Source organism: Pseudomonas jinjuensis, assembly GCF_900103845.1.
Taxonomy (GTDB): Bacteria; Pseudomonadota; Gammaproteobacteria; order Pseudomonadales; family Pseudomonadaceae; genus Pseudomonas; species Pseudomonas jinjuensis.
In genome coordinates this window covers 224,571-281,735 of record NZ_FNIJ01000004.1, presented here as the reverse complement: position 1 = coordinate 281,735, position 57,165 = coordinate 224,571, and the positions used below count along the sequence as shown (strand labels likewise).

General features: G+C 67.1%; 50 protein-coding genes and 1 pseudogene (1 of these 51 cut by a window edge). 28 read left to right on the top strand and 23 right to left on the bottom strand.

Annotated elements, in window-relative coordinates; translation table 11 throughout:
- The first annotated feature begins 109 nt into the window (after window positions 1-109).
- Window positions 110-2,215, top strand: a complete 2,106-nt coding sequence (fusA, locus tag BLR75_RS07630) for an elongation factor G (protein WP_084311793.1) — start codon at window positions 110-112, stop codon at window positions 2,213-2,215.
- Window positions 2,216-2,263: 48 nt separating this feature from the next.
- Here fusA and pbpG read toward each other — a convergent pair whose 3' ends face one another.
- Window positions 2,264-3,196: a D-alanyl-D-alanine endopeptidase gene (gene pbpG, locus BLR75_RS07625; RefSeq protein ID WP_084311794.1), complete on the bottom strand. Its 933-nt coding sequence runs from the start codon at window positions 3,194-3,196 to the stop codon at window positions 2,264-2,266.
- Between the two features lie 495 nt (window positions 3,197-3,691).
- Between pbpG and BLR75_RS07620 the strand changes: the two genes are divergently transcribed.
- The 6 genes from BLR75_RS07620 to BLR75_RS07595 all read left to right on the top strand — a co-directional run bounded on the left by BLR75_RS07620 (window position 3,692) and on the right by BLR75_RS07595 (window position 11,504).
- Window positions 3,692-5,377, top strand: a complete 1,686-nt coding sequence (locus BLR75_RS07620; protein ID WP_084311795.1) for an AMP-binding protein — start codon at window positions 3,692-3,694, stop codon at window positions 5,375-5,377.
- Window positions 5,378-5,442: 65 nt separating this feature from the next.
- Complete coding sequence (locus tag BLR75_RS07615; RefSeq protein ID WP_084311796.1) at window positions 5,443-6,462, top strand: AraC family transcriptional regulator; 1,020 nt, start codon at window positions 5,443-5,445, stop codon at window positions 6,460-6,462.
- A 246-nt stretch (window positions 6,463-6,708) separates the two neighbouring features.
- Complete coding sequence (locus BLR75_RS07610) at window positions 6,709-8,361, top strand: acyl-CoA synthetase (RefSeq protein ID WP_084311797.1); 1,653 nt, start codon at window positions 6,709-6,711, stop codon at window positions 8,359-8,361.
- Between the two features lie 35 nt (window positions 8,362-8,396).
- Window positions 8,397-9,167 carry a 3-hydroxyacyl-CoA dehydrogenase gene (locus BLR75_RS07605; RefSeq protein ID WP_084311798.1) on the top strand — a complete coding sequence of 257 codons (771 nt, stop codon included), beginning with the start codon at window positions 8,397-8,399 and terminating at the stop codon, window positions 9,165-9,167.
- A gap of 8 nt (window positions 9,168-9,175) precedes the next feature.
- A complete protein-coding gene (locus BLR75_RS07600; RefSeq protein WP_090416024.1) occupies window positions 9,176-10,366 on the top strand; it encodes an acetyl-CoA C-acyltransferase in 1,191 nt (396 codons plus the stop codon).
- A 10-nt stretch (window positions 10,367-10,376) separates the two neighbouring features.
- On the top strand, window positions 10,377-11,504 hold the full coding sequence (locus BLR75_RS07595; RefSeq protein ID WP_084311800.1) for an acyl-CoA dehydrogenase family protein: 1,128 nt from the start codon (window positions 10,377-10,379) through the stop codon (window positions 11,502-11,504).
- A gap of 212 nt (window positions 11,505-11,716) precedes the next feature.
- Here BLR75_RS07595 and BLR75_RS07590 read toward each other — a convergent pair whose 3' ends face one another.
- A complete protein-coding gene (locus BLR75_RS07590) occupies window positions 11,717-14,077 on the bottom strand; it encodes a DNA polymerase II (RefSeq protein WP_084311801.1) in 2,361 nt (786 codons plus the stop codon).
- A 119-nt stretch (window positions 14,078-14,196) separates the two neighbouring features.
- On the opposite strand from BLR75_RS07590, the gene mltA reads away from it, so the two are divergent.
- Window positions 14,197-15,348 (top strand): murein transglycosylase A, encoded by a 1,152-nt coding sequence (mltA, locus tag BLR75_RS07585; RefSeq protein ID WP_090416023.1) that lies wholly within the window; start codon window positions 14,197-14,199, stop codon window positions 15,346-15,348.
- A 126-nt stretch (window positions 15,349-15,474) separates the two neighbouring features.
- Here mltA and katG read toward each other — a convergent pair whose 3' ends face one another.
- Window positions 15,475-17,676: a catalase/peroxidase HPI gene (katG, locus tag BLR75_RS07580; RefSeq protein WP_084311802.1), complete on the bottom strand. Its 2,202-nt coding sequence runs from the start codon at window positions 17,674-17,676 to the stop codon at window positions 15,475-15,477.
- 251 nt (window positions 17,677-17,927) lie between these two features.
- Between katG and BLR75_RS07575 the strand changes: the two genes are divergently transcribed.
- On the top strand, window positions 17,928-18,272 hold the full coding sequence (locus BLR75_RS07575; protein ID WP_084311803.1) for a cupin domain-containing protein: 345 nt from the start codon (window positions 17,928-17,930) through the stop codon (window positions 18,270-18,272).
- A 27-nt stretch (window positions 18,273-18,299) separates the two neighbouring features.
- Here BLR75_RS07575 and BLR75_RS07570 read toward each other — a convergent pair.
- Window positions 18,300-18,914 (bottom strand): annotated as a pseudogene (locus BLR75_RS07570) (cell wall hydrolase).
- 314 nt (window positions 18,915-19,228) lie between these two features.
- Here BLR75_RS07570 and tpx point away from each other — a divergent pair.
- On the top strand, window positions 19,229-19,729 hold the full coding sequence (gene tpx, locus BLR75_RS07565; protein WP_084311804.1) for a thiol peroxidase: 501 nt from the start codon (window positions 19,229-19,231) through the stop codon (window positions 19,727-19,729).
- A 353-nt stretch (window positions 19,730-20,082) separates the two neighbouring features.
- On the opposite strand, the gene BLR75_RS07560 is transcribed toward tpx, so the two are convergent.
- The 5 genes from BLR75_RS07560 to puuE form a co-directional block, all read right to left on the bottom strand.
- Window positions 20,083-21,411 (bottom strand): urate hydroxylase PuuD, encoded by a 1,329-nt coding sequence (locus BLR75_RS07560; RefSeq protein WP_084311805.1) that lies wholly within the window; start codon window positions 21,409-21,411, stop codon window positions 20,083-20,085.
- Between the two features lie 57 nt (window positions 21,412-21,468).
- The gene (locus BLR75_RS07555; protein ID WP_084311806.1) at window positions 21,469-21,972 is read right to left on the bottom strand and encodes an ureidoglycolate lyase; all 504 of its coding nucleotides are present in this window, start codon (window positions 21,970-21,972) and stop codon (window positions 21,469-21,471) included.
- Window positions 21,973-22,029: 57 nt separating this feature from the next.
- Complete coding sequence (alc, locus tag BLR75_RS07550; protein WP_084311807.1) at window positions 22,030-23,025, bottom strand: allantoicase; 996 nt, start codon at window positions 23,023-23,025, stop codon at window positions 22,030-22,032.
- A gap of 105 nt (window positions 23,026-23,130) precedes the next feature.
- Window positions 23,131-23,646: a 2-oxo-4-hydroxy-4-carboxy-5-ureidoimidazoline decarboxylase gene (gene uraD / locus BLR75_RS07545; protein ID WP_084311808.1), complete on the bottom strand. Its 516-nt coding sequence runs from the start codon at window positions 23,644-23,646 to the stop codon at window positions 23,131-23,133.
- Window positions 23,643-24,578 (bottom strand): allantoinase PuuE, encoded by a 936-nt coding sequence (puuE, locus tag BLR75_RS07540; protein WP_084311809.1) that lies wholly within the window; start codon window positions 24,576-24,578, stop codon window positions 23,643-23,645. Before puuE ends, uraD begins: the two co-directional genes overlap by 4 nt.
- 378 nt (window positions 24,579-24,956) lie before the next feature.
- On the opposite strand from puuE, the gene uraH reads away from it, so the two are divergent.
- The 15 genes from uraH (at window position 24,957) to BLR75_RS07465 (ending at window position 38,799) form a co-directional block, all read left to right on the top strand.
- Window positions 24,957-25,310 (top strand): hydroxyisourate hydrolase, encoded by a 354-nt coding sequence (gene uraH / locus BLR75_RS07535; RefSeq protein WP_084311810.1) that lies wholly within the window; start codon window positions 24,957-24,959, stop codon window positions 25,308-25,310.
- A gap of 301 nt (window positions 25,311-25,611) precedes the next feature.
- Window positions 25,612-26,961: an outer membrane beta-barrel protein gene (locus tag BLR75_RS07530; protein WP_084311811.1), complete on the top strand. Its 1,350-nt coding sequence runs from the start codon at window positions 25,612-25,614 to the stop codon at window positions 26,959-26,961.
- A gap of 22 nt (window positions 26,962-26,983) precedes the next feature.
- Window positions 26,984-28,288 (top strand): ABC transporter substrate-binding protein, encoded by a 1,305-nt coding sequence (locus BLR75_RS07525; RefSeq protein WP_084311812.1) that lies wholly within the window; start codon window positions 26,984-26,986, stop codon window positions 28,286-28,288.
- A gap of 3 nt (window positions 28,289-28,291) precedes the next feature.
- The gene (locus BLR75_RS07520) at window positions 28,292-29,023 is read left to right on the top strand and encodes an ABC transporter ATP-binding protein (RefSeq protein WP_084311813.1); all 732 of its coding nucleotides are present in this window, start codon (window positions 28,292-28,294) and stop codon (window positions 29,021-29,023) included.
- On the top strand, window positions 29,017-29,709 hold the full coding sequence (locus BLR75_RS07515; RefSeq protein WP_084311814.1) for an ABC transporter ATP-binding protein: 693 nt from the start codon (window positions 29,017-29,019) through the stop codon (window positions 29,707-29,709). Before BLR75_RS07520 ends, BLR75_RS07515 begins: the two co-directional genes overlap by 7 nt.
- A 2-nt stretch (window positions 29,710-29,711) precedes the next feature.
- Entirely contained in the window at window positions 29,712-30,575 is an 864-nt protein-coding gene (locus tag BLR75_RS07510; protein ID WP_084311815.1) for a branched-chain amino acid ABC transporter permease, read from the top strand.
- Complete coding sequence (locus BLR75_RS07505; RefSeq protein WP_084311816.1) at window positions 30,575-31,594, top strand: branched-chain amino acid ABC transporter permease; 1,020 nt, start codon at window positions 30,575-30,577, stop codon at window positions 31,592-31,594. Before BLR75_RS07510 ends, BLR75_RS07505 begins: the two co-directional genes overlap by 1 nt.
- Window positions 31,595-31,891: 297 nt before the next feature.
- Window positions 31,892-32,821, top strand: coding sequence for a LysR family transcriptional regulator (locus BLR75_RS07500; RefSeq protein ID WP_084311817.1), 930 nt, complete (start codon window positions 31,892-31,894; stop codon window positions 32,819-32,821).
- A 117-nt stretch (window positions 32,822-32,938) separates the two neighbouring features.
- Window positions 32,939-33,430, top strand: coding sequence for a cupin domain-containing protein (locus tag BLR75_RS07495; protein ID WP_084311818.1), 492 nt, complete (start codon window positions 32,939-32,941; stop codon window positions 33,428-33,430).
- Window positions 33,431-33,459: 29 nt separating this feature from the next.
- The gene (locus tag BLR75_RS07490) at window positions 33,460-34,479 is read left to right on the top strand and encodes a hydroxyquinol 1,2-dioxygenase (RefSeq protein ID WP_084311819.1); all 1,020 of its coding nucleotides are present in this window, start codon (window positions 33,460-33,462) and stop codon (window positions 34,477-34,479) included.
- 204 nt (window positions 34,480-34,683) lie between these two features.
- A complete protein-coding gene (locus BLR75_RS07485; protein WP_084311820.1) occupies window positions 34,684-36,147 on the top strand; it encodes an aldehyde dehydrogenase family protein in 1,464 nt (487 codons plus the stop codon).
- A 9-nt stretch (window positions 36,148-36,156) separates the two neighbouring features.
- Window positions 36,157-37,224, top strand: coding sequence for a maleylacetate reductase (locus BLR75_RS07480; protein ID WP_084311821.1), 1,068 nt, complete (start codon window positions 36,157-36,159; stop codon window positions 37,222-37,224).
- Between the two features lie 70 nt (window positions 37,225-37,294).
- Complete coding sequence (locus BLR75_RS07475) at window positions 37,295-38,155, top strand: intradiol ring-cleavage dioxygenase (RefSeq protein WP_084311822.1); 861 nt, start codon at window positions 37,295-37,297, stop codon at window positions 38,153-38,155.
- Window positions 38,152-38,463 (top strand): YciI family protein, encoded by a 312-nt coding sequence (locus tag BLR75_RS07470; protein ID WP_084311823.1) that lies wholly within the window; start codon window positions 38,152-38,154, stop codon window positions 38,461-38,463. Before BLR75_RS07475 ends, BLR75_RS07470 begins: the two co-directional genes overlap by 4 nt.
- A gap of 3 nt (window positions 38,464-38,466) precedes the next feature.
- Window positions 38,467-38,799 (top strand): Rieske (2Fe-2S) protein, encoded by a 333-nt coding sequence (locus tag BLR75_RS07465; RefSeq protein ID WP_084311824.1) that lies wholly within the window; start codon window positions 38,467-38,469, stop codon window positions 38,797-38,799.
- Window positions 38,800-38,985: 186 nt separating this feature from the next.
- On the opposite strand, the gene BLR75_RS07460 is transcribed toward BLR75_RS07465, so the two are convergent.
- The 3 genes from BLR75_RS07460 to BLR75_RS07450 are packed head-to-tail and all read right to left on the bottom strand — an operon-like array spanning window position 38,986 to window position 42,129.
- Entirely contained in the window at window positions 38,986-40,098 is a 1,113-nt protein-coding gene (locus BLR75_RS07460; protein WP_084311825.1) for an acetoin dehydrogenase dihydrolipoyllysine-residue acetyltransferase subunit, read from the bottom strand.
- Entirely contained in the window at window positions 40,095-41,114 is a 1,020-nt protein-coding gene (locus tag BLR75_RS07455; protein ID WP_084311826.1) for an alpha-ketoacid dehydrogenase subunit beta, read from the bottom strand. Before BLR75_RS07455 ends, BLR75_RS07460 begins: the two co-directional genes overlap by 4 nt.
- Before the next feature lie 37 nt (window positions 41,115-41,151).
- Entirely contained in the window at window positions 41,152-42,129 is a 978-nt protein-coding gene (locus tag BLR75_RS07450; protein WP_084311935.1) for a thiamine pyrophosphate-dependent dehydrogenase E1 component subunit alpha, read from the bottom strand.
- A gap of 306 nt (window positions 42,130-42,435) precedes the next feature.
- On the opposite strand from BLR75_RS07450, the gene BLR75_RS07445 reads away from it, so the two are divergent.
- On the top strand, window positions 42,436-44,304 hold the full coding sequence (locus BLR75_RS07445; RefSeq protein ID WP_090416022.1) for a sigma-54-dependent Fis family transcriptional regulator: 1,869 nt from the start codon (window positions 42,436-42,438) through the stop codon (window positions 44,302-44,304).
- A gap of 360 nt (window positions 44,305-44,664) precedes the next feature.
- Here the strand turns inward: BLR75_RS07445 and BLR75_RS07440 are convergent, their stop codons facing one another.
- Window positions 44,665-45,588, bottom strand: coding sequence for a LysR family transcriptional regulator (locus BLR75_RS07440; protein ID WP_084311827.1), 924 nt, complete (start codon window positions 45,586-45,588; stop codon window positions 44,665-44,667).
- Window positions 45,589-45,706: 118 nt separating this feature from the next.
- Between BLR75_RS07440 and BLR75_RS07435 the strand changes: the two genes are divergently transcribed.
- Window positions 45,707-46,459, top strand: a complete 753-nt coding sequence (locus BLR75_RS07435) for a 3-oxoacyl-ACP reductase family protein (protein ID WP_084311828.1) — start codon at window positions 45,707-45,709, stop codon at window positions 46,457-46,459.
- 21 nt (window positions 46,460-46,480) lie between these two features.
- On the opposite strand, the gene BLR75_RS07430 is transcribed toward BLR75_RS07435, so the two are convergent.
- The 5 genes from BLR75_RS07430 to BLR75_RS07410 form a co-directional block, all read right to left on the bottom strand.
- A complete protein-coding gene (locus BLR75_RS07430; protein WP_084311829.1) occupies window positions 46,481-47,572 on the bottom strand; it encodes an FUSC family protein in 1,092 nt (363 codons plus the stop codon).
- A gap of 96 nt (window positions 47,573-47,668) precedes the next feature.
- On the bottom strand, window positions 47,669-47,839 hold the full coding sequence (locus BLR75_RS26685; RefSeq protein ID WP_090416021.1) for a hypothetical protein: 171 nt from the start codon (window positions 47,837-47,839) through the stop codon (window positions 47,669-47,671).
- 78 nt (window positions 47,840-47,917) lie between these two features.
- Entirely contained in the window at window positions 47,918-48,280 is a 363-nt protein-coding gene (locus BLR75_RS07420; RefSeq protein WP_084311830.1) for a YajD family HNH nuclease, read from the bottom strand.
- A gap of 356 nt (window positions 48,281-48,636) precedes the next feature.
- Window positions 48,637-50,025, bottom strand: coding sequence for an FAD-dependent oxidoreductase (locus tag BLR75_RS07415; protein ID WP_084311831.1), 1,389 nt, complete (start codon window positions 50,023-50,025; stop codon window positions 48,637-48,639).
- 65 nt (window positions 50,026-50,090) lie between these two features.
- Window positions 50,091-51,440: an MFS transporter gene (locus BLR75_RS07410; protein WP_084311832.1), complete on the bottom strand. Its 1,350-nt coding sequence runs from the start codon at window positions 51,438-51,440 to the stop codon at window positions 50,091-50,093.
- Window positions 51,441-51,793: 353 nt separating this feature from the next.
- Here BLR75_RS07410 and BLR75_RS07405 point away from each other — a divergent pair, with 353 nt between their 5' ends.
- A complete protein-coding gene (locus BLR75_RS07405) occupies window positions 51,794-52,666 on the top strand; it encodes a LysR substrate-binding domain-containing protein (protein WP_084311833.1) in 873 nt (290 codons plus the stop codon).
- Window positions 52,667-52,811: 145 nt separating this feature from the next.
- On the opposite strand, the gene pncA is transcribed toward BLR75_RS07405, so the two are convergent.
- From pncA to BLR75_RS07380, 5 genes are all read right to left on the bottom strand, one after another.
- On the bottom strand, window positions 52,812-53,432 hold the full coding sequence (gene pncA / locus BLR75_RS07400) for a bifunctional nicotinamidase/pyrazinamidase (protein WP_084311834.1): 621 nt from the start codon (window positions 53,430-53,432) through the stop codon (window positions 52,812-52,814).
- Window positions 53,433-53,639: 207 nt separating this feature from the next.
- On the bottom strand, window positions 53,640-54,185 hold the full coding sequence (locus BLR75_RS07395; protein WP_084311835.1) for an Hsp20/alpha crystallin family protein: 546 nt from the start codon (window positions 54,183-54,185) through the stop codon (window positions 53,640-53,642).
- Between the two features lie 80 nt (window positions 54,186-54,265).
- On the bottom strand, window positions 54,266-54,868 hold the full coding sequence (locus BLR75_RS07390; RefSeq protein ID WP_084311836.1) for a GNAT family N-acetyltransferase: 603 nt from the start codon (window positions 54,866-54,868) through the stop codon (window positions 54,266-54,268).
- Window positions 54,869-54,970: 102 nt separating this feature from the next.
- Window positions 54,971-56,797: an ATP-dependent zinc metalloprotease FtsH gene (gene ftsH, locus BLR75_RS07385; protein WP_084311837.1), complete on the bottom strand. Its 1,827-nt coding sequence runs from the start codon at window positions 56,795-56,797 to the stop codon at window positions 54,971-54,973.
- 227 nt (window positions 56,798-57,024) lie between these two features.
- Window positions 57,025-57,165, bottom strand: the 3' end of a protein-coding gene (locus BLR75_RS07380) for a sigma-54 interaction domain-containing protein (RefSeq protein WP_084311838.1). It continues 963 nt past the right edge of the window; the window shows 141 of its 1,104 coding nt (coding positions 964-1,104); its start codon lies off the right edge, out of view; its stop codon occupies window positions 57,025-57,027.

The window sequence follows — 57,165 nt, the reverse complement described above, 5'->3', positions numbered from 1 at the left end:
GCTCCGGGTACTGGAATTGCCATGAGGACGCGCTACCTTGAGCCTGTCCCGGGCGGATTCGCAGAGCCCCGGGAGGTCCCGCAGTCACTCAGCAGAGACGGAGTAGATCATGGCCCGCACGACCCCCATCGAGCTCTATCGCAACATCGGAATCGTCGCGCACGTGGATGCAGGCAAGACCACCACCACCGAGCGCATCCTTTACTACACCGGGGTCAACCACAAGATGGGCGAGGTGCATGATGGCGCCGCAACCATGGACTGGATGGTCCAGGAGCAGGAGCGTGGCATCACCATCACCTCGGCGGCCACCACCGCCTTCTGGCTGGGCTCCAGCAAGCAGTACAAGAAGCACCGCCTGAACATCATCGACACCCCCGGCCACGTCGACTTCACCATCGAGGTGGAGCGCTCGCTGCGCGTGCTGGATGGCGCCGTGGTGGTGTTCAGCGGCGCCGACGGCGTCGAGCCGCAGTCCGAGACGGTCTGGCGCCAGGCCAACAAGTACGGCGTGCCGCGCCTGGCCTACGTGAACAAGATGGACCGCCAGGGCGCCGACTTCCTCCGCGTGGTGCGGCAGATCGAACAGCGCCTCGGCCACAACCCCGTGCCGATCCAGCTGCCGATCGGCGCCGAAGAGACCTTCCGCGGACAGATCGACCTGCTGCGGATGAAGGCCATCTACTGGAACGAGGAAGACCAGGGCACCAGCTTCCGCGAGGAGGAAATCCCCGCCGAGCTGCAGGCGCTGGCCGAGGAGTGGCGCGGGCGCATGGTGGAGGCGGCGGCCGAGGCCAACGACGAGCTGATGAACAAGTACCTCGAAGGCGGGGAACTGACCATCGAGGAAATCAAGGCCGGCCTGCGCCAGCGCACCCTGGCCAACGAGGTGGTGCCGGCGATGCTCGGCTCGTCGTTCAAGAACAAGGGCGTGCCGCTGGTGCTGGACGCGGTGGTCGACTACCTGCCGGCGCCCTCGGAAATCCCGGCGATCCGCGGTACCCACCCGGACGACGAGGAAGCCCACGACGAGCGCCACGCCGACGACGACGAACCGTTCTCCGCGCTGGCCTTCAAGATCGCCACCGACCCCTTCGTCGGCACCCTGACCTTCACCCGCGTGTATTCCGGCGTGCTGAGCTCCGGCGATGCCGTGCTCAACTCGGTGAAGGGCAAGAAGGAGCGGGTCGGCCGCATGGTGCAGATGCACGCCAACCAGCGCGTGGAGATCAAGGAGTGCCGCGCCGGTGACATCGCCGCGCTGATCGGCATGAAGGACGTCACCACCGGCGACACCCTGTGCGCCATCGACAAGCCGATCATCCTCGAACGCATGGACTTCCCCGACCCGGTGATCTCGGTGGCGGTGGAGCCGAAGACCAAGGCCGACCAGGAAAAGATGGGCATCGCCCTGAGCAAGCTGGCCCAGGAAGACCCGTCGTTCCGCGTCAAGACCGACGAGGAAACCGGCCAGACCATCATCTCCGGCATGGGCGAGCTGCACCTGGACATCATCGTCGACCGCATGAAGCGCGAATTCGGCGTCGAGGCCAACATCGGCAAGCCGCAGGTCGCCTATCGCGAGGCGATCCGCAACACCTGCGAGATCGAGGGCAGGTTCGTCCGCCAGTCCGGCGGGCGCGGACAGTACGGCCACTGCTGGATCCGCTTCGCGCCGGCCGATGCAGGCGTGGACGGCCTGCAGTTCGCCAACGAGGTGGTCGGCGGGGCGGTCCCGCGCGAGTACATCCCGGCCATCCAGAAGGGCATCGAGGAGCAGATGCACAGCGGCGTGCTCGCCGGCTATCCGCTGATCGGCCTGAAGGCGACGGTGTTCGACGGCTCCTACCACGACGTCGACTCCAGCGAGATGGCCTACAAGATCGCCGCGTCCATGGCCACCAAGCAGCTCTCGCAGAAGGGCGGAGCGGTGCTGCTGGAGCCGGTGATGAAGGTCGAGGTGGTGACTCCGGAAGAGTACATGGGCGACGTGATGGGCGACCTCAACCGCCGCCGCGGCCTGATCCAGGGCATGGAAGACACGCCGGCGGGCAAGGTGATCCGCGCCGAGGTGCCGCTGGGCGAGATGTTCGGCTATGCCACCGACGTGCGCTCGATGTCCCAGGGGCGCGCCAGCTACTCCATGGAGTTCACCCGCTACGCCGAGGCGCCGGCGAACATCTCCGAGGCGATCATCAGGAAACAGCAGGGCTGAGGGCAGGCGCCCCGGCGAAACGGCGCTCCGCGGGGAGCGCCGCGTGGGTCAGTCCGCCCTCTGGATGCTGGTGACCTGGCGCAGCTGGCTCTTCTGCAGCTTGTAGCGCAGCGCCTCGGCGGGCACCGGCGAAACCCTGCCGGTCTCCACCCAGGTGCGGATGCGGCTGGCGTCGCCGACGTGGGTGCGCTTGCCCAGCGCGTCGAGCAGGGCGAGGGCGACCGGCCGGCCGTTCATCACCGTGACCATCACCAGGCAGTGCCCGGCCTCGTCGGTGAAGCCGGTCTTGGTCAGGCGGATGTCCCACTTCGGATTGCGCGTCAGCGGGTTGGTGTTGAAGAAGCCCAGGGTGTAGTTCGGGTGGGTGAAGCGTGCGCTGCCGCTCGGCGTGGTGCTCAGCTCGCGGATCAGCGGGTACTGGTAGGCGGCCTTGACCAGGCGGATCAGGTCGCGGGCGGTGGAGCGGTTGTACTCGGAGAGGCCGGTGGGCTCCTTGAAGTGGGTGCGGGTCATGCCCAGCGCGCGGGCCTTGGCGTTCATCGCCTTGACGAAGGCCGGGGTGCCGCCCGGGTAGTGATGGGCGAGGCTGGCGGCGGCGCGGTTTTCCGAGGACATCAGCGCCAGGTGGAGCATTTCCTGGCGATCGATCCGGCTGTTCAGCCGGACCCGCGAGTACACGCCCTTCATCTCGGCGGTTTCGGAGATGTCGACATCCAGCATCTCGCTCATCGGCAGCCGGGCGTCGAGCACCACCATGGCGGCCATCAGCTTGGTCACCGAGGCGATCGGCACCACCACGTCCGGGTTGCTGGAATACACCACCCTGTCGCTCTGCAGGTCGACCACCAGGGCGCTGCCGGAGGCGAGCACCAGCGGCTTGGCGGCGGCGGGAAGTTTTTCGGCGGCGACAATGTTCGATGAGCAGACGACAGACGTGCAGGCAACCAACAGCAGACTCAGTATCGAACGACGAATAGTCATGAAAGCGCTTCGCAAGCAGGATTTAGTGGGAAGTTTCGTTTTTCTGTTAGGAGAATTCTGGCAATTCTAATCCATGCCCATGCACCCCGCACCGGCATTCCAGCGGGGTCTGGCGGATGTCGCGGGCGTCGTCTCAGTTTGAGAATGGACGAAACGACGGGCGAAAGCCCGCCTGGGGCGGGATCGGGCTCCGCAAGTGCAACCGGGTGTGTCTCGGGAGCATCGCGTGCGCGCTGGATTTTATTCTTAACCTTTTGAAATTGCTGGATTTATCAATCCTGGCACGAGTCGTGATTGAGGCTTTTCCGACGAGCGACCGAACAGAGCGGGCCTTCACCGGCACTTGCGTTTACCTTTACGTTAACGTAAACATGATCGAAATCTTCCGACCCGTCAGTCGGCGTTTCGGAAGCGCGACCGATCATCGGCACAGGGATGTCCCGACTGGATCGGCGGTTCAGCATCGCTCCCAGAACAAGCACAAAAGGGAAAGCCATGAACGACCTCAGCTATACCCGTGGCCGCCAGGACAAGCCCCTGCTGGCCATGACCATCGGCGCCGCCTTCGACGCCACCGTCGCCCGGTTCCCGCAACGCGAGGCGCTGGTGGTGCGCCACCAGAACCTGCGCTACAGCTGGGCGCAGCTCGCCGAAACGGTGGACGGCGTCGCCCGCGGGCTGCTCGCCCTCGGCCTGCGCACCGGCGAGCGCCTGGGCATCTGGGCGCCGAATTGCGCCGAGTGGTGCATCCTGCAGTTCGCCAGCGCCAAGATCGGCGCCGTGCTGGTCAACATCAACCCGGCCTACCGCCTCGGCGAGCTGGAATACGCGCTGAAGCAGTCCGGCTGCAGCTGGCTGGTCTGCGCCGACGCGTTCAAGACTTCCGACTACCACGCCATGCTCGACGAACTGCTGCCCGAACTGGGGCAGGGCCGTCCCGGCGAGCTGGCCAGCAAGACCCTGCCGGAGCTGCGCGGGGTGATCAGCCTGTGCGAGCAGCCGCCCGCCGGCTTCCTGCGCTGGAACCAGCTGGCGCCGCTGGGCGCCTCGGTCGCCCCGGCCGAATTGGCCGAGCGCCAGGCGCTGCTGCAGTTCGACGAGCCGATCAACATCCAGTACACCTCCGGCACCACCGGCTTCCCCAAGGGCGCCACGCTGAGCCACTACAACATCCTCAACAACGGCTACATGGTCGGCGAGAGCCTCGGCCTCAGCGAAGAGGACCGCATGGTCGTGCCGGTGCCGCTGTACCACTGCTTCGGCATGGTGATGGGCAACCTCGGCTGCATGACCCACGGCTCCACCATCATCTACCCGGCGCCGAGCTTCGAGCCGGAAGCCACCCTGCAGGCTGTGGCCGAGGAGCGCGCCACCGTACTCTACGGCGTGCCGACCATGTTCATCGCCGAACTGGACCACCCGCGGCGCAAGGAATTCGACCTGTCCAGCCTGCGCACCGGGATCATGGCCGGCGCCACCTGCCCGATCGAGGTGATGCGCCGGGTCATCGACGAGATGCACATGGCCGAGGTGCAGATCGCCTACGGCATGACCGAGACCAGCCCGGTCTCCCTGCAGACCGGCCCGGAGGACGACCTGGAGACCCGCGTCACCACCGTCGGCCACACCCAGCCGCACCTGGAGACGCGGATCATCGACGAGCACGGGCGCATCGTTCCGCGCGGCACCATCGGCGAGCTGTGCACCCGCGGCTACAGCGTGATGCTCGGCTACTGGAACAACCCGCAGGCCACCGGCGAGGCGATCAGCCCGGCGCGCTGGATGCTCACCGGCGACCTGGCGGTGATGGACGAGCGCGGCAACGTGCGCATCGTCGGCCGCAGCAAGGACATGATCATCCGCGGCGGCGAGAACATCTATCCGCGCGAGATCGAGGAATTCCTCTTCACCCACCCGGCGGTGGCCGACGTGCAGGTGATCGGCATTCCCGACGAGAAGTACGGCGAAGAGCTGGTCGCCTGGGTCAAGTTCCATCCCGATCACCAGGCCAGCGAGGACGACCTGCGCGCGTTCTGCAAGGCGCGCATCGCGCACTTCAAGGTGCCGCGCTACTTCCGTTTCGTCGACGAGTTCCCGATGACGGTGACCGGCAAGATCCAGAAGTTCCGCATGCGCGAGATCAGCATCGAGGAAATCCGCGCCGGCGCGGCGGCCAGGTAGGGCGGTTTGTCGCCTGACACCGCGCACGCTATCGTGCGCGGTCCCCACTTCCACCAGACAGCGACATGCCGGTAGAGAAAGGCACCATTTCCATCCGCCTGGTCCAGGAGGCGCTGGCCGCGCCGCGCCTGCTGGGCATAGACGAGCGCGCCATGCTGGAGGCCGCCGGCATTCCCGCCGAAACCCTCGGCAAGCCCTATGCACGGGTTTCCAGCCTGGCCTACGCGCGGCTCTGGCTGCGCCTGGCGCGGGAGCTGGACGACGAGTTCTTCGCCATGAACCCGCGGCGGATGAAGTCCGGCAGCTTCAACTTCATGGCCCGCGCGGCGATCCACGAGACCAGCCTGGAACCGGCGCTGGACACCGCGCTGCACTTCCTCGGACTGGTCTTCGACGGCCTGTCGCCACGCCTGACCCGCCAGGAAGGGCTCGCCGCGATCGTCCTCGACGAAGGCGACGGCCCGCCGCAACGGGCGTTCTCCTGCTTCACCCTGTGGCTGATGGTGCACGGCCTGGCCTGCTGGCTGGTCGGCCGGCGCATCCCGATCCTCGCCGTCGACCTGCGCTGCCCACAGCCGGAGTACATCGAGGACTACCGGGTGATGTTCAGCGACAACCTGCGCTTCGGCCGCCGGCAGACGCGCCTGCTGTTCAACGCCGAGGCCCTCGATTTGCCGGTGCGCCGCGACGAGCGCGAACTGCGCCGCTTCCTCGCCGGCGCCCCGGCGAACATCCTGGTGCGCTACCGCGACCCGCAGAGCCTGGCGGCGCGGATCAAGTCCTACCTGCGCAGCCTGAAGTTCGAACGCTGGCCGGACCTGGACGCGCTCGCCGTGCACTTCTACATGGCGCCTTCGACCCTGCGCCGCAAGCTGGCGGCGGAAGGGCAGTCCTACCAGGCGCTGAAGGACCAGCTGCGCCGCGACCTCGCCATCGCCCGCCTGGGCAGCGGCGACGCCAACTTCGCCGACCTCGCCAGCGAACTGGGCTTCGCCGACACCAGCGCCTTCTACAAGGCTTTCCGCAAGTGGACCGGCTCGACGCCGGGGCAGTACCGGGCGTTGATGCAGCAGGGTGCCGAGTAGCGCTGCGGCCCCGCACCCACCTTGTAGGAGCCAGCTTGCTGGCGATCCGGACTTGCCGACGACCACTGAGCTGCCGGTTGGCATGGACGATCGCCAGCAAGCTGGCTCCTACAGGTCCGGTGCAGCTCGTTGCGAAGGCTGTCCATTCCGCTCAGCCAATTTGAAACCTTTCGACATTGCCGCATCCGCTCTGCGGCGCGAACATCGGGGTCACTCCAGACAAGAACAAACCGCAGGAGTTACGCGATGCGCCAATACGTTTCCGCCGTGGCCGAGTTCGACTACCAGGCTGCCGCCGGTTCCACCCTCGCGGGCGACCTCACCGCCCTGAATGCCGCTGTCGAATGCTGTGACCGCCACGCCATCCCCGGACGCATCGCGCTGTTCTGGGAAGGCAAAAGTGGCGAGAGCGCCAGCTACACCTTCACCCAGCTGAAAGAACTCTCCGGCCGTTTCGCCAGCTTCCTGCACAGCCTCGGCGTGCGTCCCGGCGACCGGGTTTCCGGCCTGCTGCCGCGCACCCCGGAACTGCTGATCACCATCCTCGGCACCTGGCGCCTCGGCGCGGTGTACCAGCCGCTGTTCACCGCCTTCGGACCCAAGGCCATCGAGCACCGGGTGAAGACCGCCGGCAGCCGCGTGGTGGTCACCGACGGCGCCAACCGCGACAAGCTCGACGAGGTGGAGGACGCACCGCTGGCCGTCACCGTCGGCGGGCCGAAGGGGCAGGGCATCCGCCATGGCGACTACAGCTTCTGGGCCGAACTGGAACGCCATTCGCCGGACTTCGAGCCGGTCATGCGCAGCGGCGAAGATCCCTTCCTGCTGATGTTCACCTCCGGCACCACCGGCCTGGCCAAGCCGCTCGCCGTGCCGCTGAAGGCCATCGTCGCCTTCACCGGCTACCTGCGCGACGCGGTCGGCCTGCGCGAGGAGGATTCCTTCTGGAACCTCGCCGACCCGGGCTGGGCCTACGGCCTCTATTACGCGGTGACCGGCCCGCTGGCGCTCGGCCACCCGACCACCTTCTACGAAGGCGCCTTCACCGTCGAAAGCACCTGCCGGATCATCCGCAAGTACGGCATCACCAACCTGGCCGGCTCGCCCACCGCCTACCGCCTGCTGATCGCCTCCGGCGACGAGGTGAGCAAGGCGCTGAAGGGCCGCCTGCGCGCGGTCAGCAGCGCCGGCGAGCCGCTCAGCCCGGAGGTGATCCGCTGGTTCGCCGACGAGCTGAACGTGACCATCCACGACCACTACGGGCAGACCGAGCTGGGCATGGTGCTGGCCAACCACCACGACCTGGAGCATCCGGTGCACCTCGGCTCCGCCGGCTTCGCCATCCCCGGCCACCGCGTGGTGGTGCTGGACGAGCAGGGCAACGAACTGCCGGCCGGCCAGCCGGGCATCCTCGCCATGGACCGCAAGCGCTCGCCGCTGATGTGGTTCGGCGGCTACGAGGGCATGGAAACCAAGGCCTTCGTCGGCGACTACTATCTGAGCGGGGATACCGTGGAGCTGAACGAGGACGGCAGCATCAGCTTCGTCGGCCGCTCCGACGACCTGATCACCACTTCCGGCTACCGGGTCGGCCCGTTCGACGTGGAAAGCGCGCTGATCGAGCACGCCGCGGTGATGGAGACGGCAGTGATCGGCAAGCCCGATCCGGAGCGTACCGAGCTGGTCAAGGCATTCATCGTGCTCTGCCCGGGCTTCCGCGCCACGCCGGAACTGGCCGAGGAACTGCAGCAGTACGTGCGCAAGCGCCTGTCCGCGCACAGCTATCCGCGGGAGATCGAGTTCGTCGACGAGCTGCCGAAGACCCCCAGCGGCAAGATCCAGCGCTTCCTCCTGCGCAACCAGGAGATCGCCAGGCAACAGAAAGCCGCCGCGCACTGAGCGCGGCCCACAAGAACATTCGGGAGAGAGCAACAGTGCGTATCGACAACAAGGTATTCATCGTCACCGGCGGTGGTTCCGGCCTCGGCGCGGCCACCGCGAGAACCCTGGTGGAGGCGGGCGGCAAGGTGGTGATCGCCGACGTCAACAGCGAAGTCGGCGCGGCCCTGGCGGCCGAGCTGGGTGAGGCGAAGGCGCGTTTCGTGCGCACCGACGTGACCAGCGAAGCGGACGGCAACGAAGCCGTGAAGACCGCGCTGGACGCCTTCGGCGCGGTGAACGGACTGGTCAACTGCGCCGGCATCGGCACGGCGGAGAAGGTCCTCGGCCGCGAGAGCGTGCACCGCCTGGAAAGCTTCGCCCGCGTCATCAACGTCAACCTGATCGGCACCTTCAATATGCTGCGCCTGGCTGCCGAGGCCATGAGCCGCAACGAGCCGGACGAAGGCGGCGAGCGCGGCGTGATCGTCAACACCGCCTCGGTGGCGGCGTTCGACGGGCAGATCGGCCAGGCCGCCTACTCGGCGTCGAAGAACGGCGTGGTCGGCATGACCCTGCCGATCGCCCGCGAACTGGCGCGCCATGGCATCCGCGTCATGACCATCGCCCCCGGCATCTTCGAGACGCCGATGATGGCCGGCATGCCCCAGGAAGTCCGCGACTCGCTCGGCGCCGCCGTGCCGTTCCCGCCGCGCCTCGGCCGCCCGGACGAGTTCGCCGCGCTGGTCCGCCACATCGCCGAGAACAGCATGCTCAACGGCGAGGTGATCCGCCTCGACGGCGCCATCCGCATGGCTGCGAAGTAACAGGAGAAATTTCCATGACTGATCCCATCGTCATCGTCAGCGCCGCCCGCACCCCAATGGGCGGCTTCCTCGGCGACTTCAAGGACGTCAACGCCGCCACCCTGGGCGCCACGGCCGTTCGCGCCGCCGTCGAGCGCGCCCGCCTGCAGGCCAATGAAGTCGAGGATGCCGTCATCGGCTGCGTGCTCGGCGCAGGCCAGGGCCAGGCCCCGGCGCGCCAGGCTGTGATTGGCGCCGGCCTCGACAAAGGCACGCCGTGCAGCACCGTGAACAAGATGTGCGGCTCGGGCATGAAGGCCGTCATGCAGATCCATGACGCCCTGGTCGCCGACAGCATCAAGGTCGGCCTGGCCGGAGGCATGGAAAGCATGTCCAACGCGCCCTACCTGCTGGAGCGCGCCCGTGGCGGCTACCGCATGGGCCACGGACGGATCATGGACCACATGTTCCTCGACGGCCTGGAAGACGCCTACGACAAGGGCCGCCTGATGGGCACCTTCGCCGAGGATTGCGCCCAGGCCTACGGCTTCACCCGCGAGCAGCAGGACGAATTCGCCATCGCCTCGCTGAGCCGTGCGCAGAAGGCCATGGGCGAGGGCCGCTTCGCCGCGGAAGTCGTGTCGGTGCAGGCGAAGTCCGGCAAGGAAATCCGCGAGATCGGCGCGGACGAACAGCCGCCGAAAGCGCGCCTGGACAAGATTCCGACCCTGAGGCCGGCCTTCCGCGAAGGCGGCACCGTCACCGCGGCGAACTCCAGCTCCATCTCCGACGGCGCTGCCGCGCTGGTGCTGATGCGCCTGTCCGAGGCCGAGCGCCGTGGCCTGACGCCGCTGGCGGCGATCCGCGGACATGCGTCGTTTGCCGATGCGCCGAACCTGTTCCCCACCGCGCCGGTGGGCGCCATCCAGCGCCTGATGCAGCGCAACGGCTGGTCGCTGGGCGAGGTCGACCTGTTCGAGATCAACGAGGCCTTCGCCGTGGTCGCCATGGCGGCGATGCGCGAGCTGAAGCTGCCCCACGACAAGCTCAACGTGCACGGCGGCGCCTGCGCCCTCGGCCACCCGATCGGCGCGTCTGGCGCGCGGATCATCGTGACCCTGCTCAACGCCCTGCAGCAGTACGACCTGAAGCGCGGCGTAGCGGCGGTCTGCATCGGCGGCGGCGAAGCCACCGCGATCGCCGTCGAGCGCCTGAGCTGAGGACGAACACATGATCCCACGTGAAGAAGACATCCAGATCCGCGACGTTGCCCGCCAGTTCGCCCAGGAGCGGCTGAAGCCCTTCGCCGCCGACTGGGACCGCGAACACCGCTTCCCCGCCGACGCGCTGAAGGAAATGGCCGACCTCGGCTTCCTCGGCATGCTGGTGGCGGAGGAGTGGGGCGGCGCGCAGACCGGCCACCTGGCCTACGCCATGGCGCTGGAAGAGATCGCCGCCGGCGACGGCGCCTGCTCGACCATCATGAGCGTGCACAACTCGGTGGGCTGCATGCCCATCGCCAAGTTCGGCAGCGACGAACAGAAGGAACGCTTCCTCCGTCCGCTGGCCCGCGGCGAGCAGATCGGCGCCTTCGCCCTGACCGAACCCCAGGCCGGCTCCGACGCCAGCGACCTGCGTACCAAGGCGCGCCGCGACGGCGACCACTACGTGCTGAACGGCGCCAAGCAGTTCATCACCTCCGGCAGCCACGCCGGCGTGGTGATCGTCTTCGCCGTCACCGACCCGGCGGCGGGCAAGAAGGGCATCAGCGCCTTCATCGTGCCCACCGATACCCCCGGCTACAGCGTGGTGCGCGTCGAGGACAAGCTCGGCCAGCACGCCTCGGACACCTGCCAGATCCAGTTCGACGACCTGCGCCTCCCGGCCAGCTGCCGCCTGGGCGAGGAGGGCGAGGGCTACCGCATCGCCCTGTCCAACCTGGAAGGCGGCCGCATCGGCATCGCCTCGCAATCGGTGGGCATGGCCCGCGCCGCCTTCGAATGCGCCCGCGACTACGCCCACGAGCGCAAGACCTTCGGCAAGCCGATCATCGAGCACCAGGCCGTGGCCTTCCGCCTGGCCGACATGGCCACGCAAATCGCCGTCGCCCGGCAGATGGTCCACCACGCCGCCAGCCTGCGCGAAGCCGGCCTGCCGTGCCTGACCGAAGCCTCCATAGCCAAGCTGTTCGCCTCGGAGATGGCCGAGAAGGTCTGCTCCGCGGCGATCCAGACCCTGGGCGGCTACGGCTACCTCAACGACTTCCCGGTGGAACGCATCTACCGCGACGTGCGCGTGTGCCAGATCTACGAAGGCACCAGCGACGTGCAGCGGTTGGTGATTGCGCGGACCCTGTAACGGGTAGAAGTAGGGTGGATCAGCTCCATCGATCCACCATGGCCGCGCACGCGGCCCCGCAGTGGTGGATCACCCTGTAGGAGCGGGCCATGCCCGCGACCTGGCCTGGCACGGATTTTCGCGGGCATGGCCCGCTCCTACAACATCCACCATCCTGACTACCCGGTGCGGGAATGGTGGATGGAAAAGCGCCATCCACCCTTGCGCTGCCCTCAGAACAACTCCAGCTGCCCATCCGCCAGCGCCGCGAAATCCCCGCCCACGAACGGCAGGATGGCATCCGCCACCGGCTTCAGCTGCTTGCTCACGTAATGGTCGTAGTCGATCGGTGAGGTCCGCGTTTCCAGCGGCTGCGGGCCGGCGGTGGTGATCAGGTAGCTGATCCAGCCGCCGTTCTGGTACTGCCGCGGACGACCGAGGCTGTCGTTGTACTGGTCGGCGATGCGCGCGGCGCGCACATGCGGCGGGACGTTGCGCTGGTAGTCGTCCAGCGGGCGGCGCAGGCGCTTGCGGTAGACCAGCAGCTCGTCCAGTTCGCCGGCCAGGGTGCGGCGCACGTAGTCGCGTACGTAATCGTGGTACGGCCGCTGCTGGAAGATGCGCAGGTACAACTCCTGCTGGAATTCCCGGGCCAGCGGCGACCAGTCGGTGCGCACCGTCTCCAGGCCCTTGAAGACCATCTCCTCGCGGCCCTCGGCGCGCCGCACCAGGCCGGCGTAGCGCTTCTTGCTGCCTTCCTCGGCGCCGCGCACGGTGGGCATCAGGAAGCGCCGGTAGTGCGTCTCGAACTGCAGCTCCAGTGCGCTGTCGAGGTCGAGCTCGCGCTTCAGGTGCTCGCGCCACCACAGGTTGACCTGCTGCACCAGTTCGCGGCCGATGCGCGCGGCGTCGTCTTCGGAGTGCTCGCCGCGCAGCCAGACGAAGGTGGAGTCGGTGTCGCCGTAGATCACGCTGTAGCCCTGCGCCTCGATCAGCTCGCGGGTGCGGCGCATGATCTCGTGGCCGCGCAGGGTGATGGACGAGGCCAGGCGCGGGTCGAAGAAGCGGCAGCCGCTGGAGCCGAGCACGCCGTAGAAGGCGTTCATGATGATCTTCAGCGCCTGGGACAGTGCCTTGTCCTGCACCTGCTTGGCCGCCTCGCGGCCCTGCCAGACGCGCTCGACGATGGCCGGCAGGCAATGCCGGGTGCGCGAGAAGCGCGCCTCGCGGAAGCCCGCCACCGACTCGCTGTCTTCGGGATGGCGCAGCCCTTCGATCAGTCCCACCGGGTCGATCAGGAAGGTGCGGATGATCGACGGGTACAGGCTCTTGTAGTCGAGCACCAGCACCGATTCGTAGAGACCGGGCCGCGAATCCATGACGAAGCCGCCGGGGCTGGCTTCCGGGCGCTTTTCTCCGAGGTTCGGCGCGACGAAGCCGAGGCGGTGCATCAGCGGCATGTACAGGTGTTCGAAGGCCGCCACCGAGCCGCCGCTGCGGTCGGCGGCGAGGCCGGTGACGGTGGCGCGCTGCAGCAGGAAGACCAGCAGCTCGGTCTTCTCGAAGATGCGCGTGACCAGCTCGCAGTCCTTGAGGTTGTAGCGCGCCAGGGCGGGCTTGTCCTCGGCGAACATGCGGTCGATCTCGGCCATGCGCTGGTAGGGGTTGTCGATCGACTTGCCTTCGCCGAGCAGCGTCTGCGCGACGTTCTCCAGGCTGAACGAGGGGAAGCTCCAGGTCGCCGAGCGCAGCGCCTCGATGCCGTCGATGATCAGCCGCCCGGCGGCCTCGGCGAAGTAGTGGTTGCCGTTGCGGTGCGCGCGCCAGCCCATCGCCTCGCCACCACGGCCGAGGCGCAGCGGCACCTGCAGGCGCTCGGCGTGGTCGTGGAGGACGCGCAGGTCGAACTGCACCAGGTTCCAGCCGATGATGGCGTCCGGGTCGTGGCGCTCCAGCCAGTCGTTGAGCCGTTCCAGCAGTTCGGCGCGGCTGTCGCAGTAGTCGAGCTGGAAATCCACCGCGCCGGCGTCGCCGTTGGCCGGGCCGAGCATGTACACCTGGCGCTGGCCGCAGCCTTCCAGGGCGATGGAATAGAGGTCGCCGCGCATGGTGGTCTCGATGTCCAGCGAGACCAGGCGCAGCTTCGGGCGATAGTCGGTGGCCGGCTTGAGCTGGGCGTCGAGCAGCGTGCCGTCCTCGTCGGGCTGGCCGCCGAACCACAGCGGGGCGTTGATGAAGCGCTCCATCAGGTAGCGCTCCGGCGGGCGGATGTCGGCTTCGTAGACGTTCAGCCCGGCGCCGCGCAGCAGCTTGTCGAGCTTGATCAGCTGGCGGTGCTGCTTGCAGTACAGGCCGAGCACCGGGCGATGCTGGAAGTCGCGCAGCTCCAGCGGGCGCAGCTCCCAGTCGCGCTCGCCCTGCAGCAGCGCCTCGGCCTTTTCCCGCTGTTCGGCCGGGACGAACGCCACTGACGGCTGCGGCGCCAGGCGGACCTGCCGGGGACCGTCGTCGGTCGCCAGCCAGAACGCGACTTCCGTGCCCGCCGGGGTGTCGCGCCAGTGCCGGGTCAGGACGAAGCCCTGTTTCAGTTCCACCGCTGCAACCTTGAAATGCTCGTGATGCGGCCATTCTACCCGCTCGCCCCGCCGGTTTGACGGCGCCGGGAAGTTTCCCCAAGCTAGCCGGCCCCGAAAGATCATCAGGAATTCATCGCGTGACTTTCCGCATTTCCCACTGGCGCCGGCTGCTGTTCTGCACCGCGCCGCTGATCGCGCTGCTGGCGGGTTGCGACCGCGACACCGGCACCACCGAGCCGGCCAGAGTCGCCACCTATGAGAAGGCCGACTGGAGCGAACTGCCGCTTACCGGCGACGCCGACCTGCTGGCCGGCTTCAATGCCTGGCGCTCGGCCTGCGCCCGCCTGGCCCGCGACCCGGTGTGGTCGGCGACCTGCGGTGGCGCGACCGAGGTGCCGGAGGATGCCGGCGCGGTGCGCAACTTCCTCCAGGACAATCTGCAGGTATATGGCTTGCGCTCGCCGGACAACGGCGCCAAGGGCCTGATCACCGGCTACTACGAGCCGGTCTATCCGGGCAGCCTGGAGCCCACCGAGAGCACTCCGGTGCCGGTCTACGGCGTGCCGGAGGACCTGGTGGTGGTGGCGCTGGACAGCGTCTATCCCGAACTCAAGGGCAAGCGCCTGCGCGGCCGTCTCGACGGCAACGTGCTCCGGCCCTACGACGACGCCGACACCATCCGCCGCGAGGGCGTGAAGGCGCCGGTGCTGGCCTGGCTGCAGGACCCGATGGACCTGCAGTTCCTGCAGATCCAGGGCTCCGGGCGCATCCAGCTGGAGGACGGCCGGCAACTGCGCGTCGGCTATTCCGACCAGAACGGTCACCCATACCGGCCGGTGGGGCGCTGGCTGGTGGAGCAGGGCCAGTTGCAGAAGGAAGACGTCAACATGGGCAGCATCCGCGACTGGGCCGTGGCCCATCCGGAGCGCGTGCCGGAACTGCTGGCGAGCAACCCCAGCTACGTGTTCTTCAGCCCGCGCCCGGACAGCAGCGAAGGCCCGCGCGGCTCGCTCAACGTGCCGCTGACCGCCGGCTACAGCGTGGCCATCGACCGCAAGGTGATCCCCCTCGGCAGCCTGCTCTGGCTTTCCACCACGAAACCTGACGGCAGCCCGGTGGTGCGCCCGGTGGCCGCGCAGGATACCGGCGGCGCGATCACCGGCGAAGTCCGCGCCGACCTGTTCTGGGGTACCGGCGCCGAGGCCGGCGAACTGGCCGGGCACATGAAGCAGGAAGGCCGGATCTGGCTGCTGTGGCCGAAGGATGCGGCGCTGCCGAGCGTGTTGTGACATGCGCCGTCAGAGGGCGGCGCAGGAATTGACCTGTAGGAGCGGGCCATGCCCGCGACATCGCGCGCTCCCGCAAAAAAACAGCCTCGGCCAGTCGCCCGGCCGAGGCTGCGTCTCACGACCCGGTCAGGCCAGGTCGAAACGGTCGAGGTTCATCACCTTGGTCCAGGCAGCCACGAAGTCACGCACGAATTTCTCCTGCGAGTCGGTGGATGCGTAGACCTCCGCGATGGCCCGGAGCTGCGAGTTGGAGCCGAAGACCAGGTCGACCACGGTGCCCGTCCACTTGAGTTCGCCGGTCGCGCGGTCGCGTCCTTCCAGCACGCCTTCGTCGGAGGCCGAGCGCTGCCACTTGGTGCGCATGTCCAGCAGGTTGACGAAGAAGTCGTTGCTCAGGGTTTCCAGACGACTGGTAAAGACGCCGTGTTTGCTGTTCCCGTAGTTGGCGCCCAGGGCGCGCAGGCCGCCGATCAGCACGGTCATTTCCGGAGCGCTAAGGGTCAGCAGCTGCGCCTTGTCCACCAGCAGCGCGGGCGCCGATTCCTCCAGGCCCTTGCGCACATAGTTGCGGAAGCCGTCGGCCGCCGGTTCCAGCACGGCGAACGAGTCGACGTCGGTCTGCTCCTGCGAGGCGTCGGTGCGGCCCGGGGCGAACGGTACGGTCACGTCCTGACCGCCTTTCTTCGCCGCGGCCTCGACCGCCGCATTGCCGGCCAGCACGATCAGGTCGGCCAGGGAGATCTTCCTGCCGCCGGACTGGGCGGCGTTGAAGTCCTTCTGGATGCCTTCCAGGGTTTCCAGGACCTTCGCCAGCTCGGCCGGCTGGTTGACCGCCCAGTTCTTCTGCGGGGCGAGGCGGATGCGCGCGCCGTTGGCGCCGCCGCGCTTGTCGCTGCCACGGAAGGAGGCGGCCGAGGACCAGGCGGTGTAGACCAGTTGCGGGATCGACAGGCCCGAGGCGAGGACCTTGGCCTTGAGGGCGGCGACGTCCTGATCGTTGACCAGCGGGTGGTCGACGGCGGGGACCGGGTCCTGCCAGATCAGCTCTTCCTTCGGCACCAGCGGGCCGAGGTAGCGGGAGCGCGGGCCCATGTCGCGGTGGGTCAGCTTGAACCAGGCGCGGGCGAAGGCGTCGGCGAACTTGTCCGGATTGGCCAGGTAGTCGCGGGAGATCTTCTCGTAGACCGGGTCCATGCGCATGCCCATGTCCGCCGTGGTCATCATCGGCGCATGGCGCTTGGCCGGGTTGTTCGGCTCCTGGGCATCCGGCACCGTGCCGTCGCCGGTGGTGCCCTTGGGCTTCCACTGGTTGGCGCCGGCCGGGCTCTTGGTCAGTTCCCAGTCGTAGCGGAACAGGGTCTCGAAGTAGCTCATGTCCCACTTGGTGGGCGTCGGCGTCCAGGCGCCTTCCAGGCCGCTGGTGGTCGCGTCGGTGCCCTTGCCGCTGGCGAAGGCGTTCTTCCAGCCGAGGCCCATGTCCTCGACGTCCGCACCTTCCGGCTCGCGGCCGACCAGCGACGGGTCGCCGGCGCCGTGGCACTTGCCGAAGGTGTGGCCGCCGGCGGTGAGGGCGACGGTTTCCTCGTCGTTCATGGCCATGCGCGCGAAGGTCTCGCGTACGTCCTGCGCCGAGCCGAGCGGGTCCGGATTGCCGTTCGGGCCTTCCGGGTTCACGTAGATCAGGCCCATCTGCACCGCGGCCAGCGGATTGGCGAGGTCGCGCTCGCCGCTGTAGCGCTCATCGCCCAGCCAGGTGGTTTCCGGGCCCCAGTCGATGTCCTGTTCCGGTTCCCAGATGTCCGTACGGCCGCCGCCGAAACCGAAGGTCTTGAAGCCCATGGATTCCAGCGCAACGTTGCCGGTGAGAACCAGCAGGTCGCCCCAGGACAGCTTGTTGCCGTATTTCTGCTTGATCGGCCACAGCAGGCGCCGGGCCTTGTCGAGGTTGCCGTTGTCCGGCCAGCTGTTGAGCGGTGCGAAACGCTGCGCACCGGTGCCGGCGCCGCCACGGCCGTCGGCGATGCGGTAGGTGCCCGCGGCGTGCCAGGCCATGCGGATGAACAGCGGGCCGTAGTGGCCGTAGTCGGCGGGCCACCAGTCCTGGGAGTCGGTCATCAGGGCGTGGAGGTCCTTGATCACCGCGTCGAGGTCGAGTTTCTTGAATTCTTCTGCGTAGTTGAAATCGGCGCCCAGCGGATTGCCCCGCGGGGAGTGCTGATGGAGGATGTTCAGATTGAGTTGATTGGGCCACCAGTCTGCGTTGGACTGAGCCCCGCCGGCCGTGGCGTGTTTGCCGCCCGAGAACGGGCACTTCGCTTCACTTGACATGCATCTGTCCTCTTGTTTTGTCGTCAGCTAACCACTCTATTCAGCTTGGATTCCATGTAGCGACCCAACCAATAGGTTTTGGGCATGGCATTCATAGTAGTAAGGCAATGTGAAAGATGTAGTCGGAGAAGCGCGGCAGGCAGGGGAAATGGCCTGCGCTTCCAGGCAACTCGGGGTCGAAACCAGGCAACTGCCCCAGTCCAGGCGGACCTATGGTGACGGACCATTCATCCGATCGACCTGGAGCTGTCATGTCCGACTTCATCACCGTCCTGCGCGAAACCTGTCCGACCCCGGTGCTGGACGCCACCAAGTGGAAGCGCATCGGTGGCGACCCGCACACCGTGAACCTCAACGCCTACGTCTCGCAGGACGGCAGCAAGATCATGGGCACCTGGATCTGCACCCCCGGCAAGTTCGAGGTGAACTACGAGAAGTGGGAGTACTGCCACTTTCTCGACGGCTACTGCATCATCACCCCGGAAGGCGAGCAGCCGGTCCACCTGAAGGCCGGCGACGTGTTCGTCATCGAGCCGGGCATGAAGGGCACCTGGGAAGTGGTGGAAACCGTGCGCAAGTATTTCGTCTTCGCCTGACGGACTCGCGTCGGCACAGGGGTGGCCCTAGCGGGCCATCCCGTTCCTCGGCTTGTAGAACAGGAAGCGCCCGCTCTGCGCGGTGCGCAGGTACCGGTCTGCCCAGGCCGGGTGCACGTTGCGGTCATGGAAGTACAGCGCGCCGCCGGTGCGGTCGCGCAGTTACTGGTTCAGCGCCTTGCGCGCGACGTCGGTGGCGAGGCTGTAGCGGTCGTCCTCCACCACCCGGTCGGGGCGGCCGTCGCACCACCAGGAGAACTGGCAGGCGCCGCGCTCCGAACCCTGCTTGACCACCCCGCAGACCGTGCGCGGGAAACCCTCATGCTCCAGGCGATTCATCACCACGCTGGCGACCGCTTCCATGTCCCTGGCCGGAGCGCCCTTGGCTTCCCAGTAGATGGAGCGGGCGAGGCAGGTGATCGGATCGTCCAGCGGCGCCGCACCGGCCGGATCGACGGCCCGGGCTTCGCTGCGGGTGATCGCCTCGCCGGAGGGCGGCGGGACTGCGCCGTCCTTGGCCGCCTGTTCCAGCACCTCGGCCTTGTCCAGCGCGGTTTCGGCTTTCTGCTGCGGGTCGGCGGCGAGTGCCGGGATGGAGAGGAAGAGGGCGGCGAGGCAGATGGCTATCCGGAAAAGACGCATGGCGGTGACTTTCATCGGCGTGTCGCGAACCGATGGCGATTGGCCTGTCTGAATCGACAGCATGGCGGCGAAATCATTCCATTTCGATATCAGGCCTGTTCTACGGGCTATCTGGCGCCACCCTTGTAGGGACGATGCCCGCGACCCGCATTGTTTCGCGGGCATGGCCCGCTCCTACAGGGAGTCCCGCCGCCTCCGGGGGATCGTGCTAGGATCACTCCCCGGCCCCGATTCTTCCGGCCTCGCCAGCATCTGGCGCGGGCCTTCCAGCCGGTCCCAGGCGACCGGTCATCCCACATAGAAGGAAGCAAGCAATGGCTCAAGTCACCCTCAAGGGCAATCCGATCCACGTCGAAGGCCAACTGCCGCAGAAAGGCGCACAGGCTCCGGCGTTCAAGCTGGTCAGCGGCGATCTGGCCGATGTTTCCCTGGAAAGCTTCGCCGGCAAGCGCAAGGTGCTGAACATCTTCCCCAGCGTCGATACCCCGACCTGCGCCACTTCCGTGCGCAAGTTCAATGCCGAGGCGAGCACGCTGGGCAATACCGTGGTGCTGTGCATCTCCGCCGACCTGCCGTTCGCGCAGAAGCGCTTCTGCGGCGCCGAGGGCCTGGAGAACGTGGTGAACCTGTCCACCATGCGCGGCCGTGAGTTCCTCGCCAGCTACGGCGTGGCCATCGCCGACGGCCCGCTGGCCGGCCTGGCCGCCCGTGCGGTGGTGGTGCTGGACGAGAACGACAAGGTGCTGCACAGCGAGCTGGTCGGCGAGATCGCCGACGAGCCGAACTACGCCGCGGCGGTCGCTGCGCTGGGTTGAGCCTTTCGGGACGCGATGGATACGTAGGGTGGATCACGCTCTATCGATCCACCATCGAGGTCGCAGACCTCGCCAAACAGCTCACTATCCGGTTTGGACATGGTGGATGAAAAAGAGCCTCATCCACCCTACATGTCTTCGGTGCTGGGGGTTCCCTCACCCCAGCCCTCTCCCGGAGGGAGAGGGGGCACAACGGTATCGAGAGAAACGCTGTGCCAACCGGCAACTCCGAACGGTCCCCTCTCCCTCTGGGAGAGGGTGAGGGCAATCGCCACGCCAATGTGACGTACCCACGCCCAAACGAAAAAGCCGCGCTATTCAGCGCGGCTTTTTCGTGGGTGGAACAATTGCGATCAGTAGGGCGCGCCCTTGGCGATCCAGGCGCCGATCAGGTTGCGTTCTTCCTGGGTCATCTGGGTGATGTTGCCCAGCGGCATGATCTGCGAGGCGACGGCCTGGGCCTGGATTTTCGGCGCCAGTTGCTGGATCTGCTGCGGAGTGTCGAACATCACGCCGGCCGGGGCGGTGCTGAACAGCGGGCTGGTCGGCTTGGCCGAGTGGCACACGGTGCAGCGTTCCTGGATCACGTGATGAACCTTCTTGAACTCCCCATCGCCACCCGCCGATGCCTGCGCCGGTTGCTCGGCCGGAGCGGCGGCCGGTTCGGCGGGCTTGGCGGCTTCTTCCCTGGCCAGGTCGGCTGCGGTCTTGCCGCCGATGGCGGTGCCCGGCAGCGGCTGGTACTCGACCTTCTCGACCTGCGCGTTGTTGCCGGTGGCGGCGGGCAGGCTGTTGGGGCCGGTGACGAAGGCCAGGGCGATCATGCCGACCGCGCCGGCGGGCAGTGCCCAGGCCATGCCGTTGCCGTTGTGGCGGGTGTTGAAGTAGTGCCGCACGATCACTGCCAGCGCCGCGATGCACGCCAGGATCAGCCAGTTGTAGTGGCTGCCGTAGGTGCTCGGGAAGTGGTTGCTGATCATGATGAACAGCACCGGCAGGGTGAAGTAGTTGTTGTGACGCGAACGCAGCAGGCCCTTGGCCGGCAGCACCGGATCGGGCTCGCGGCCTTCCTCGATCGCCTTAACCAGCGCGCGCTGGGCGGGCATGATCACGCGGAACACGTTGCCGACCATGATGGTGCCGATGATCGCGCCGACGTGCAGGTAGGCGCCGCGGCCGCTGAACACCTGGCTCAGCAGGTAGGCGGCGAGCACCAGCAGGACGAACAGGATTCCGCCGAGCAGGGCAGGGGTCTTGCCGAGGGCGGAGTCGCACAGGGCGGAGTAGATGAACCAGCCGGCGACCAGCGAACCGATGCCGATGGCGACCGCGGCGGCCGGGGCCAGGTCGCTGCCCGGGGCAACCAGGTAGAGCGCCGGGTTCAGGTAGAACACGATGGTCAGCAGGGCTACGCCGGACATCCAGGTGGCATAGGCTTCCCATTTGAACCAGTGCAGGTTGTCCGGCATTTTCGGCGGGGCCAGCTTGTACTTCTCCAGGTGGTAGATGCCGCCACCATGGATCGCCCAGAGGTCACCGGAAAGCCCGTCGCGCGGGTTGACCCGGTTGAGGTTGTTTTCCAGCCAGACGAAGTAGAACGATGCGCCGATCCATGCGATTCCCACGATCATGTGAATCCAGCGGACCAGCAGGTTTAGCCATTCGATGAGATGTGCTTCCACAGTCGTTACCTCTTGCCCAAGCGCCGGCGTCGCGGCGGGTGGGCCTCTCTTATTAGTTTAGTTGGGGGTCGAGAGGAGCAGTTGCTCGTCCTCGGTGAAGAAATGCTCGTCGCAGTTGTTGCCAGAACCGCTGCGATCGACCACCAGGAAGTCATCCCGCTTTTCGATCGTCAGCACCGGGTGGTGCCAGACGCCGCGGTGGTAATTGATGCCCTGCCTTCCGTTGCTCAGGAAGGCGCGGACAAGGCCTGATACCGGTACATCGCCAAGTGGCGCGACCACGATCAGAAAAGGATTGCCGAGCAGCGGAATGAAGGCCTGGCTGCCCAGCGGATGACGCTCCAGCATGCGGATGCGCAAGGGCATCTCCAGTGCCTCGGCGCTGAAGATGCTGATGATCGCCCTGTCTTCGGGCTGGGCGGTCTCCACCGTGGCGAGCTTGTGATAGCGGCGGGTGGAACCGTTGTTGATCATGAAATAGTCGCTGCCTTCGGTTTCGATCACATCACCGAACGGGGCGAAGGCTTCCTTGGTCAACGGCTCGATCTTCAGGGTACGCATGGCTGGTCTACTTGTTCGTTGTATGTCCCCCTCTCCCTCTGGGAGAGGGCTGGCTTCTTACTTCGCCACCTTGCCGAACAGGCGCAGACGGCTGACGCCACCGTCCGGGAAGATGTTCAGGCGCACGTGGGTGATCGGGCCGAGTTCCCTGATCTGCTCGACGAAGGTGTGCTCCTCGTGCATCTGCAGCTTCTGGCTCGGCAGCAGTTCGCGCCAGTACAGGCTCTGGGTCTCGATCTGGCCGTCGGTGCCGCCTTTCACGAAGGCGCCCTGGATGCTGCAGCTTTCCGGGTAGTTGCCCTTGAAGTGCAGGGTGTCGACGACGATCTTCTCGACGATGCCGGCATGGCCCAGGGCGACGATCACCCAGTCGTTGCCCGGAGTGCGGCGGCGGCCGGTTTCCCAACCGTCGCCCATGTTCACGCCACGGCCCGGGTTGAGGATGTTGCTCATGCGGCCGAAGTGCTCGTCGGAGCAGGCGAGGGCGCGGCCACCGTTGAGGGCGGCGGCGAGGTCGACCTGTTCGTTCGGGTTCTGCCTGGCCCAATCGCGGAACGGGATGCCGTAGACGCGCAGGCGGGCGACGCCGCCGTCCGGATAGATGTTCAGGCGCAGGTGGGTGTAGGGACGGTCGTCGTTGATTTCGTGGTAGTGGTGGCTGTTGCCCTTCAGTTCGACGGAGGACAGCACCTCGGTCCATTGGGTGTCTTCGTTCGGGTCGCCTTCCACGCAGAAGCAGCCATCCAACGAGGCGGACGGCGGGAAGTTGCCGGTGAAGAAGCTGGTGTCGATGTCCACGCCCTTGATCGAGCCCGGCACGCCCAGGCGGATCACCGCGTTGTCGTAGCCTTCGAAGCGCTTGCGGCGGGATTCCCAGCCGTCCATCCACTTGCCGTTGTCGTCGAACACGCCTTCCTTCCACACCGGCGCTGCGGCCTGCAGCATGCGGCTGGCGGCGGCGAACCACTCGTCGGTGACGCTGATCACCTTGCTCCCCAGGCGGTCGTCCGCCAGGTTGACGAATTTCTCGAAGGGAGCGTTGTAGGTTCTCATCTTGTTCTCCTTGGTTCTTGTCTTTCTGTAGGAGCGAGCTTGCTCGCGAATATTCCAGAGAGCTTCGCGAGCAAGCTCGCTCCTACGGTCGTCATGTGCGGGTGTTCAGAGCTGCTGCAGACGGAACATCGCGATCTTGTTGATCTCCGCCAGCGCGGTCTGGAATTCCTGTTCCGGCGTGTTGTGGATGCGTTCCTCGAAGGCCGCGAGGATCTGGTGCCGGTTGCTGCCCTTCACCGCCTTGATGAAGGGGAAGCCGAACTTCGCCTTGTAGGCATCGTTGAGTTCGGTGAAGCGGGCGAACTCCTCGGCGGTGCAGTCCTGGATGCCGGCACCGGCCTGTTCGGCGGTGCTGGAAGCGGTCAGCTCGCCGCGGATGGCGGCCTTGCCGGCGAGGTCCGGGTGCGCGTTGATCAGTGCCAGCTGCGCTTCGTGGCTGGCGGACAGCAGGATGTCGGCCATGCGCTGCTGCAGGCTCTCGATCTCGTTCAGGCTGTCGTCCACGCCCAGGTCGTAGGCCTTCTCGGCGACCCACGGCGAGTGCTCGTAGATGTCGGCGAAGGCGGCGACGAAGGCGGCGCGGTCGAGGCTGGCCGGGGTCAGGGTCTGGAAGCGGCTCATGCCTTGTTCTCCTGGGCCTGGAAGGGATGATTCTCGTGCCAGTGCCTGGCGATATCGACGCGGCGGGCGATCCACACCTTCTCGTGGCTCTTCACGTACTCGATGAAGCGTGCCAGCGAGGCCAGGCGCGCCGGGCGGCCGAGCAGGCGGCAGTGCATGCCGATGGAGAGCATCTTCGGCGCGCCTTCCACGCCTTCGGCGTAGAGCACGTCGAAGGCGTCCTTCAGGTACTCGAAGAAGTCGTCGCCCTTGTTGAAGCCCTGCACTTGGGTGAAGCGCATGTCGTTGGTGTCCAGGGTGTAGGGGATCACCAGGTGCGGCTTCTCGGCGGTGCTCGCCGGGTCCCAGTAGGGCAGGTCGTCGTCGTAGGTGTCGGAGTCGTAGAGGAAGTTGCCGTCCTCGCGCACGATGCGGCGGGTGTTCGGGCCGAGGCGGCCGGTGTACCAGCCCTGCGGGCGCTCGCCGGTCAGTTCGGTGAGGATGCGCACGGCCTCGAACATGTGCTCGCGCTCCTCGGCCTCGTCCATGTACTGGTAGTCGATCCAGCGGTAGCCGTGGCTGCAGATCTCGTGGCCGTCGGCGACCATCTGGCGGATCGCCTCGGGATGGCGCTGGGCGGCCATGGCCACGGCGAACACGGTCAGCGGCAGGTCATGCTTCCTGAACAGCTTGAGCAGGCGCCACACGCCGGCACGGCTGCCGTACTCGTACAGCGACTCCATGCACATGTTGCGCTCGCCCTTGAGCGGCTGGGCGGCGACCATCTCGGAGAGGAAGGCTTCCGACTCCTGATCGCCATGCAGGATGCAGCGCTCGCCGCCTTCCTCGTAGTTGAGCACGAAGGACAGGGCGATACGCGCCTCGCCCGGCCAGTGCGGATGGGGTGGGTTGTTGCCGTAGCCGATCAAGTCGCGGGGGTAGTCTGCGCTCACAGCGATGTTCCTTGTTGTGGTTGGCGACCTGCGCTGGACCGGTGGGGCGGTGTGCGCAGCCGTGATGGGCTTATTGTATACAATGTGAATAGCGATCTGTAAATACAATCTGCAACGCTAAATGTGCTTTCCGTTGTCGCCGCCGGGACCCCCGGTTCGGCCGGCGATCCGCGCCATATATGTGCTGGGAACAGATTGGAGTGCGGGGGAGAGCGAAGCGGGAGTACGCGATTTGGAAAATTTAGCGATATTTTTGTATACAAAAACTCGATTCGTTTCGTATATTCGCTCCACGGCCAGCCGCTGGCCACTGTCACCACCGGATCAACTACGTAAGGAGGAAGGCATCCGCCGGATCGCCGGCAATGCCGAAAGCCCATGGGACGCTTGACGACGCATGTACTGGATTCCGCCCACGGCTGCCCCGGCCATGGGATCAAGATCGAGCTGTACCGCGTGGAAGGCCAGCAGCTGGAGCTGATCGCCACCCGCGTGACCAACGACGACGGCCGCGTCGACGAGCCGCTGCTGCAGGGCGACGACTTCCGCGCCGGCGTCTACCAGCTGCTGTTCAATGCCGGCGACTACTACCGTGGCCGTGGCGTCGAGCTGCCGACCCCGGCCTTCCTCGACCAGGTGGTGCTGCGCTTCGGCATCGCTTCCGAGGCCGATCACTACCATGTGCCGCTGCTGATCTCTCCTTACAGCTACTCGACCTATCGCGGCAGCTAGCGCCTGCGACCGACACCCCCGGACTCTTCGTGGAGTCTCCCTCGGCCCGCCTTTTGGCGGGTCTTTTTTTTTCGCGGGCGGTTTGTTGGATCCCCGCGTTCGCGGGGAAGACGGAGTTCCCATGGTTCCCACGCTCCTGCGTGGGAACGATCAGAATCCCCGCCATTGTTCTGTTTTCACGAACACTCAAGTCTCCGAAACCGCGATTGTTGCTATCCCTGACGGGCTGTAGCTTCGACTCGCCAGCCAGCGCTCCGCGCGGCCTCCGGCACCGGCTCAAACAAGAACAAGGTAAAAAGCCATGCCCGTCAGCAAGCCCTCGCTTGTACGGCGTCTGTTCGTCCCCGCGGCGATCGGCGCAACCCTCGTATCACCCCTGGCATTCGCCGAAGGCGGCGATCCCAGCGGCTCGTTGTTCCGCAGCCTGTTCGGCGACAGCCTCGAACGCGACCATGGCATCAAGGTCCACGGCTGGGCGCAGGCCGGCTGGATCTACAACGACAACGGCAGCGACGACGTCAGCAAGCAGGCCTTCTTCAACGACGACGAAGGTTTCAACCTCAACCAGTTCGCCCTGGCCGTGGAGAAGGCGCCGAAGAGCAACGTGGTCGGCCGCGTCGGGCCGTTCCCCGGGCCGATGCCGCAGGAGGCCGACTGGGGCTTCAACGTCACCGCGCTGTACGGCCAGGACGCGCGCTTCTTCAAGACCTACGGCTGGGACGAGGACCTCGGCGTCAACCGCTCCGCCGATCCGGACGACGAGAACTTCGTCATCGCCCAGGCGTATCTCGACTTCTACTTCCCGGTGCTCGGCGGCTCGGACCTGATGGTCGGCATCTTCCACACGCCGCTGGAGAACGAGATCGGCTTCGCCCTCGGCAGCCCGGCGCCGGCGGATTTCTACAGCCACACCTATTCCTTCATGCACGGCCCGGCCAAGCACGCCGGCGCGCTGTACTCGTTCAAGCTGCCGCAGGAGGAGGGCCGCAGCATGCTCGGCTTCGAGCTGGGCCTGGTGCAGGGCTGGAACAACCTGCAGGACCCCAACGGCGACCCGGACGTGATCGCCAACGTTCGCTGGCGTTCGGCCGACTTCCGCACCTGGATCGACTGGGAAAACATCTATGGCAACGGCTCCGGCGACAGCTTCCCGGAATGCGCCTGCGGCTCGCCGATCCCCGCCGGCACCGAGAAGGATGACCTGACCCGCTACGAGTCCTACCTGACCCTCAGCCACCAGCTGGACGACAGGAACCGCGTGGCCGTGGAGCTGAACTACGGCTACCAGGAAGACGCCGCCTTCGCGGCCTTCGCCGACGAGCGCGACGGCCGCTGGTACGGCACCGACCTCAACTGGTACCACCGCCTCAGCCCGACCCTGATGTGGAACAGCCGCGCCGAGTGGTTCCACACCACCGCGCCGGTGCACGTGGTGATGGCCAACATCGATCCCGAGACCGGCATCCCCGACCCGAGCTGGGGCAACTTCTACGGCTTCACCACCAATCTGGCCTGGACGCCGGTCCCCAACGTGCGCCTGCGCCCCGAGCTGCGCTACGACATCCACAACGGCAGCGGCCGCGATGCCTTCGGCGATGGCGAAGAGGATCGCCAACTGGTCGGCTCCTTCGACGTCACTTTCTTCTTCTGATCCTGACCGCGAGGTCCCCCACATGAACGACAAGAAACTGCCCGGCGGCCTGAGCCGCCGCGACTTCCTGCGCGCCACTGGCGCGGTCGCCGGCGCCGCCGTGCTCGCCAACCTGCCGGGCGCTCCGGCCTTCGCCGGCGAGAAGGTCATCCGCATCGGCTACGTCAGCCCGCAGACCGGCCCGCTGGCGCCGTTCGCCGCCGCCGACCGCTTCATCATCGACGGCATCGGCCAGCTGCTGAAGAACCGCATCGACATCGCCGGCAAGTCCTACCGCCTGGAGATCATCGTCAAGGACAGCCAGTCCAACCCCAACCGCGCGGCGCAGGTGGCGAGCGAGCTGATCCTCTCCGATGGGGTCGACCTGATGCTGGTGTCGTCCACCCCGGAAACCACCAACCCGGTGTCCGACCAGTGCGAGATCAACGAGGTGCCGTGCATCTCCACCGTCGCGCCGTGGCAGCCGTGGTTCTTCACCCGTGGCGGCGATCCGGCGCAGGGCTTCGAGTGGACCTACCACTTCTTCTGGGGTCTGGAGGACGTGATCGGCGCCTACACCGCGATGTGGGAGGAACTGCCGGGCAACAAGGTGATCGGCGGGCTGTTCCCCAACGATGGCGACGGCAACGCCTGGGGCGACGGCAAGCTGGGCTTCCCGCCGGTGCTGGCGCAGAAGGGCTTCCAGCTGGTCGATCCGGGGCGCTTCCAGAGCCTGACCGACGACTTCTCCGCGCAGATTTCCGCGTTCCGCAAGGCCGAGGCGGAGATCGTCACCGGCGTGGTGATCCCGCCGGACCTCGCCACCTTCTGGACCCAGGCGCGCCAGCAGGGCTTCCGGCCGAAGGTAGTGTCGGTGGGCAAGGCGCTGCTGTTCCCCTCCGCGGTGCAGACGCTGGGCTCGGCCGGGCACAACCTGTCCACGGAAATCTGGTGGAGCCCGAACCATCCGTTCGCCTCGTCGCTGAACGGGCAGAGCTCCGCGCAACTGGCCGCGGGCTACACCCAGGCCACCGGAAAGCAGTGGACCCAGCCGCTGGGCTTCGTCCATGCGCTGTTCGAGCTGGCGGTGGACATCCTTCGCCGCACCCCGGAGATCGGCAATCCGGCGGCGGTGCGCGACTCGCTGCTGGCGACCCGGCTGGATACCGTGGTCGGCCCGGTGAGCTGGAAGAACGGTCCGGTGAAGAACGTCGCCAAGACCCCGCTGGTGGCCGGGCAGTGGCGCCAGAGCGGGAAGTTCGGCTACGACCTGGTGATCACCGCCAACCGCACCGCGCCGAACATCCCGCTGGGTGGCGAGATGCAGCCCATCGTCTACGGGAGTTGAGCCATGCAAGCGCTACTCAGCGTCGACGGCCTGCACAAGCGCTACGGCGCGCTGACCGTCACCGAAGACATGAGCCTCAGTCTCGCCCCCGGCGAGGCGCTGGGCATCATCGGGCCGAACGGCGCCGGCAAGAGCACGCTGTTCAACCTGATCGCCGGCGGCGTGCGGGCGGATGCCGGGAGCATCCGTTTCGCCGGCGCCGACGTCACCCGCGAACCGGTGCACCGGCGCTGCCGCCTGGGCATCGGCCGCTCGCACCAGATTCCGCATCCCTTCGTGAAGATGACGGTGTTCGAGAACCTGCTGGTGGGCGCGGCCTTCGGTGGCGACGAGCACGAGAAGGGCGCCGCCGAATGGTGCGCCCATGTGCTGGAGATCACCGGGCTGATGCGCAAGGCCAATGTCCTCGCCGGCGCGCTGACCCTGCTGGAACGCAAGCGCCTGGAAATGGCCCGCGCGCTGGCGACCCGGCCGCGCCTGCTGCTGCTAGACGAGATCGCCGGTGGCCTGACCGAGGCCGAGTGCCACGCGCTGGTGGAGACCATCCAGGGCATCCACAGGGGCGGCACCGCGATCATCTGGATCGAGCACATCGTCCACGCGCTGCTGGCGGTGGTCGGCCGCCTGCTGGTGATCAACTTCGGCCGCAAGCTGGACGAAGGCGAACCGCACGCGGTGATGGCCAACCCGAAGGTGCAGGAAATCTACATGGGCATGGGGAGCGCGGCATGCTGAACGTCCAACGACTGCGCGCCGGCTACGGCGACTTCCAGGCGCTGTTCGACCTCGACCTGAATCTGGAAGAGGGCGAAACCCTGGCGATCATCGGCTCCAACGGGGCCGGAAAATCCACCTTCCTGCGCTCGCTGGCCGGGCTGATTCGCAACGACGCCGAGGCGATCCGCTTCCGTGGCGAGGCCATCGGCGCGCTGCCGGCCAACCGCGTGGTACAGCGCGGCATCGCCCTGGTGCCGGAGGGGCGCAAGCTGTTCCCCTCGCTGACGGTGGAGGAAAACCTGCTGATCGGCGCCTGGGGCGGGCGCAAGGGTGCCTGGGATGTGCAGCGGGTGTACAAGCTGTTCCCGGTGCTCGGCGAGGTGCGCAAGCGGCCGGGCACGGCGCTGTCCGGCGGGCAGCAGCAGATGGTGGCCATCGGCCGTGCGCTGATGTCGAACCCACAGCTGCTGCTCTGCGACGAGATCAGCCTGGGCCTCGCGCCGACCACCATCAAGGACATCTACGCCGCGCTGCCGTCGATCAAGGCCGACGGCATCTCGGTGATCCTCGTCGAACAGGACATCAACCAGGCGCTCAGCGTCGCCGACCGTTTCTACTGCTTCCAGGAGGGGCGCGTGTCGCTCTCCGGACGGCCCGCCGAGGCGAGCCGCGAGCAGATCCGGGCGGCCTACTTCGGAATCTAGATATGGACTGGTTCAATACCCTCGTTCAGGGCGTCCTGCTGGGCGGCCTCTACGCCATGTTCGCCGTCGGCCTGTCGCTGATGTTCGGCATCATGCGCCTGGTCAACATCGCCCACGGCGACTTCATCGTCCTCGCCGCCTACCTGGCGCTGGTCATCACTTCGGGCCTCGGCCTGTCGCCGCTGGCGAGCCTGGCGCTGGTGGTGCCGGGTATGTTCGCCCTCGGCTACCTGCTGCAGCGCGTGCTGCTCAACCGCACCCTGGGGGGCGACATCCTGCCGCCGCTGCTGGTGACCTTCGGCCTCTCCATCGTGGTGCAGAACGCGCTGCTGGCGTGGTTCAGCGCCGACAGCCGCAAGCTGACGCAGGGCGAACTGGAAGTCGCCAGCCTCAGCCTCGGCGAGCTCAGCGTCGGCGCGATGCCGCTGCTGGTGTTCGCCAGCGCGGTGCTGGTGATCGGCGGGCTGCAGCTGCTGTTCTACCGCACGGCGCTGGGCCGCGCCTTCCGTGCCACCTCGGACGATCCGCAGACCGCGCGGCTGATGGGCATCGACAACAGCCACCTGTTCGGCCTCGCCATGGCCTTGGCGATGGCGGTGGTGTCCATCGCCGGGGTGTTCCTCGCCATCCGCACCAGCTTCGACCCGGCGGTCGGCCCGGCGCGGCTGCTCTACGGTTTCGAGGCGGTGATCATCGGCGGTCTCGGCAGCCTGTGGGGCACGCTGGCCGGCGGGGTGATCCTCGGCGTCGCCCAGGCGGTGGGCGCGCGCATCGATCCGGGCTGGCAGATCCTCGCCGGCCACCTGGTGTTCCTGCTGATCCTGATCGTCCGCCCGCGCGGACTGTTCCCCCGGAGTGTCGACTGATGAATGCGATGAACCCGATCTGGCGGGTGGAACGGACCACCCGCAGCAGCGATATCGGCCTGGGCCTGCTCACGGCCTTGCTGGCGCTGCTGATCTCCCTGCCGTTCTGGGCCGGCGCGGCGCTGCAGCACGCGGTGATCGAATTCGCCTACTACCTGGCGCTGGCGCAGCTGTGGAACCTGCTGGCCGGCTATGGCGGCATGGTTTCGGTGGGGCAGCAGGCGTTCGTCGGCCTCGGCGGCTACCTGCTGTTCGTCCTCGCCGGCAAGCTCGGCCTGCCGCCGCTGCTGTCGCTGGCACTGGCCGGCGTGCTGGTGGGGGCGCTGGCGGTGCCTTCGGCGCTGTTGCTGTTCCGCCTGCGCGGTGCCTACTTCGCCATCGGCACCTGGGTGCTGGCGGAGGTGTTCCGCCTCGGCCTGGCGCAGGTCGGCAGCCTCGGCGGCGGCTCCGGGCAGAGCCTGCCGGCGGCGGTGATCAGGCGCATCGGCGCCAGCCGGGACGAGCGCGAACTGGTGCTGTACTTCACCGCGCTGGCCATCGCCGTGGCGGTGATGGCGGCGATGTTCCTCCTGCTGCGCTCGCGCCAGGGCCTGGCGCTGACGGCGATCCGCGATTCCGAGGCGGCGTCCGGCAGCCTCGGGGTGAACACCTTCCGCACGCGGCTGATGGTCTACGTCGTGGCCGCGGCCGGCACCGGCGTGGTCGGCGCGCTGATCTTCCTGCAGAAGCTGCGCATCTCCCCGGACGCCGCCTTCAGCGTGCAGGACTGGACCGCGGCGGTGATCTTCATCGTCATCATCGGCGGCATCGGCACCCTCGAAGGCCCGCTGATCGGCACCCTGATCTACTTCGCCCTGCGCGCCTGCTTCGCCAGCTATGGGCCGCTGTACATGATCATCCTCGGCAGCGTGGCGGTGCTGATGATGCTCAAGGCGCCCCAGGGCGTGTGGGGGCTGGTGAGCGAGCGCTATGGGTGGCAGTTGTTGCCGATGCGGAGGAAGCTGCGAGCTCTGCCGTGACCGCAACGTAGGGTGGATCACGCTCCACCGATCCACCATGGCCGCGCATGCGGCCCCGGAATGGTGGATGAAAAAAGCCTCATCCACCCTACGGAACTTTCTGCGTTCGGCTCCCGGGGCACGGCGGGTTGCACCCGCCCTACATGTGCACACCGCGTAGGGCGGGTGTCATCGTTCCCACGCTCCCGCGCGGGAATGCATCCGAGGACGCACCTTCGTCATCGCTCCCACGCCGGCTAGACTCCGCTCTGGCCGGCGTTCGCGCTTTCACGAGAACAACAATCGGAGGTAGTACCCATGGACCGCCTGCTCAGCATCGAGGCGTTCGTCCGCGTGGCGGAGACCGGCAACTTCGCCAAGGCCGCGCAGCAACTGGGCGTGACCCGCTCGGTGATCACCAACCGCATCCAGCAGCTGGAGCAGTTCATCAACGCGCCACTGTTCCACCGCAGCACCCGCCATGTGCGCCTGTCCGAGGTCGGCGAGACCTTCTACAAGGAATGCGCCGACATGGTCGCCAGCTTCAACACCCTCACCGAGCACATGCGCGACCTGCGCGCCAAGCCCACCGGCAAGCTGCGCGTGCAGATGCTGCCGGGCTTCGCGGTGGGGCATTTCGGGCGGATGCTGGCGGAGTTCACCGAGCAGTACCCGGACATCGAGATCGACATCGTGGTCAACGACCGGGTGGTCGATCCCATCGAGGAGGGCTTCGACGTCGCCTTCCAGATGTTCCCGCCCCAGGCCGAGACGCTGATCGAGCGCAAGCTGTTCAGCGTGCGCCGGCTGTTCTGCGCCTCGCCCGAGTACTTCGACCGCTTCCCCGTGCCGCAGCATCCCGGCGAGCTGATGCAGCACCGCATCGCCCTCTACGCCGGCTACCCGTCGCGCAACCGCTGGCAGTTCAGCCACGGCGACGAGACCATCGAGCTGAACCTGCCGGGGCAGGTGCGCTCCAACTCCGTCCACCTGCTGCGTGACTTCGCCCTGACCGGTTCGGCGCTGGTCTGCCTGCCGACCCTGGTGGCCGGCCGTGACCTGGAGATCGGCAGCCTGCTGCCGGTGCTCACCGACTATTCGCTGTCGTCGTTCAGCTTCTCCGCCGTCTATCCCGCCACCCAGCGCCGCGCGCTGAAGGTGCGCACGCTGATCGACTTCCTGGTGGAACACATCGCCGGCGAGCCCGCCTGGGACCGGCCGCTGCTGGAGAAGGGCTGGGTGCGCTGACTTCGCAACCTTTGTTCGCGATTCGCGAACACTCAAGTCGTACCGCGTGTGATTGTTGGGACGGGGCAACACCCTTACCTTGTTCCCAACGACTACAACAACAAAACGGTGAACGACATGAGTGCCGCATTCCGTACTGTCTTCGGAACCCTCGACGACTACCGCAAGGGCTCCATCGAACTGGTGAAGGGCGAGGCCTCCCACTACGCCTTCTCCAACGTCTTCGAAGTCGCCGAGAAATCTCCCGCCTACGAGAAGTCGGTGGTCGGCCTGAACCTCGGCTACGTGATCGAGGTGCTGCGCGCCGAAGGCCAGTCCCCCTGGTTCACCTGCGCCCACGACGAATTCGCCATCGTCATGGACGGCGAGGTGCGCATCGACTTCCTCAAGCTCGACCAGCCGCTGAGCGAAGGCGAGGGCACCCGCCTCGCCGGCGAACAGCCCAAGGGCCGGCCGATGGGCTACGTCCTGCTCAAGCGCGGCCACCAGGCGCTGTTGCCGGCCGGCAGTGCCTACCGCTTCGAGAGCGCGCGCCCCGGCGTGATCCTGCAGCAGACCATCCAGGGCCCGCTCTCCGTCGAGAAGTGGGCGGATATCTGCTTCAAGTAAGCCATTACAAGAACAAGGAGACCCTCACCATGGCCATGCCCGAATCCCTCGAACCGACCCAGGCCTTCGCCATCGACGAAGTCGAAGCCAGCCAGCCCGACGCCGTCACCGGCTACCGCAGCTTCCGCCTCGGCGCCTTCACCCTTTCCCGCGACGAATACTTCGCCCGCATCGAGTGGCCGGCCAAGGGCCAGGTCCGCTCGCACCTGATCCCCGCCGACGCCTTCCTGCGGGCCACCATGCGCGACGTGGCCTGGGGTTTCTTCTACGGCTGGGTGAACTTCGACCAGGTGATCGGCACCCGCAACCACTACGGCAAGGTCGACCTCTACGCCGGCACCTTCAACGGCGTGCTGAAGGAGGCGGGCGTCGACTACATCGAGCAGTTCGAGACGCCGAAGATCATGGCCACCTTCAAGGCCATCCTGCGCGACTGGACCAACGCCGGCTTCGATCCCTTCGCCGCGCCGGAGGAAACCGGCAGCGCCTTCGGCCGCAAGAACGGCGACAACATCGAAGCCATCGAGCGCTTCCGCATCGCCACCAAGCGCATGCCGGGCCTGCCGGGCGATTCGCCGCTGCGCGACGACCTGCCGGTGAACCGCCAGTTCCTCGACGTGCCCCAGGACGAGCCGGAAGTCCACGCCGCCGAAGGCTTCGAGGGCGAACTGCACGCCATCAACCTGTTCAAGTACCTGTCGCGCTCCGATGTGACCTGGAACCCCTCGGTCAGCTCGGTGTGCAAGGCCAGCCTGTTCTGCCCGACCACCGAGGAATTCATCCTCCCGGTGTTCCACGGCAACGACCGCGTCGAGTGGTTCCTGCAGCTGTCCGACGAGATCGTCTGGGATGTCGCCGACAAGGACGACGGCACCCCGCGCGCCCGCCTGACCATGCGCGCCGGCGACATCGCGGCGATGCCCGCGGACATCCGCCACCAGGGCTACTCGACCAAGCGCTCGATGCTGCTGGTGTGGGAGAACGCCACGCCGAACCTGCCGCAGCGGTATGAGAGCGGGGAGCTGAAGCCGTATCCGGTCGAGTTCTGAGCGGGGTTTGCCCTCACCCCGGCCCTTTCCCAGAGGGAGAGGGGGTAGTCGGTGCGAGATTGGGCTCCGTCGTTTCCCTTCACTCCGGAACGGTCCCCTCTCCCTTTGGGAGAGGGTTAGGGTGAGGGAACCCTTCACGCCGTAATTTCCATTCAAATCCTCACGCCATCGAGCTCTGCCGGTGGCGCACGGAGAGCTTTACCCATGCAAAACCAACTGTTCATCGACGGCCGCTTCGTCCCCGCCCTGAAAGGCGGCGAGATCGACGTGCTCAATCCCGCCGACGGCTCGCTGATCACCCGCATCGCCGCCGCCGAGGCGGAGGACGTGGACCTGGCGGTAGCCGCCGCGCAACGCGCCTTCCCGGCCTGGGCGGCATTGCCGGCTGCGGCGCGCGGGCTGCTGCTGCTGAAGCTGGCCGACGCCATCGAGGCCAACGCCGAGGAACTGGCGCAACTGGAGTCGCTGGACACCGGCCACCCGCTGCGCGACTCGCGCAACCTCGACGTGCCGCGCACCGCCGCCTGCTTCCGCTACTTCGGCGGCATCGCCGACAAGATCGAGGGTTCGGTGATCCCGGTCGAGGCGGGCTTCCTCAACTATGTGCAGCGCAAGCCGGTCGGCGTGGTCGGGCAGATCGTGCCGTGGAATTTCCCGCTGATGTTCACCAGCTGGAAGATGGGCCCGGCGCTGGCCGCCGGCAACACGGTGGTGATCAAGCCGTCGGAGATCACCCCGCTGTCGACCCTGCGCATCGCCGAGCTGATGAAGGAAGTCGGCTTCCCGGATGGCGTGGTCAACGTGGTGCCCGGCTACGGCCACAGCGCCGGCCAGCGTCTGGCCGAGCATCCGGAGGTGGGCAAGATCGCCTTCACCGGCTCCACCGCCACCGGCCGCCGCATCGTCGAGGCCTCCGCCGGCAACCTCAAGCGCGTACAGCTGGAGCTGGGCGGGAAGGGTGCCAACATCGTCTTCGAGGACGCCGACCTGAACGCGGCGATCAATGGCGCAGCCTGGGCGATCTTCCACAACCAGGGCCAGGCGTGCATCGCCGGCTCGCGGCTGATTCTCCACGAGCGCATCGCCGACGACTTCCTCGGCCGCTTCGTCGAGCTGGCGAAGTCGATCCGCCTGGGCAACCCGCTCGACCCGAACACCGAAATGGGCCCGCTGACCTCCGCGCTGCACCGCGACCGCGTGCTGGCCTACGCGGAAGTGGCGAAGCAGGAGGGCGGGCGCATCCTCACCGGCGGCAAGGCGCCGGACGATCCGGCGCTGGCCGGCGGCTACTACGTCGAGCCGACCATAGTCGAGGCCAGGCCCAGCGACCGCGTGGCGCAGGAAGAAGTCTTCGGTCCCTTCGTCACCGTGCTGCGCTTCTCCAGCGACGAGGAAGCGCTGGCGATCGCCAACGGCACCGCCTACGGCCTCGGCAGCGGCCTCTGGACTCGCGACCTGCAGCGCGCCCACCGCATGGCCGAGCGCATTCACGCCGGCATGTGCTGGATCAACTGCTACAAGCGGGTCAGCCCCGGCAGCCCGTTCGGCGGCGTCGGCCAGTCCGGCTACGGCCGCGAGATGGGCTTCGAGGCGATCCACGACTACACCGAGGCGCGTTCGGTGTGGGTCAACGTCGACGCGCAGATTCCTCCCCACTTCAAGCGCTGAGGGCCGGCCATGAACTCCTTCATCTACCAGGGCACGCCGAGCCGCGTGGTGTTCGGCAACGGTTCCCTCGCCAGTCTGGGCGAGGAAATCCAGCGTCTCGGCGCGAAGCGCGCGCTGATCCTCACCACGCCGGAACAGCGGCCGCTGGGCGAGCGCGTCGCCGCGCTGATCGGTGAGCGCAGCGCCGGGGTCTATGCCGAGGCGGTGATGCACGTACCGCTGGAAGTCGCCCAGGCCGCCCGCGCCGAGGCCGCGCGCCTCGGCGCCGACTGCTGCGTGGCGGTGGGCGGCGGCTCGACCATCGGGCTGGGCAAGGCCATCGCGATGGATTCCGGCCTGCCGATCCTCGCCATCCCGACCACCTACGCCGGTTCGGAGATGACGCCGATCTACGGCCTCACCGAGAACCGCCTGAAGAAGACCGGCCGCGACCCGCGCGTGCTGCCGAAGACGGTGATCTACGACCCGCAGCTGACCCTCAGCCTGCCGGCCGGCATATCCGCCGCCTCCGGGATGAATGCCATGGCCCACGCCGTGGAAGCGCTCTACGCGCAGGACGCCAACCCCATTGTCACCCTGATGGCCGAGGAATCGATCCGCGCCCTGGCCGGCTCGCTGCCGGCGGTGGTGGCCGATCCGCAGGACGAGGACGCGCGGGCGCGGGCGCTGTACGGTGCCTGGCTGGCGGGCATCTGCCTGGGTTCGGTGGGCATGGCGATCCACCACAAGCTCTGCCACACCCTCGGCGGCACCTTCAACCTGCCCCATGCGCAGGCCCACGCTATCGTCCTGCCGCATGCCGCGCACTACAACCGCGAGGCCGCCGCCGAACCCCTGACCCGCGCCGCGCGGGCGCTGGGTGGCGAGCGGGCGGAGGAGGTGGGGCCGCTGCTGTACGCGCTGAACCGCAAGCTGGGCATCCCGCTGGCCCTGGAACAGATCGGCCTGCCCCCGGAAGGCCCGGCGGAAGCCGCCCGCATCGCCTGCGCCAGCCCCTACTACAACCCGCGGCCGTTCGAGCAGGAGGCCATCGAGGCGCTGCTGGAGCGGGCGCGGGTGGGGTTGGGGCCGGCGTGACGTCCCCGGAGGCGCGAGCTTTTGTAGGAGCGGGCCATGCCCGCGATAGAAAGGTACGGGAACAACGACAATGAACACCCCCGAATCGAAGATCACCGCCCAGGCCATCGCCAGCTTCGCCGCCGCACCCAATCCGCGTGTGCGCCAGTTGGTCCAGAACCTGGTCCGCCACCTGCATGCCTTCGCCAGCGAAGTCGAGCTGACCGAGGCCGAATGGTTCGAAGGCATCCGCTTCCTCACCGAGACCGGGCAGATGTGCGACGGCCTGGTGCGCCAGGAATTCATCCTGCTCTCCGACGTGACCGGCCTTTCCATGCTGGTCGATGCCATCAACCATCGCTGCGCCGACACGGTCACCGAGAGCACGGTGTTCGGTCCGTTCTACATCGCCGGCATGCCTGAGCGTGCCCATGGCGAGAACATGGCCTTCAGCCCCGGCGTGCCGGCGCTGGTCAGCGGCCGCGTGCTGGACGAGCAGGGCGCGCCCATCGCCGGGGCGACGCTGGACGTCTGGCAGACCGCCGAGAACGGCATGTATTCCGGCCAGGATACGGACCAGCCCCACGGCAACCTGCGCGGCCGCTATCGCACCGACGCGGAAGGCCGCTACGCGATCCGCACCATCATCCCGGTGAGCTACCCGATTCCCACCGACGGCCCGGTCGGCCGCCTGCTGGAAGCCACCGGCCGGCACCCGTGGCGCCCGGCGCACCTGCATTTCATGATCGAGGCGCAAGGGCGGCGCACGCTGGTCACCCATCTGTTCAACCACGACGATCCGTACCTGGATTCCGACGCGGTGTTCGGCGTCAAGGACTCGCTGCGGGTGGTCTACCAGCCCTGCACGGCGGATCACCCGCTGGCAGGGGAATTCGACTTCCCCGGCGATTTCCGCCTCGCCGAGTACGACTTCGTGCTGGAGCGTTCATGAACCAGTACTTCGCCGTCTTCGCCACCGACCGGCCCGGACAGCACAGCCTGCGCCAGAGCATCCGCCCGGCGCACCGCGAACACCTGCGCGATCCCTACCCGCACCCGGTGGTGGTGCGCCTCGGCGGGCCGACGCTGTGCAGCGAGGACGGCCAGATGAACGGCTCGCTGCTGGTGGTGGAAGCCGCCACGCTGGCCGATGTTCAGGCCTTCATCGACGACGATCCCTACGTGCGCGCCGGCATCTTCGAACGCGTCGAGATCCGCCCGTGGAACTGGGGCCTGGGCAATCCGGAACTGCGGGGCTGAGCCATGGGCGAAATCGTTCTCTGCGCCATCCACGACATCCAGGACGGCGGCGCCCGCGCCCTGGAAGCCACCCTCGACGGCAAGCCCACCGCCCTGGTCGCGGTGCGCCGGGGCGAGGACGTGTGGGTCTACCGCAACCGCTGCCCGCATTTCTCCGTGCCGCTGGACTTCAACCCCGGCGAATTCAACACCTACCGCGGCCAGGTGCTGATGTGCGCCCACCACAGCGCGCTGTTCCGCTTCGAGGACGGCCTGTGCATCGACGGCCCCTGCCAGGGTGCGAGCCTGGAACCGCTGCAGGTGCGGCGGGAGGGTGACGGGGTGGTGCTGGTGTAGGCGGGCTTCGCGCGTATGGAACGCCTGCGGATCGCCAGGACGCCAGACCTGTAGGGTTCGGATAACTCCGTACGCATTCCACCCCCGCCATGCCCGCGAAACAATGCCCGCACCGTCGCACGACAAAAAAGCCCCGGCCTACCGCACGGGGCTTTGTCGCATGGCGCGACCAGGATGGCTGATGCGCTATTGCCGATCGAGGAAGCCCTGGATCAGCCGGTTGACCTCGTCGGCCGCTTCCATCTGCACCATGTGCGCCTGGCCGGGGAGGATGTGCACCTCGGCGTCCAGGCCCTGGGCGTGGCGGGCCGGAATGATGGCGTCGGCGTCGCCCCAGATCACCAGCGCCGGATGGCGGCCGCCTTCCAGCACGCCGCTCAGGTCGATCTGCTGGCGGCCAGCGGCGAACAGCGTGCCGGCCAGTTGGCGCAGCGCCGAATCGACGCCTTCCAGACGCTTGTACCTGAGCATGTCCTCGAGCATCTGCCGGTTCACCAGGCCGGGATCGGAGAACAGTTGCACCAGTTGCGGCTTCAGCGCGTTGCGGTTGGCCGCGTCGACGAAGCCCTGCAGGTAGTCGCCATTGATCTCCACGCCGAGGCCGGCGCTGCCGATCAGGGTCAGCGAAGCCACCCGCTGCGGCGCCAGGCGCGCGGCGTTGAGCGATACCGCGCCGCCCATGGAATGCCCGACCAGATGGGCGCGCTCGATATCGAGATGATCGAGCAAAGCCAGAACCGCGCCGCTCAGTTCGTCGAGGTCGCCACGCTGCAGCGTCTTGCCTGACTCGCCATGGCCCGGCAGATCGAGCGCGATGACCCGGCGCTCCGCCGCCAGCACTTCGTGATTGAACAGCCAGTTGTTCAGGTCGCCGCCGAAACCATGCACCAGCAGCACGGGCGTGCCGCCTTCGCCGCGGTCGAAGTAGCGGATGGTGCGGCCGTCCAGTTCGACCTTCTGCGGCGCCGGACCGGCCGACTCGGCGTCGTCGCCGCCGGGAACGAATTCGGCCTGGAAGCGTTCCACCACGGCATCGATCTCCGCCTCGCCGGCCTCGCCCTCGACCACCACGGCGAGCAGCGCGCCCACCGGCAGGGTTTCGTCTTCCTGGGCCACGCGGCGGCGCAGGGTGCCGGAGAAGGGCGCCTCGACGCTGCTGGAGATCTTGTCGGTCTCCACGTCGACCACCGCTTCGCCTTTCTCGATGGCGTCGCCTTCCTGCTTCAGCCAGCAGTCGATGCGGCCCTCGGTCATCGACAGGCCCCACTTGGGCATGGTCAGGGTATGGATCTGGCTCATGCGACCTTCCTCCCCTTGGCGATCTTCAGCACCGCCGCCTCGATCTTCACGGCATTGGGGATGTAGAGGTCTTCCAGGGTGTCGGTGAAGGGCACCGGCGTATGCGGCGCGGTGACCAGCTCGATGGGCGCCTGCAGCGAGGAGAACGCCTTCTGCGCCACCAGGGCGGCGATATCGGTGGCCATGGAGCAGCGCGGGTTGGCTTCGTCGATCACCACCAGGCGGCCGGTCTTTTCCACGCTTTCGAGGATGCTGTCCTCGTCCAGCGGGCTGGTGGTGCGCAGGTCCAGCACTTCGCAGGAGATGCCCTGGCGCGCCAGGCTGGCGGCGGCGTCCATGGCGAGGTGGACCATGCGTCCGTAGGTCACCAGGGTCACGTCGTCGCCGTCGCGGAGGAAGTTGGCTTCGCCGAACGGCACGGTATAGGACTCTTCCGGCACCTCGCCCTGCATGCTGTAGAGCAGCTTGTGTTCGCAGAAGATCACCGGGTCGTTGTCGCGGATCGCCTGGATCAGCATGCCTTTGGCGTCGTACGGCGACGACGGGCAGACCACCTTCAGGCCGGGGATGTGCGTCCACATCGAGGTGAGCATCTGCGAGTGCTGGGCGGCGGCGCGCAGGCCGGCGCCGACCATGGTGCGGATCACCAGCGGGGTGACCGCCTTGCCGCCGAACATGTAGCGGAACTTGGCGGCCTGGTTGAGGATCTGGTCCAGGCAGCAGCCGATGAAGTCGACGAACATCAGCTCGCACACCGGGCGCATGCCACGGGTAGCCGCGCCGACCGCGGCGCCGACGTAGCCGATCTCGGACAGCGGAGTGTCCAGCACGCGGCCGGGGAACTGGTGATAGAGGCCCTTGGTGACCCCGAGCACGCCGCCCCAGGCGTCCTGCTCGCCGGGAGCACCGGCGCCGCCGGCGTTGTCTTCGCCCATGATGAAGACGCTGGGGTCGCGGCGCATTTCCTGGGCCAGGGCTTCGTTGATGGCCTGCTGGTAGGTGATTTTTCTAGCCATGGTGGTTCTCCGATTGTTCTTGTAGGTATTCAGGGCGTCAGGGGTAGGAGACGTACACGTCAGTGAGCAGCTCCGCCGGCTCCGGCTTCGGATCGCTCTTGGCCCGGCGCACGGCGTCCTCGATCTGCCGTTCCACTTCCTCGTCGATCTGGTCGAGCTGGGCGGCACTGAGCAGGCCCGAAGCGGTGGTGCGTTCGCGGAACTGCTTCAGGCAGTCGACGGTTTCGCGGAAGCGCTTCACTTCGTCCGGAGCGCGGTAGGTCTGGGCGTCGCCCTCGAAGTGGCCGTAGTAGCGGGTCAGCTTCACCTCGACCAGCGACGGGCCTTCGCCGTTGCGGGCGCGCTCGATGGCGGCGCCGGCGGCTTCGTGCACGGCGAAGAAGTCGAAGCCGTCCACCGTCACGCCGGGCATGCCGAAGCCGGCGGCGCGGTCGGCGATGTCGGCGCAGGCCACCGACCAGTTGGCGGCAGTGGCTTCGGCGTAGCCGTTGTTCTCGGCGATGAACAGGCAGGGCAGGTTCCATACCGAGGCGAGGTTCATCGCCTCGAATACCGCGCCCTCGTTGGAGCCGCCGTCGCCGAAGAAGCATACCGCCACGCCACGGGTGCCCTTCATCTTCGCCGCCAGCGCGGCACCGGCAGCGAGCGGGGCGCCGGCGCCGACGATGCCGTTGGCGCCGAGCATCCCCTTGGACAGGTCGGCGATGTGCATCGAGCCGCCCTTGCCGTGGCAGACGCCGGTCTTCTTGCCGTAGATCTCGGCCATCATCCCGTGCACGTCCACGCCCTTGGCGATGCAGTGGCCGTGGCCGCGGTGGTTGGAGGAAATGCAGTCCTCGTCGTTCAGGTGCGCCATCACCCCGGCGGCGGAGGCTTCCTCGCCGGCGTAGAGGTGGACGAAGCCGGGAATCTCGCCGGTGGCGAACTCCACGTGCAGGCGTTCCTCGAAGACGCGGATGGTGCGCATCACGCGGTAGGCGTGCAGAAGCTGCTCGGTATTCAGCGAAGTGGACATCTTGTTGTTCTCCAGGGTTTGTCTCATCGGCGGCCTCGACGGGCCGTACCTGGAGCAGAGCAACGCCGGTGCCAGCGGCGGCGTGTCGATGCGCAGATCCCCGGGCTAGAGGGCTTCCCGGGGATTTCGGCGACCCCGCTGACGGGCAGCGACTGAGACGCGGCATTTCACTCCGCCGGGGGCGACGGCGAGACGCTGAGACGCTCCGTCTCACGCCGGGCCGCTGCCGGCTTCGTGCTTGTCCCCCGCAGGCGAACGGCGCTTAATGGGCGGCACAACGATAAGGACGAGAACTGGAGGCCAGCCTTGCTTCCTGCCTACTCGAAAGCCCACGTGGATTGCGTCAGCCGCGTGCTGCGCAATGCCGATCGCCTGCCCGATGCGCCGGTGCCGTCGCTGATCCTCGATTCCTGGCGGCGCTCGATGCAGACCTACCATCTCGACCCCGGTTCGCTGCAGGGCCCGCGCATCCTCAGCGAAACGGTGCTGAAGGAGTGCCGCGGGCGCGCCGAGATGTTCCTGCGCATCGCCGGCGAGGAAGTCTCGCGCCTGCATGGCCGGGTGCGCGACGCCGACTACTGCGTGCTGCTCACCGATGCCCACGGGCAGACCATCGACTACCGCGTCGAATCCGCCATCCGCGGCAACTGCCGGCGCGCCGGTCTGTACCTCGGCACCTGCTGGTCGGAAGGCGAGGAGGGCACCTGCGGCGTGGCGGCGGTGCTGACCAGCGGCCAGCCGGTCACCGTGCACAAGCGCGATCACTTCCGCGCCGCCTTCATCGGCCTGACCTGCTCGGCGGCGCCGGTATTCGACCCGCAGGGCCAGTTGCTCGGCGTGCTCGACGTCTCCGCCGTGGAATCCCCGGACGACCGCCGCAGCCAGCACCTGATCCGCCAGATGGTGGTGCAGAGCGCCCGCGAGATCGAGAACGCCTTCTTCATGCACAGCGTGCAGGGCCACTGGCTGCTGCGCGCCCATGCCGCGCCGGGCTACGTCGACAGCCAGCCGGACTACCTGTTCGGCTGGGACAACGATGGCTGCCTGGTCGCCCTCAACCCGGCTGCGCGGCGCTATCTGCAGCAGCGCTACGGGATGATTCCCCGGCACGTCGGGGAAATCTTCGACCTCGACGCCCTGCGCCGTGCGGCGGAGCAGTCGGTCTGCCGGCTTCCCGGCCATGACCTGCATGTGCGCCTGAGCGTGCCGCAGCGGCCGGTGAGCGTTGCCGTGGCGCAGCCGGGGCCGGAACAGCTCGACCCGCGCATCGCCGAAAGCCTGCGCCTGGCGGTGCGGGTCAAGGACCGCAACCTGCCGGTGCTGATCCATGGCGAAACCGGCGCCGGCAAGGAAGTCTTCGCCCGCCAGCTGCACGAGGCCAGCGCGCGGCGCGACAAGCCGTTCGTGGCGCTGAACTGCGCGGCGATCCCGGAAAGCCTGATCGAGAGCGAGCTGTTCGGTTACGTCGCCGGCGCCTTCACCGGGGCGTCCGGCAAGGGCATGCAGGGGCTGTTGCGGCAGGCCGACGGTGGAACCCTGTTCCTCGACGAGATCGGCGACATGCCGCTTGGCCTGCAAACCCGTCTGCTGCGTGTGCTCGCCGAGGGCGAGGTGGCGCCGCTGGGTGCCGCGCGCAGGCAGCAGGTGGATATCCAGGTGATCTGCGCCAGCCACCGCGACCTGGCGGCGCTGGTGGCGTCCGGCGAGTTCCGCGAGGACCTGTACTTCCGCCTCAGCGGCGCGCGCTTCGAACTGCCGCCGCTGCGGGAGCGCAGTGACAGGCTGGCGCTGATCAAGCGCATCCTCGACGAGGAAGCTTCGCGCTGCGGCGTGCGCCTGGGCCTGGCCGGCGCGGCGCTGGAATGCCTGCTCGGCTATCGCTGGCCGGGCAACGTGCGCCAGCTGCGCCATGTGCTGCGCTATGCCTGCGCGGTGTGCGGTGGCAATGTCATTCAGGTGGACGACCTGCCCGTCGATGTGCGTGGGGAGTCACCTTCGGCCGGCTTCGGTGAAGTGGCCGACAGTCCCGAACGCCAGGCCCTGCTCGACGCACTGGTGCGGCACCGCTGGAAGCCGGGGCCGGCTGCCGAAGCCCTGGGCATCTCCCGCGCGACGCTGTACCGGCGGGTGAACCAGCACGGCATAGAAATGCCCGGAAAAAGCCGCCAGCGCTGACCGTGGCGTAGGGCGGGTTGCACCCGCCCTACAGGGAGCGCCGACCCCCTGTAGGAGCGGGCCATGCCCGCGACCCATGGTTCATCGTTCCACCGAGAATTCGCGTGGGAATTGCGATGTTCAACGCTACCCATTATTTAAATTTTTACATTAATAAATTTAATTAAATTATTGATTTATATGAATTTGTTTCTTTTGGTGAATGTATGGTGCATCGGATGGACCTTCCCTCATGGAGACGCCGCTGGTGGTGCGGGGTCGCGGGCATGGCCCGCTCCTACAGATTCGTGTAAAGCATGAGATATAGTTTATAACTATTTGATTTATATAAAATAAGTAAAGTTAAAGTAATTTCTCAGGTCACACCGCCGAAAACCTCTCCTCCAATCGCTGCTCCCTAAACCGCTCCAGCACGAAATCGACGAACACCCGGGTCTTCGCCGGCAGCAGTTTCTGCGCCGCGTAGTACAGCGCGGTGTTTCCGGCATCCACGTACCAGTCCGGCAGGACCCGCCGCAGCGTCCCGCTCTCCAGATAGGGCAAGGAGTGCTGCATGCTCACCAGGGTGATGCCGAGGCCCATTTCCGCCGCCCGGCAGGCGGCTTCCGGGTCGCTCATGATCATGCGTTCGCGCAGGTCGATCGGCGCCTGGGCTTTTTGGCGATTGCTCAGCGGCCAGGTGCGGATGCGGCCGGTCTGTGGCGAACGGATGCGAATGCCGTCGAATTCGGCAAGATCGGCGGGGCTGGTGATGACTGGCTTGTCCTGCAGGTAGGCAGGCGCGGCGAGCAGCACCAGATGCGCCGGCGAGAGCTTGCGCGCCACTACGCCGGGCGGCAGTTCGAAACCGCCGCCGATGGCCGCATCGAAGCCCTCGCCGATGAGGTCGACCTGGCGGTTGTCGAAGTGCCAGTCCGGCTTGATCGCCGGGTAGCGTTCGAGGAAGTCTCCGAGCAGCGGCACGATGTAGTCGCGGCCGAACGACTGGCCCATGCTCACCTTCAGCGTCCCGCTCGGCTGGCCGGCGGCTCCGGCCAGGTTGTCGATGGCGTTGCGGATGCTGGCGAGGCCGCCGCCGACCTCGGCGAGAAAACGTTCGCCGGCTTCGGTCAGCGTCAGGCTGCGGGTGCTGCGCTGGAACAGGCGCACGCCGAGGCTGCCCTCCAGCCGTGCCACGTTCTTGCCCACCGCGGCGGGGGTGAGGCCCAGACGCCGCGCGGCCGCGGCGAAACTGCCGGATTCGGCGCTGCGGACGAAGCATTCGATGCTGCTGAGGGATTCCATGCTGCCTACCTAAACCATTGGTATCGACTGAATATAGCGATTACCGGCTACACGGTTGGTAATTCCGGGTAGAGACTGGTCCCCGTCCTTTCCCACTTTCCGTTACGAGGATCACAGCATGACCCAGCAGACTTCATCGCTCGCCGGCAAGGTCGCCTTCGTCCAGGGCGGCTCGCGCGGCATCGGCGCGGCCATCGTCCAGCGCCTGGCCCGCGAAGGCGCAACCGTCGCCTTCACCTACGTCAGCTCGGCGCAGAAGGCCGATGAACTGGCCGCCGCCATCGAAGCCAGGGGTGGTCGCGCGCTGGCCATCCAGGCCGACAGCGCCGACGCCGGCGCGCTGCAGGCGGCCATTGCCCAGGTCGCGGAGACCTTCGGGCGCATCGATATCCTGGTGAACAATGCCGGCGTGCTGGCGATTGCGCCGGTGGACGAGATGACCCTGGAAGACTTCGATCGCACCATCGCGGTCAACGTGCGCAGCGTGTTCGTCGCCACCCAGGCGGCGGTGAAACACATGGGTGCGGGCGGCCGGGTCATCACCATCGGCAGCACCAACGCCGAGCGCATGCCGTTCGCCGGCGGCAGTGTGTATGCCATGAGCAAGTCGGCCATCGTCGGCCTGACCAAGGGCCTGGCGCGCGACCTCGGCCCGCGCGGGATCACCGTGGTGGACGTGCAGCCGGGGCCGGTGGATACCGACATGAATCCGGCCGAGGGCGAGTTCGCCGATTCGCTGAAGCCACTGATGGCGGTGGGGCGCTATGGCCGCGTCGAGGAGATCGCCTCCTTCGTCGCCTATCTGGCGGGCCCGGAATCCGGCTACATCACCGGCGCCAGCCTGCTGATCGACGGCGGCTTCTCCGCCTGACCGCCACGCAGCGGCCGCCCCTCACTGGGCGCGGTCGCGACTCTGGATGTTCCAGTGGCGGGCGCTGCCGGCGAGGCTTTCCGAGAGCAGTTCCACCTGTTCGTAGAGGCGCAGGCTCAGCCAGTAGAAGCCCTGCTGCTCGAAGGAGTCGCTGAGGTTGTGCGGGCGTTCCGTCACATGCACCAGGCCCTGGCATTCCTGCACCAGCTTGCGGGTGCGGCTGAACTTCAGCGCATGGGCCGATTGCAGCAGCAGGCGGACGGTCAGGGTGCGATGTTCGTCGAGACTGGCGGGAATCGGCTCGATCTCGCCGGCCTGGGCGGCGAACTGGCGCGAGGCGATCAGCGATTCCAGGGTGCCCATGATGGCGCGGTGATTGCGCTGGATGTTTTCCAGGTCCCGCAGAGGCATGCCGGTTTCCCGCGCCACCGGAGGCAGGTGGGCGCGCGCTGCGACAAGCCGGTGATCCAGTTCTTCCAGCTGGCTGGCGAAATTCTCGGCGCTGAAATCGGTATCGCTGGTCAGTTGGCCGTAGATCCTCGCGCAGGCGCGCAGGTTGTCCGACAGCAGGTAGCGCCAGACGTACACCGCGCGCAGCGGGTAGATCTGCGCGAAGAGCAGCGCCAGCCCGACCCCGAGCAGCACGTTGAACGACCGCCAGAGCCCTTCGGTGATGCCATTGACGCCCGGCTCGGCGACGATGAACAGGGTGATCCCGGCGAGCAGCGCGACGTAGCCGGCGCTGCGGATGGCGTAATAGGCGGAAACCGCCCCCAGGCATGCCATCAGCAGATGCACCAGCGCTATCGAGCCGCTGTACTGGCCGACCAGCATCACGCCCAGCCCCGCCGCGGCGCCTACCAGGGTGCCGACCACCCGCTCGTAGGACTTTCCGCGAATGGTGCCCTGGTGCAGCAGGCCGCCCATCACCACCAGCACCGTGATCGAGGACCACAGGCCGTGCGGAATGTGCAGGGCGCTGGCGAGCAGCATGGAGGCCAGCAGCGCCAGCCCGACCCGGGCGCAGTGGATCCAGGCGGCATAGCGGTAGCGGGTATAGGGATTGGCCAGGCGGCGGAAGGGCAGCGTCAGGAAGTGCGGGAGTTTCGCCACGGCGATGCGGGCTCCTTTGCGGCGGCTGGCTGGGGGCGAAGCTGCCAGTCAGCTTAGGCGTAGCGGAGCGCTTTTCACGCCCCGCCGGCGAGAACCTCAGACCACCGAGGTGGCGATGTAGATGCGGTAGCTGATGATCGACAGCATGCACAGCACGCCGATCCACATCATCAGCACGCCGCTGCTGCGGGCACGGTAGGTGAAGCCGAGGCCGATCATGAACATGCCGAAGATGATGATGGCGAGGGTGGTGTAGAGGGAGTCCATATCGCGTCCTTGTCCGTTCGTCGATCCATCCAGTTTAAGCCGGCGAAGCGGCATGCGGATTGATCCGCGACGCGAACGTCATTCCTCCGGCTTCTTCGCCAGCAACTCGGCCAGCCCGGCCAGCGCCTTGTGCGTCACCTTCGGGCCCTGCTGGGCGCCGGCGTCGCTGCCCTGGTAGTGCGCATCGACCTGGCGCTGGTGCTCGTTGTCGTGGCAGTAGAGGCAGAGCAGCTCCCAGTTGGAACCGTCTTCCGGGTTGTTGTCGTGGTTGTGGTCGCGATGGTGCACGGTCAGCTCGCTGAGACGCTTGCCGCTGAACTCCCGGCCGCAGCGGCCGCAGATCCAGGGGTACATCTTCAGCGCCTTTTCCCGATAGCTCTTTTCGCGCTGGCGTTGGGCCTCGGCGAGGAGGGCGTCGACCTTGGAGGGTGGGGTGCTCATGGGGATGGCCTGTTCGTGGAGGTTTTGTTCAGCATAAATCCGGGAGGGCGGTAGGGCGACATTGGCGATGATTCGTAGGCTCCATCGATCCACCATGGCCGGCACGCGGCCCCGCAATGGTGGATGAAAGAAGCCTCATCCACCCTACGGTTCGATAGCGGCGCCGAACCGTCATCCTCGCGAACGCGGGGATCCAATAAACCGTGCAGGAGCGGGCCATGCCCGCGAATCGCGCGCATTGCGCGACCGTACCTACAAAAGTGGCACGGCATCTGTCCAAAAAAAAGAGGGCGAGGCAGTTCGACTGCCTCGCCCACCCCCTCAGCCGGCTTGTGAGGGGCAAGCAGGAATGGGTTTCAGGCCTTGTCCGCCTTGCCCGCCGCCGCGGCGAACTTCGCCAGGCGCACGTCCAGGCGGCGCGGGCGGCGGCCGTGGTCTTCGGCGGTTTCCTTGCGGCGGATGGCGTTGCGCACCATCAGCGAGCCGAGGTAGCGGATCGGCTCCGGCGGGAAATGGCCGAGCGGGCCGCGGGTCAGTGGCGAGCGGGTCCAGGCGTTGTCCAGGCCGAGCACCAGCGAGGAGAGAATCTGCCCGCCCATGTGGCACGGCCCGACGCCGCTGCCGGAATAGCCGAAGCCGTAGAAGACGTTGCCCGCCGATCCGAGCTGGCCGAAGAACGGCAGGCCGGTCACCGAGCGGTCGGACGGGCCGTTCCAGCTCGCCGCGATGGGCACCTCGGCGAAGGCCGGGAAGAACTCGCCGAGGCTCTGGCGCAGCAGGTCGACATAGGGCGAGGGACGGTCGAACACCGGCAGCATGCGCCCGCCATAGGCGAAGGTGTTGCCGCCCTTGCCGAGCATGATCCGGCCGTCCGGGGTGTTGTGGTAGTAGTGCACGAAGATGCGCGAATCTAGCACCGTCACGCCCGAGGTCAGGCCGATTTCCCTCAGCAGGTCGGGGCGCGGCTCGGTGACGATCATGTCGCTGGAGACGATCGCCACGCTGCGTTCGAACTGCGGGAAGGCCCGCGCCATCCAGGCGTTCATCGCCAGCACCACGCGGTCGGCGGTCACCGCGCCATGCGGCGTGCGCACGGTCGCCGGGCGGCCTTCCCCGAGGCCGGTCATAGGCGTGCCTTCGTAGAGGCGCACGCCCAGCTGCAGGGCGACCCGGCGCAGGCCGCGCACCAGCTTGCCCGGCTGCACGCTGGCGGCGGCGGGGGAGAACCAGCCCTCCAGGTGCTTGCGCGAGCCGGCCAGGCGCTGCACATGGGCCAGCGGCAGCTTGCGGAAGGAGTTGATGCCGTGTTCTTCCAGCGCGGCGATCACGCCGTCGGTGGCGCCCACCTGGGCGGCGTTGGTGGCGGTGTAGAGGGTGCCGTCGAGACGGTAGTCGGCATCCACCGCGTATTTCTCGCAGAACGCGCCGATGGCGTGGATGCTGCGCTCCGACTCCCGCACCAGGCGGATCGCTTCCGGGAGGCCGAACAACCGCGCCAGGGTGAAGAACTTCGCCGACCAGGACAGCGCGCAGCCGCCGTTGCGCCCGCTGGCGCCGGCGCCGCAGATGTCCGCCTCGACTATCACCACGTCGAGCGCCGGGTTCTGCTCCTTGAGCATGATCGCGGTCCACAGGCCGGTGTAGCCGCCGCCGACGATGCAGACGTCGGCGCGGGTGTCCTGCTGCAGCGGGGTGGCTCGGTCGCTGTCGAGCTTCAGGGCCTGGTCGAGCCAGAACGGACGCATGGGATGTTCTCCAGAAGATGCGGAAGACAGGGGAAAGGGGCGGCACATCCTTGTGCCCGGGTGACTCAGGTGCGCGCGGGGCTGACCTGGACCGGCTGGTTGGGTACGCGCGAAGCTTCGGTTTTCGCGCCTTCCGGCCGGCTGTTCCAGTGCGGGATCAGGATGGCGGAGGCGAGCAGCGCGGTGGCGGCGAAGCAGATGAAGATGGTGTAGGTGTCGAAGTAGCCCGGCAGCAGGCCGCCGAGGATCGCGCCGATCGAGCCGCAGCCGTTGACGAACCCGGCGGCGGTGCCGGCGGCCTTGCCGGTGCCGAAGTCGATGGCGGCGGCGCCGCTGAGCATCGAGTCCGGTCCGTAGAGGGTCAGGCCCATCATGAACAGCAGGGCGAATACCAGCATGGCGCTGCCGGTCTGCATGGCCGGGACGAACAGCGCCAGGCAGGCGGTCAGGGCGACCAGGCTGATCACGCAGGCCGGCATGCGGCGGGCGCCGAAGATCTTGTCCGAAGCCAGGCCGATGAGGATCGGACCGAGCAGGCCGGCGATCTCGAAGGAGGTCGGCAGGATCGCCGCGCCGACCTTGCCGAGCGACGGCATGCGCTCGTAGACGATCACCGGGCCCCACAGCAGGATCGCGTAGCGCGCCGGCTTGAGCATGAAGTAGGCGAGGCCGAGGGTCAGCACGGTGCGGTTGCGCAGGATCACCGACAGGGTTTCCCAGAAGCCCGGGTTCTGCCCCTCCGGCTTGAAGCCGGCGTAGCGCACCGCTTCCGGCTCGTCGCCATCGACCGGCGGCAGGCCGACGTCCTGCGGGCGATTGCGCTGCAGCAGGAGGAACAGTACGGCGACCAGGGCGACCACCGCGGCGGAGGAGAAGAACGCCGCCTGCCAGTTGCCGAACACCGAATAGGCCCACCAGCCGGCGAAGGGCGAGGCGACCAGCCCGCCGAAGGCGTAGCAGGTGCTCCACAGCCCGAGTATGCGGCCGCGTTCATGGGTGGCGAAGAAGCTCCCCATGTTCTTGCACAGGCCGGACCAGCCGGTGGATTGCGCCAGACCCTGGACCACCATGCAGGTGGCGAAGATCGGCAGGGTGGCGAAGGAGCCCATGACCAGGGCGGCGATGGCGGAGATCAGCAGGCCGCCGAACACCACCACGCGCGGCCCGAAGCGGTCGGCGAAGACGCCCCAGGTAAACTGGCCGACGGCGTAGGCCGCCAGGTACATGGCGTCGAGGTTGGCCATGGCGGCCTTGTCGAGCTCGAAGGAAGGATCCTCGGCGATGCCGAGCTTGGCGACCGAGAAGGCCTTGCGGGTGAAATAGAACGCCGCATAGGCGATCCAGGTGATAGCGAAGATCTGCACGCGCCAACGCTGCATGTTCGGCTTTGGTGCGCTGCCGATTGGATTGCTCATCTGATCTGACCTCATTGTTGTAGGTGTGCCGGCAGTCAGTGGTAAAGCCTTGTTTTTATTGTGTCGTTCGCACGTCTGGAGCACTTCTCGCGCCATTCCGGGGGCACGGGTCAGATTCGGTTGATCGGCGAGGTTCGTCAGGTTCCGGCGTGGTCGCCGTGGCCTGGTGAAACAGATGGAATCAATTTCTGATAAATAAATGAAATCGATTTATCAAATTTTAAAAATAAGTTTTGCTTGTAAGTCGAAAGGCCAGGATGGCAAAGTCCGCAGAATCAGACCGAGCGGTCATATTCTGTCAGGAATGCCGGATTCGGTCGCAAACCCCCGATCACTGGCTGCCGAGGCGCACGATGTCGGTTTCCCACGCACAACTGAAAGCCTTCCATGCCGTGGCCCTGCACGGCAGCTTCACCCGCGCCGCCGAGCGCCTGTTCCTCACCCAGCCGGCGGTTTCCGACCAGGTGCGCAAGCTGGAGGAGCGCTATGGTGTGCTGCTGTTCCACCGCAACAAGCGCTCGGTGCGCCTGACCGAACTGGGCGAGCGGCTGCTTTCGGTCACCCAGCGGCTGTTCGTCATCGAGGCCGAGGTGGAGGAACTGCTGGCCGCGTCCAGCGCCCTGCAGACCGGCAGCCTGACCCTGGCGGTGGACGCCGCGGTGCACCTGCTGTCGCAGGTGGCGCGTTTCTGCCAGGAGTATCCGGGCATCCGCGTGCGCATCGAAACCGGCAACACCGACGAGTCGCTGCAGGCGCTGTTCGACTACCAGGCCGACCTGGCGCTGCTCGGCCGCGAAGTGGAGGACGAGCGCCTGCTGTCGATCACCCTGCGCCGCGACCCGATCGTCGCCTTCGTCGCCAGCAGCCATCCCTGGGCCGGGCGCGAATCGATCCGCCTGGCCGATCTCGACGACGCGCCGCTGGTGCTGCGCGAGCAGGGCTCGGTGACGCGGCAGACGCTGGAGGAGGAAATGCACCGCGCCGGTTTGCGCATCCGCCCGGCGATCGAGGTGGAAGGCCGCGAGGCCGCACGCGAGGCGGTGGTGGCGGGGATCGGCGTGGGCGTGGTGTCGGCGGCGGAATTCGGCTCGGACAGCCGCGTGCACGCCCTGCCGATCCTCGATTGCCAGCGGCACATGAGCGAGACGCTGGTGTGCCTGCGCGAGCAGAGCAGCCGCAGGGTGGTGGCCACCTTCCTCGATGTGGTGCGGGGGGAGCTGGCATAGGGTTCTTTGCAGGAGCCAGCTTGCTGGCGACGCGGTGTGGAAGCGCTTCGCGAGCAAGCTCGCTTCTACAGGTGCATAGGGGCGTTTTCGTAGGACGCATGACGCGCCGGCGTCATCCGCGCCCGCGAAAGAAGTCCCCCGGTAGCTACCGGACCTCAACTCCCGCCCGCCGCATCAACGCCACCGCCTCGTCGAGGGACCCGTCGATATCCAGCCCCCGGCAGGCATCGAGCAGCAACACCACGTCGAAGCCCTGCCGCCGCGCGTCCAGCGCCGAGTAGAGCACGCAGAAGTCGGTCGCCAGGCCGCTGAGGAACAGGCGGTGCAGGCCGCGCTCCTGCAGGTAGCCGGCCAGCCCGGTGGGTGTCTTCCGGTCGTTCTCGCAGAAGGCGGAGTAGGAGTCGATTTCGGCGCGGTAGCCCTTGCGGATGATGAGTTCCGCGCGGTCGAGACGCAGGTCCGGGTGGAAGGCGGCGCCGTGGCTGCCCTGCACGCAGTGGTCGGGCCAGAGGGTCTGTTCGCCGTAGCTCACCTGGATGGTCTCGAACGGCGCGCGGCCCTGGTGGCTGCTGGCGAAGCTGAGGTGTCCGGGCGGGTGCCAGTCCTGGGTCAGGATGATATGGGCGAAGGAATCGGCCAGCCGGTTGATCGCCGGGACGACATCCTCGCCACCCGGTACCGCCAGCGCGCCACCGCTGCAGAAGTCGTTCTGCACGTCGGTCACCAGCAGTACGTCATGTTCGCCCGGGTTCAGTTCGGTGTTCATGCGGGTACCTCTTCCTTCAGCATCGCCCGGCATGGCGCGGCGTCAAAGGTCATCCGTCAGCCCTTGCCGCGCCGCGCATCGCCCCAGACCGTCCGGCGAGGCGGGCGCCCTCGCTCGGCCAAAGCCGGAGCGGCTCGGGCACCAGCGGAAGAAATCCTGCAAAGGAGCCCCGCACCGGCCTGAGCCGGCACGGGGCGCAACGCATCCCTATTCGGCTGGTTTCACCGGAATTTCCTTCTCCGGCTTGATGGCTTCGGGGTGTTTCGGCAGCGCGACGGTCAGCACGCCCTTGCTGAAGCTGGCGCTGATCCGCTCGGCGTCGATGTCCTTGGGCAGGTTGAAGACGCGCTGGAAGGAGCCGTAGTGGCGTTCGGAGAGGTAGTAGTCCTTCTGCTTGTCTTCCTTTTCCTCCTTCTTCTCGCCCTTGATGATCAGGTTGCCGTTGGCCAGCCTGACCTGGATGTCCTTCTCCTCCAGGCCGGGCAGTTCGGCGGTGATCTCGTAGGCGTTGTCCTTTTCGGCGATGTCCACGGCGGGCAGTTTCTGGCCGGGCATGGGGCGCCGCCAGAAGGGTTCGAAGTCGAAGGCGCTACGGCCGAAGGGCAGGTGCAGCGGGCTGCGGCTGAAGTCCTCGAACAGGCGGTCGATCTGCTGGCGGAGATTTTCCAGGGGGTGCCAGGTTTCCGACGTTGCCGGTGTCTTGCGGGATTCTTCCGAGGTTTGGATCGGAAGTTCTTTTTCTTCGCTAGCCATTTTGGATTCCTCCTGAGGATGAATCTGAAGAGAGCCATAGCTGATTCTGAAATCGCTGCAGGCGCTTTCCTTGATTCTTGTCAAACCGATGGCAGGTCCTGCGCAGGCCTGTCCGGGAGCGCCTGCAGGTCCAGCGTATGGATGATCTGGGCGGGATCGTTGGGGTCGTGTTCGGCGCGGAATCCCAGGTAGCGGGCCAGTTCGTGCAGGGGCTCGTTGGCTGCCGCATCGACCGAAAACATCTGCCTGAAGCCGTTGCGTTTCGCGCAGTCGGCCAGATGGCGCATCAGCGCCACGGCCAGGCCGCGGTGCTGCCAGGCATCGGCGACGGTCACCGCGCATTCGCAGCGCTGCTCGTCCTCGCTGACGGCATAGCGGCTGACGCCGACCTCGACCAGCTCGCCGTTCTGGTGCACCAGGGCGACGTAGGCCATGGTCTGCCGGTAGTCCAGCTGCATCAGCTGGTCGAGGAGGGCGGGCGTGGCTTCCCGCATCGCGCAGAGGAAGCGGAAGCGACGCGCCTCCGGCGACAGGTTGCGGATGAATTCGGCTTCGCGCTCCCGGTCCTCGGGCTTGAGCGGCCGGATCAGCACGTGGCTGCCATCGTTGAGGGTTTCTATCCAGTGGCCGGCGGCGCGGGCGGCGGAGGCGATGTCGGCGGGAAGCGTGGCGGGCGTGGGCATGGGCGATCTCCTGGGTGGGGACGAGAGGAAGCTGTCCTCACATCTTCTATGCCTCCCGGAAATCGCCTTCTTGATAAAAATCATCCAGGCCCCTGCCGTCCGTCATTGCGGCACTTGCCCGACTGCCGGAGCGCGGTCGCGGATGAGCGGGGGAAAGTCCTCGGCATTCAGCGACTCGCGTTCCTGCAGCAGCCGCGCGCCCTCGTCGAGGTCGGCGCGGCGGCTGTCCAGCAGTTCCCTGGCGCGGCCGTAGGCTTCGTCGAGCAGGCGGCGGATGCACAGGTCCACCTCCCGCGCGGTCTCTTCCGAGTAGTCCTTCTCGCGCAGCGCGGGGTGGTCGCCTAGGTAGCCCGGCCCCTGCTTTTCCAGCACCGCCTGGCCCAGTTCGTCGCTCATGCCGAAGCGCGTGACCAGCTGGCGGGCGATGTCCGTGGCCTTCGCCAGGTCGTCGGCGGCGCCGGTGGACACCTCGTCGAACACCAGGGATTCCGCGGCGCGCCCGGCGAGCAGCACGACCATGCGGTCCTTCAGCTCCTGGCGGCCGATGAGGAAACGGTCCTCGGTCGGGCGCTGCAGGGTGTAGCCCAGCGCGCCGATGGCGCGCGGGATGATCGAGACCTTGTGCACCGGGTCCATGCCCGGCAGCGACACCGCGGCCAGCGCGTGGCCCATCTCGTGGTAGGCCACCACCAGGCGGTCGTGGGGCTGCAGCAGCCGGCTCCTGCGCTCGATGCCGGCGACGATGCGCTCCACCGCCGCGGTGAAGTCCTCCATGCTCACCGCCTCGGCGCCGCGCCGGGTGGCGATGATCGCCGCCTCGTTGACCAGGTTGGCCAGGTCGGCGCCGGTGAAGCCGGTGGTGAGCCCGGCGATCTGCCCGCAATCGACGCCGGGCTGGGTCTGGATGCGCTTCATGTGCACCCTGAGGATGGCCTCGCGGCCGCGCCGATCCGGCCGGTCGATGAGGATCTGGCGGTCGAAGCGGCCGGAGCGCAGCAGGGCGGGGTCGAGGATTTCCGGGCGGTTGGTGGCGGCCAGCAGCACCACGCCCTCGCGCGGGTCGAAGCCGTCCAGTTCGGCGAGCAGCTGGTTGAGGGTCTGTTCCTTCTCGTCGTTGCCGCCGTAGGCGCCGATCCCGCGCATCTTGCCGAGGGCGTCCAGCTCGTCGATGAAGATGATGCAGGGCGCGGACTTGCGCGCCTGCTCGAACAGGTCGCGGACCCGCGCGGCGCCGACCCCGACGAACATCTCGACGAACTCCGAGCCGGAAATCGAGAAGAACGGCACCCCGGCCTCGCCGGCCACCGCCTTGGCCACCAGGGTCTTGCCGGTGCCGGGCGGGCCGACCAGCAGGATGCCCTTGGGCACCCGCGCGCCGAGGCGGCCGTAGCGCGGCTGGTCCTTGAGGAAGGAGACGACTTCCTGCAGTTCCGCCTTGGCCTCGTCGATGCCGGCGACGTCGGCGAAGGTCACCCCGGTATCGCGCTGGACGAACACCTTGGCTTTGGAGCGGCCGACGTTGACCAGCCCACCGAAGCCCTGCTTGTCGGCGAAACCGCGGAACAGGAAGCTCCACATGGCGAAGATGAAGATGAACGGCAGCAGCCAGCCGAGCAGGGTGGAGAGGAAGGTGTTCTCCTTCACCCCGCGGAACTTCGCCTGGGAATCGGCGAGCTGACCGGCCAGGGCCGGATCGACCCGTTCGGTGACGAAGTTGCTGCGGCCGTTGATGGGTTCCTTGAGGGTCCCGCTGATGCGCTGCTGGTCGACGCGCAGCTCGCCCAGCTTGCCCTGGTCGAGCAGGGTGAGGAATTCGCTATAGGGGATTTCCTCCACCGAACGCTGCTCCGCCCACCAGCTTTGCAGGAGCAGCAGGGCGCTGAAGGTGACGATGAAATACCAGATGTTCCACTGATGTCGCTTCTCCATGACGGGGCTCCAGTCGCGGCGAGGGCATGGCCTTCATCAGTCTGGACGCCGTGGGGCGGGCGGGGTTGATGAATATCAAGCTCGACCGGGGGAAGCGCGATGGACATGAAAGCGTTTCATGGTTCCCACGCTCCCGCGTGGGAACCCAGGAGCGTGGGAACGATAAGGGTGACGTTGTAGGAGCGGGCCATGCCCGCGACCCGCCGATGGCGCCCCGCAGGTCGGGCTCAGATCGACAGACTCACCACCCTGTCGCCCGCGGTGCTCTCCAGCGGCCGGCGCTTGTTCACCACCAGTTCGCCGATCCTGATCAGCTGCGCGCGCACCACGTTGCGGCTGAGGCCGAGCAGGTTGGCGGTGTGCACCTG

Coding starts and splice junctions, on each gene's coding strand:
- fusA (WP_084311793.1), top strand. CDS start 110: ATGGCCCGCACGACCCCCATCGAGCTCTATCGCAACATCGGAATCGTC.
- pbpG (WP_084311794.1), bottom strand. CDS start 3,196: ATGACTATTCGTCGTTCGATACTGAGTCTGCTGTTGGTTGCCTGCACG.
- BLR75_RS07620 (WP_084311795.1), top strand. CDS start 3,692: ATGAACGACCTCAGCTATACCCGTGGCCGCCAGGACAAGCCCCTGCTG.
- BLR75_RS07615 (WP_084311796.1), top strand. CDS start 5,443: ATGCCGGTAGAGAAAGGCACCATTTCCATCCGCCTGGTCCAGGAGGCG.
- BLR75_RS07610 (WP_084311797.1), top strand. CDS start 6,709: ATGCGCCAATACGTTTCCGCCGTGGCCGAGTTCGACTACCAGGCTGCC.
- BLR75_RS07595 (WP_084311800.1), top strand. CDS start 10,377: ATGATCCCACGTGAAGAAGACATCCAGATCCGCGACGTTGCCCGCCAG.
- katG (WP_084311802.1), bottom strand. CDS start 17,676: ATGTCAAGTGAAGCGAAGTGCCCGTTCTCGGGCGGCAAACACGCCACG.
- BLR75_RS07575 (WP_084311803.1), top strand. CDS start 17,928: ATGTCCGACTTCATCACCGTCCTGCGCGAAACCTGTCCGACCCCGGTG.
- tpx (WP_084311804.1), top strand. CDS start 19,229: ATGGCTCAAGTCACCCTCAAGGGCAATCCGATCCACGTCGAAGGCCAA.
- BLR75_RS07555 (WP_084311806.1), bottom strand. CDS start 21,972: ATGCGTACCCTGAAGATCGAGCCGTTGACCAAGGAAGCCTTCGCCCCG.
- alc (WP_084311807.1), bottom strand. CDS start 23,025: ATGAGAACCTACAACGCTCCCTTCGAGAAATTCGTCAACCTGGCGGAC.
- uraD (WP_084311808.1), bottom strand. CDS start 23,646: ATGAGCCGCTTCCAGACCCTGACCCCGGCCAGCCTCGACCGCGCCGCC.
- uraH (WP_084311810.1), top strand. CDS start 24,957: ATGGGACGCTTGACGACGCATGTACTGGATTCCGCCCACGGCTGCCCC.
- BLR75_RS07530 (WP_084311811.1), top strand. CDS start 25,612: ATGCCCGTCAGCAAGCCCTCGCTTGTACGGCGTCTGTTCGTCCCCGCG.
- BLR75_RS07525 (WP_084311812.1), top strand. CDS start 26,984: ATGAACGACAAGAAACTGCCCGGCGGCCTGAGCCGCCGCGACTTCCTG.
- BLR75_RS07520 (WP_084311813.1), top strand. CDS start 28,292: ATGCAAGCGCTACTCAGCGTCGACGGCCTGCACAAGCGCTACGGCGCG.
- BLR75_RS07515 (WP_084311814.1), top strand. CDS start 29,017: ATGCTGAACGTCCAACGACTGCGCGCCGGCTACGGCGACTTCCAGGCG.
- BLR75_RS07510 (WP_084311815.1), top strand. CDS start 29,712: ATGGACTGGTTCAATACCCTCGTTCAGGGCGTCCTGCTGGGCGGCCTC.
- BLR75_RS07505 (WP_084311816.1), top strand. CDS start 30,575: ATGAATGCGATGAACCCGATCTGGCGGGTGGAACGGACCACCCGCAGC.
- BLR75_RS07500 (WP_084311817.1), top strand. CDS start 31,892: ATGGACCGCCTGCTCAGCATCGAGGCGTTCGTCCGCGTGGCGGAGACC.
- BLR75_RS07495 (WP_084311818.1), top strand. CDS start 32,939: ATGAGTGCCGCATTCCGTACTGTCTTCGGAACCCTCGACGACTACCGC.
- BLR75_RS07490 (WP_084311819.1), top strand. CDS start 33,460: ATGGCCATGCCCGAATCCCTCGAACCGACCCAGGCCTTCGCCATCGAC.
- BLR75_RS07485 (WP_084311820.1), top strand. CDS start 34,684: ATGCAAAACCAACTGTTCATCGACGGCCGCTTCGTCCCCGCCCTGAAA.
- BLR75_RS07480 (WP_084311821.1), top strand. CDS start 36,157: ATGAACTCCTTCATCTACCAGGGCACGCCGAGCCGCGTGGTGTTCGGC.
- BLR75_RS07475 (WP_084311822.1), top strand. CDS start 37,295: ATGAACACCCCCGAATCGAAGATCACCGCCCAGGCCATCGCCAGCTTC.
- BLR75_RS07470 (WP_084311823.1), top strand. CDS start 38,152: ATGAACCAGTACTTCGCCGTCTTCGCCACCGACCGGCCCGGACAGCAC.
- BLR75_RS07465 (WP_084311824.1), top strand. CDS start 38,467: ATGGGCGAAATCGTTCTCTGCGCCATCCACGACATCCAGGACGGCGGC.
- BLR75_RS07460 (WP_084311825.1), bottom strand. CDS start 40,098: ATGAGCCAGATCCATACCCTGACCATGCCCAAGTGGGGCCTGTCGATG.
- BLR75_RS07455 (WP_084311826.1), bottom strand. CDS start 41,114: ATGGCTAGAAAAATCACCTACCAGCAGGCCATCAACGAAGCCCTGGCC.
- BLR75_RS07450 (WP_084311935.1), bottom strand. CDS start 42,129: ATGTCCACTTCGCTGAATACCGAGCAGCTTCTGCACGCCTACCGCGTG.
- BLR75_RS07440 (WP_084311827.1), bottom strand. CDS start 45,588: ATGGAATCCCTCAGCAGCATCGAATGCTTCGTCCGCAGCGCCGAATCC.
- BLR75_RS07435 (WP_084311828.1), top strand. CDS start 45,707: ATGACCCAGCAGACTTCATCGCTCGCCGGCAAGGTCGCCTTCGTCCAG.
- BLR75_RS26685 (WP_090416021.1), bottom strand. CDS start 47,839: ATGGACTCCCTCTACACCACCCTCGCCATCATCATCTTCGGCATGTTC.
- BLR75_RS07420 (WP_084311830.1), bottom strand. CDS start 48,280: ATGAGCACCCCACCCTCCAAGGTCGACGCCCTCCTCGCCGAGGCCCAA.
- BLR75_RS07415 (WP_084311831.1), bottom strand. CDS start 50,025: ATGCGTCCGTTCTGGCTCGACCAGGCCCTGAAGCTCGACAGCGACCGA.
- BLR75_RS07410 (WP_084311832.1), bottom strand. CDS start 51,440: ATGAGCAATCCAATCGGCAGCGCACCAAAGCCGAACATGCAGCGTTGG.
- BLR75_RS07405 (WP_084311833.1), top strand. CDS start 51,794: ATGTCGGTTTCCCACGCACAACTGAAAGCCTTCCATGCCGTGGCCCTG.
- pncA (WP_084311834.1), bottom strand. CDS start 53,432: ATGAACACCGAACTGAACCCGGGCGAACATGACGTACTGCTGGTGACC.
- BLR75_RS07395 (WP_084311835.1), bottom strand. CDS start 54,185: ATGGCTAGCGAAGAAAAAGAACTTCCGATCCAAACCTCGGAAGAATCC.
- BLR75_RS07390 (WP_084311836.1), bottom strand. CDS start 54,868: ATGCCCACGCCCGCCACGCTTCCCGCCGACATCGCCTCCGCCGCCCGC.
- ftsH (WP_084311837.1), bottom strand. CDS start 56,797: ATGGAGAAGCGACATCAGTGGAACATCTGGTATTTCATCGTCACCTTC.